General features: G+C 75.0%; 43 protein-coding genes, 1 rRNA gene and 1 pseudogene (1 of these 45 running past the window's edge). 15 read left to right on the top strand and 30 right to left on the bottom strand.

The window, feature by feature from the left end:
- Both ABTX81_RS33370 and ABTX81_RS33365 read left to right on the top strand, forming a co-directional pair.
- Positions 1–271, top strand: partial view of an SDR family oxidoreductase gene (locus ABTX81_RS33370; RefSeq protein ID WP_350553485.1) — the end only. 473 nt of this gene lie to the left of the window's left edge; only the last 271 of its 744 coding nucleotides appear in the window; the start codon falls outside the window, past its left edge; its stop codon occupies positions 269–271.
- Positions 272–567: 296 nt separating this feature from the next.
- The gene (locus tag ABTX81_RS33365) at positions 568–861 is read left to right on the top strand and encodes a hypothetical protein (protein WP_350553483.1); all 294 of its coding nucleotides are present in this window, start codon (positions 568–570) and stop codon (positions 859–861) included.
- A gap of 11 nt (positions 862–872) precedes the next feature.
- On the opposite strand, the gene ABTX81_RS33360 is transcribed toward ABTX81_RS33365, so the two are convergent.
- Positions 873–2,441, bottom strand: coding sequence for a glycerol-3-phosphate dehydrogenase/oxidase (locus ABTX81_RS33360; RefSeq protein ID WP_350553481.1), 1,569 nt, complete (start codon positions 2,439–2,441; stop codon positions 873–875).
- Positions 2,442–2,545: 104 nt separating this feature from the next.
- Positions 2,546–3,145, bottom strand: a complete 600-nt coding sequence (locus ABTX81_RS33355; RefSeq protein ID WP_350553479.1) for a TetR/AcrR family transcriptional regulator — start codon at positions 3,143–3,145, stop codon at positions 2,546–2,548.
- 20 nt (positions 3,146–3,165) lie between these two features.
- Here ABTX81_RS33355 and ABTX81_RS33350 point away from each other — a divergent pair, with 20 nt between their 5' ends.
- The 5 genes from ABTX81_RS33350 to ABTX81_RS33330 all read left to right on the top strand — a co-directional run bounded on the left by ABTX81_RS33350 (position 3,166) and on the right by ABTX81_RS33330 (position 8,808).
- Positions 3,166–4,791 carry an FAD-binding oxidoreductase gene (locus ABTX81_RS33350; protein WP_350553477.1) on the top strand — a complete coding sequence of 542 codons (1,626 nt, stop codon included), beginning with the start codon at positions 3,166–3,168 and terminating at the stop codon, positions 4,789–4,791.
- Positions 4,788–5,741, top strand: a complete 954-nt coding sequence (locus ABTX81_RS33345; RefSeq protein ID WP_350553475.1) for a diacylglycerol kinase — start codon at positions 4,788–4,790, stop codon at positions 5,739–5,741. The genes ABTX81_RS33350 and ABTX81_RS33345 overlap by 4 nt, the downstream gene beginning before the upstream one ends.
- 110 nt (positions 5,742–5,851) lie before the next feature.
- Positions 5,852–6,205: an effector-associated constant component EACC1 gene (locus tag ABTX81_RS33340; RefSeq protein WP_350553473.1), complete on the top strand. Its 354-nt coding sequence runs from the start codon at positions 5,852–5,854 to the stop codon at positions 6,203–6,205.
- Between the two features lies 1 nt (position 6,206).
- Entirely contained in the window at positions 6,207–7,523 is a 1,317-nt protein-coding gene (locus ABTX81_RS33335; protein ID WP_350553471.1) for a caspase, EACC1-associated type, read from the top strand.
- Complete coding sequence (locus tag ABTX81_RS33330; protein WP_350553469.1) at positions 7,516–8,808, top strand: Clp protease N-terminal domain-containing protein; 1,293 nt, start codon at positions 7,516–7,518, stop codon at positions 8,806–8,808. Before ABTX81_RS33335 ends, ABTX81_RS33330 begins: the two co-directional genes overlap by 8 nt.
- Positions 8,809–8,874: 66 nt before the next feature.
- Here ABTX81_RS33330 and ABTX81_RS33325 read toward each other — a convergent pair whose 3' ends face one another.
- On the bottom strand, positions 8,875–9,204 hold the full coding sequence (locus ABTX81_RS33325; RefSeq protein ID WP_502892913.1) for a hypothetical protein: 330 nt from the start codon (positions 9,202–9,204) through the stop codon (positions 8,875–8,877).
- On the opposite strand from ABTX81_RS33325, the gene ABTX81_RS33320 reads away from it, so the two are divergent.
- Both ABTX81_RS33320 and ABTX81_RS33315 read left to right on the top strand, forming a co-directional pair.
- Entirely contained in the window at positions 9,163–10,041 is an 879-nt protein-coding gene (locus ABTX81_RS33320) for an alpha/beta fold hydrolase (protein WP_350553467.1), read from the top strand. The genes ABTX81_RS33325 and ABTX81_RS33320 overlap by 42 nt on opposite strands.
- 99 nt (positions 10,042–10,140) lie before the next feature.
- On the top strand, positions 10,141–10,560 hold the full coding sequence (locus ABTX81_RS33315) for a hypothetical protein (RefSeq protein WP_350553465.1): 420 nt from the start codon (positions 10,141–10,143) through the stop codon (positions 10,558–10,560).
- On the opposite strand, the gene ABTX81_RS33310 is transcribed toward ABTX81_RS33315, so the two are convergent.
- From ABTX81_RS33310 to ABTX81_RS33270, 9 genes are all read right to left on the bottom strand, one after another.
- Entirely contained in the window at positions 10,539–11,354 is an 816-nt protein-coding gene (locus ABTX81_RS33310) for a helix-turn-helix domain-containing protein (protein ID WP_350553535.1), read from the bottom strand. The genes ABTX81_RS33315 and ABTX81_RS33310 overlap by 22 nt on opposite strands.
- Before the next feature lie 83 nt (positions 11,355–11,437).
- A complete protein-coding gene (locus ABTX81_RS33305; RefSeq protein ID WP_350553463.1) occupies positions 11,438–12,796 on the bottom strand; it encodes a DUF2252 domain-containing protein in 1,359 nt (452 codons plus the stop codon).
- 205 nt (positions 12,797–13,001) lie between these two features.
- Complete coding sequence (locus ABTX81_RS33300) at positions 13,002–14,588, bottom strand: multicopper oxidase family protein (protein WP_350553461.1); 1,587 nt, start codon at positions 14,586–14,588, stop codon at positions 13,002–13,004.
- Positions 14,585–15,190, bottom strand: coding sequence for a hypothetical protein (locus tag ABTX81_RS33295; protein WP_350553459.1), 606 nt, complete (start codon positions 15,188–15,190; stop codon positions 14,585–14,587). Before ABTX81_RS33295 ends, ABTX81_RS33300 begins: the two co-directional genes overlap by 4 nt.
- Positions 15,191–15,542: 352 nt before the next feature.
- Positions 15,543–18,194 carry an FtsX-like permease family protein gene (locus ABTX81_RS33290; protein ID WP_350553457.1) on the bottom strand — a complete coding sequence of 884 codons (2,652 nt, stop codon included), beginning with the start codon at positions 18,192–18,194 and terminating at the stop codon, positions 15,543–15,545.
- Complete coding sequence (locus tag ABTX81_RS33285) at positions 18,191–18,988, bottom strand: ABC transporter ATP-binding protein (protein ID WP_350553455.1); 798 nt, start codon at positions 18,986–18,988, stop codon at positions 18,191–18,193. The genes ABTX81_RS33290 and ABTX81_RS33285 overlap by 4 nt, the downstream gene beginning before the upstream one ends.
- Positions 18,989–19,155: 167 nt before the next feature.
- Positions 19,156–19,944: an aminotransferase class IV gene (locus tag ABTX81_RS33280; protein WP_350553454.1), complete on the bottom strand. Its 789-nt coding sequence runs from the start codon at positions 19,942–19,944 to the stop codon at positions 19,156–19,158.
- Between the two features lie 114 nt (positions 19,945–20,058).
- Positions 20,059–21,426, bottom strand: coding sequence for a pyridoxal-phosphate dependent enzyme (locus ABTX81_RS33275; RefSeq protein WP_350553452.1), 1,368 nt, complete (start codon positions 21,424–21,426; stop codon positions 20,059–20,061).
- Positions 21,321–22,664, bottom strand: coding sequence for a GNAT family N-acetyltransferase (locus tag ABTX81_RS33270; RefSeq protein ID WP_350553450.1), 1,344 nt, complete (start codon positions 22,662–22,664; stop codon positions 21,321–21,323). Before ABTX81_RS33270 ends, ABTX81_RS33275 begins: the two co-directional genes overlap by 106 nt.
- Before the next feature lie 543 nt (positions 22,665–23,207).
- Between ABTX81_RS33270 and ABTX81_RS33265 the strand changes: the two genes are divergently transcribed.
- Both ABTX81_RS33265 and ABTX81_RS33260 read left to right on the top strand, forming a co-directional pair.
- Positions 23,208–24,356 (top strand): glycosyltransferase 87 family protein, encoded by a 1,149-nt coding sequence (locus tag ABTX81_RS33265; protein ID WP_350553448.1) that lies wholly within the window; start codon positions 23,208–23,210, stop codon positions 24,354–24,356.
- Complete coding sequence (locus ABTX81_RS33260; RefSeq protein ID WP_350553446.1) at positions 24,353–25,516, top strand: glycosyltransferase family 4 protein; 1,164 nt, start codon at positions 24,353–24,355, stop codon at positions 25,514–25,516. The genes ABTX81_RS33265 and ABTX81_RS33260 overlap by 4 nt, the downstream gene beginning before the upstream one ends.
- A 566-nt stretch (positions 25,517–26,082) precedes the next feature.
- Here ABTX81_RS33260 and ABTX81_RS33255 read toward each other — a convergent pair.
- The 5 genes from ABTX81_RS33255 to ABTX81_RS33235 form a co-directional block, all read right to left on the bottom strand.
- Complete coding sequence (locus ABTX81_RS33255; RefSeq protein WP_350553444.1) at positions 26,083–26,340, bottom strand: type II toxin-antitoxin system antitoxin; 258 nt, start codon at positions 26,338–26,340, stop codon at positions 26,083–26,085.
- A 9-nt stretch (positions 26,341–26,349) separates the two neighbouring features.
- On the bottom strand, positions 26,350–27,297 hold the full coding sequence (locus tag ABTX81_RS33250; RefSeq protein ID WP_350553442.1) for an SPFH domain-containing protein: 948 nt from the start codon (positions 27,295–27,297) through the stop codon (positions 26,350–26,352).
- Positions 27,298–27,398: 101 nt separating this feature from the next.
- Positions 27,399–28,064 carry a response regulator gene (locus ABTX81_RS33245; RefSeq protein ID WP_350553440.1) on the bottom strand — a complete coding sequence of 222 codons (666 nt, stop codon included), beginning with the start codon at positions 28,062–28,064 and terminating at the stop codon, positions 27,399–27,401.
- Positions 28,052–29,443: a sensor histidine kinase gene (locus ABTX81_RS33240; protein WP_350553438.1), complete on the bottom strand. Its 1,392-nt coding sequence runs from the start codon at positions 29,441–29,443 to the stop codon at positions 28,052–28,054. Before ABTX81_RS33240 ends, ABTX81_RS33245 begins: the two co-directional genes overlap by 13 nt.
- A gap of 9 nt (positions 29,444–29,452) precedes the next feature.
- Positions 29,453–30,427, bottom strand: a complete 975-nt coding sequence (locus ABTX81_RS33235) for a DMT family transporter (RefSeq protein WP_350553533.1) — start codon at positions 30,425–30,427, stop codon at positions 29,453–29,455.
- A 129-nt stretch (positions 30,428–30,556) separates the two neighbouring features.
- Between ABTX81_RS33235 and ABTX81_RS33230 the strand changes: the two genes are divergently transcribed.
- Entirely contained in the window at positions 30,557–31,447 is an 891-nt protein-coding gene (locus ABTX81_RS33230; RefSeq protein ID WP_350553436.1) for a LysR family transcriptional regulator, read from the top strand.
- A gap of 780 nt (positions 31,448–32,227) precedes the next feature.
- Positions 32,228–33,919, top strand: coding sequence for a translation initiation factor 2 (locus ABTX81_RS33225; RefSeq protein WP_350553434.1), 1,692 nt, complete (start codon positions 32,228–32,230; stop codon positions 33,917–33,919).
- A gap of 1,155 nt (positions 33,920–35,074) precedes the next feature.
- Here the strand turns inward: ABTX81_RS33225 and ABTX81_RS33220 are convergent.
- Positions 35,075–37,168, bottom strand: coding sequence for a tetratricopeptide repeat protein (locus ABTX81_RS33220; protein WP_350553432.1), 2,094 nt, complete (start codon positions 37,166–37,168; stop codon positions 35,075–35,077).
- Positions 37,169–37,376: 208 nt separating this feature from the next.
- Here ABTX81_RS33220 and ABTX81_RS33215 point away from each other — a divergent pair, with 208 nt between their 5' ends.
- Positions 37,377–38,654 (top strand): chitinase, encoded by a 1,278-nt coding sequence (locus ABTX81_RS33215; RefSeq protein WP_350553430.1) that lies wholly within the window; start codon positions 37,377–37,379, stop codon positions 38,652–38,654.
- Between the two features lie 79 nt (positions 38,655–38,733).
- On the opposite strand, the gene ABTX81_RS33210 is transcribed toward ABTX81_RS33215, so the two are convergent.
- From ABTX81_RS33210 to ABTX81_RS33175, 8 genes and pseudogenes are all read right to left on the bottom strand, one after another.
- Positions 38,734–41,736 carry a hypothetical protein gene (locus ABTX81_RS33210; protein WP_350553428.1) on the bottom strand — a complete coding sequence of 1,001 codons (3,003 nt, stop codon included), beginning with the start codon at positions 41,734–41,736 and terminating at the stop codon, positions 38,734–38,736.
- Positions 41,736–43,631: an HSP90 family protein gene (locus ABTX81_RS33205; RefSeq protein ID WP_350553426.1), complete on the bottom strand. Its 1,896-nt coding sequence runs from the start codon at positions 43,629–43,631 to the stop codon at positions 41,736–41,738. The genes ABTX81_RS33210 and ABTX81_RS33205 overlap by 1 nt, the downstream gene beginning before the upstream one ends.
- A gap of 121 nt (positions 43,632–43,752) precedes the next feature.
- A complete protein-coding gene (locus ABTX81_RS33200) occupies positions 43,753–44,724 on the bottom strand; it encodes a tetratricopeptide repeat protein (RefSeq protein ID WP_350553424.1) in 972 nt (323 codons plus the stop codon).
- 274 nt (positions 44,725–44,998) lie between these two features.
- Positions 44,999–45,880 carry a geranyl diphosphate 2-C-methyltransferase gene (locus ABTX81_RS33195; RefSeq protein WP_350553422.1) on the bottom strand — a complete coding sequence of 294 codons (882 nt, stop codon included), beginning with the start codon at positions 45,878–45,880 and terminating at the stop codon, positions 44,999–45,001.
- A gap of 15 nt (positions 45,881–45,895) precedes the next feature.
- Positions 45,896–47,097 (bottom strand): annotated as a pseudogene (locus ABTX81_RS33190) (family 2 encapsulin nanocompartment cargo protein terpene cyclase).
- Positions 47,098–47,426: 329 nt separating this feature from the next.
- On the bottom strand, positions 47,427–48,146 hold the full coding sequence (locus ABTX81_RS33185) for a flavodoxin family protein (protein WP_350553420.1): 720 nt from the start codon (positions 48,144–48,146) through the stop codon (positions 47,427–47,429).
- 95 nt (positions 48,147–48,241) lie between these two features.
- Complete coding sequence (locus tag ABTX81_RS33180) at positions 48,242–48,970, bottom strand: DUF5995 family protein (protein ID WP_350553418.1); 729 nt, start codon at positions 48,968–48,970, stop codon at positions 48,242–48,244.
- Positions 48,971–49,103: 133 nt separating this feature from the next.
- Complete coding sequence (locus ABTX81_RS33175) at positions 49,104–49,778, bottom strand: TetR/AcrR family transcriptional regulator (protein WP_350553416.1); 675 nt, start codon at positions 49,776–49,778, stop codon at positions 49,104–49,106.
- A 58-nt stretch (positions 49,779–49,836) separates the two neighbouring features.
- Here ABTX81_RS33175 and ABTX81_RS33170 point away from each other — a divergent pair, with 58 nt between their 5' ends.
- Complete coding sequence (locus tag ABTX81_RS33170) at positions 49,837–50,706, top strand: SDR family NAD(P)-dependent oxidoreductase (protein WP_350553414.1); 870 nt, start codon at positions 49,837–49,839, stop codon at positions 50,704–50,706.
- An 81-nt stretch (positions 50,707–50,787) separates the two neighbouring features.
- On the opposite strand, the gene ABTX81_RS33165 is transcribed toward ABTX81_RS33170, so the two are convergent.
- The 4 genes from ABTX81_RS33165 to rrf form a co-directional block, all read right to left on the bottom strand.
- Entirely contained in the window at positions 50,788–53,886 is a 3,099-nt protein-coding gene (locus ABTX81_RS33165; RefSeq protein WP_502892912.1) for an acyltransferase family protein, read from the bottom strand.
- Positions 53,887–53,902: 16 nt separating this feature from the next.
- Complete coding sequence (locus ABTX81_RS33160) at positions 53,903–55,612, bottom strand: glycosyltransferase family 2 protein (protein WP_502892914.1); 1,710 nt, start codon at positions 55,610–55,612, stop codon at positions 53,903–53,905.
- A gap of 334 nt (positions 55,613–55,946) precedes the next feature.
- Positions 55,947–57,395 (bottom strand): glyceraldehyde-3-phosphate dehydrogenase, encoded by a 1,449-nt coding sequence (locus tag ABTX81_RS33155; RefSeq protein ID WP_350553409.1) that lies wholly within the window; start codon positions 57,393–57,395, stop codon positions 55,947–55,949.
- Between the two features lie 189 nt (positions 57,396–57,584).
- Positions 57,585–57,671: ribosomal RNA gene (rrf, locus tag ABTX81_RS33150) — 5S ribosomal RNA — on the bottom strand; the annotation flags it as partial.

Raw genomic sequence — 57,671 nt, 5'->3', positions numbered from 1 at the left:
CAACGGCGCCCTCGCCTTCCTCGTCCAGGCCCTCGCCGTCGAGATCGCCCCCGTCCGCGTCAACGCCGTCTCCCCCGGCATCGTCGACACCGGCGCCTGGGACCGCCTGGGCGCCGACAAGGCCGCCTTCCTCCACTCCGCCGCCACCCGCAACCCCGCCCGCCGCACCGGCACCACCGAAGACCTCACCCGCGCCGTCCACTTCGCCATGACCAGCCCCTTCGTCACCGGCACCGTCCTCCACATCGACGGCGGCGGCCGCCTGGCCTGAACCGGGCCCCCCTGGACACCTCGGCCGTGGGGAACCCCCGCTCCACGGCCGAGGCCCACCGACCGACCGAAGCCCGGAGACCTCGAACCCCGCGCGCCTTCTCACCACCCCCCATCCAGGATGACGATCAAGTAACAGATCGCCTGCGCACAGTAATGAGGCGGTACTTTCGCCTCAATCACCCCGATCGCGCGATATACGGCATTCGCGCGAACACATCAGGAATCACCCGGCTTTGCGACGTAGACTGGCCGGTGTCCGGGGGGTCAGGGAGGTGGGGGCTCAGGGAGGTCCCCATGCGCCGGCGGCACAGCTTCCACCTCGACCGGAGCGGCCACTCCGTCACCGTCAACGTCCGCTCCGGGTGGATCACCGAGACCGAGCTGCTGGTGGACGGCAAGGAGATGGCCTTCCACCGGGTGCACGGTCACGGGGTGTATCCGCTCACGCTCGCCGCCCAGCTCGCCGAGGAGCCGCCCCGGCCGATCGCCGTGCGGCTGGAGCGGACGGGCGACCCGGAGCGGCCGCTGCGCTGCGCGCTGGAGCTGGGCGGGGCCGTGCACCCGATGGCGGAACGGACGGAGCACTGACCTTCCGCGTTCTAGGCCTTCGCCGCGATCTCCTCGACGGCCGCCCGGGCCCGCTCCGCGTCCGCCGGGACGAGGCCGATCCGGGTACGCCGGTGCAGCACGTCCTCGACGTCCAGCGCGCCCTCGTGGGTGAGCGCGTACGCGATCTCGGCGCGGCTGACGTCGATCCCCTCCGCGACCGGCGCGCCGTACCCGGCGCCCAGCCGCTCCTCCCCCAGCGCCAGCACCTCGCGCGCCGCGCCACCGTGGCGGGCGAGCAGCGAGGCCGCCACCTCGCCCTCCGGCACCGGGCGGCTGTCGCGGTGGCCGGGTGCGCCGACCAGCGGCAGGCGGGCCGTCCAGCAGGCGCGGGCGGGCAGCCCGCGCAGCCGGACGGCGGTGTCCACCGCGTCCTCGGCCATCCGGCGGTAGGTGGTGAGCTTGCCGCCGACCACGGTGATCACGCCGTCCGGGGACTCCAGGACGGCGTGCTGCCGGGAGAGGTCGGCGGTGGCGCCGTCGCCGGTGTCGATCAGCGGCCGCAGTCCGGCGTGAGCGCCGAGTACGTCGTCCCTGGTCAGAGCCGTCTCCAGGGCAGCGTTCACGGTGTCGAGGAGGAAGTCGAGCTCGGCCTCGGTGGGCTGCGGCTCGTCCGGGATCGGGCCGGGCGCGTCCTCGTCGGTGAGGCCGATCGCCACCCGGCCGAGCTGCTGCGGCAGCGCGAAGACGAACCGGCTGGTGGAGCCGGGGACGGGCACGGTGAGCGCGGCCGTGGGCCGGCCGAGCGCGGCCGCGTCGACCAGCAGGTGGGTGCCCCGACTGGGGCGCAGCCGGATGGACGGGTCCACCTCGCCCGCCCAGACACCGGTGGCGTTGACGACGGCGCGGGCGCTCAGCAGGAACGATTCTCCGGTCAGGGTGTCGGTGAGCCGGGCACCCGTGCCGGTCACCTGCTCGGCGCGCACCCGGGTCAGCACGGACACCCCGTACTGCGCCGCCGTCCGGGCCAGCGCCACCACCAGGCGCGCGTCGTCGACGAGTTGGCCGTCGTGGGCGACCAGCGCGCCGGACAGCCCGGCCCCGCGCAGGCCCGGCACCAGGGCACGGGCCCGCCCGGCACCCACCTTGCGCACGCGCGGCAGCAGGCGGCCCGGGGTGCCGGCGCTCAGCCGCAGCGCGTCGCCCGCGTGGAAGCCCGCCCGGACCAGGGCGGCCTGCCCCGGCTTCATCAACCCGTCCAGCAGCGGCACCAGTTGGGGCAGCGAGCGGACCAGGTGCGGGGCGGTGCGGGTCATCAGCACGCCGCGCTCGACGGCGCTCTCCCGGGCCACGCCGACCCGCCCGGAGGCGAGGTAGCGCAGGCCTCCGTGGACCAGCTTGGAGCTCCACCGGCTGGTCCCGAAGGCGAGGTCGCGCGCCTCGACCAGCGCCACGCAGAGCCCGCGCGCGGCCGCGTCCAGCGCGACGCCCGCGCCGGTCACGCCGCCGCCGATCACCAGCAGGTCGACGGCCGGCCCGTCCGCCAGCGCGCCGAGCTCCAACTCCCGGCGGCGGGCGGTGAGTCGGGTGGTTCCGGCGAAGGGCCCGGCGGTGGTGGTCATCTGCGGCCTCCGTGGCGTTTCCTGGCTCGGTGCTGGTGATCTCGGTGCTCGGTGCTCGGTGCTCAGTGCTCAGTGCCCGGTACTCAGTGCCCGGTGCCCGGCGGTCACGGCGCGAGGTAGCCGTCGAGCGCGCGGGCGAGTTCGCGCCGCCAGGCCGCCTCGGGCAGCAGCGTGGCCACCATGCGGTGCGACTGGACGGTGGACTGGGCGATCAGCAGCACCATCGCGGCGAGTTCGACCGGCTCGCCCGCCCGGATCGACCCGTGCTGCTGCCCCTGGACGATGCCGGCCCGCAGCGCCTCCAGCAGCCCGCGCTGGCTGGCGCCGAGGCGCTCGACCACGTACTCGAAGAGGGTGTCGGAGTCGGCGGAGCGCAGCAGCGCGCCGAGCACCGGGTGGTCGCGCAGCCGGACGGCCACCTCGACCACGCCGTCGACGAACGCGGCCCGGTCGGCGCCGCCGAGCCGTACGGCGTCCCGGGTGGCCCCGATCTCGCGGGTGAGGAGCGCGCCGATCACCGCCCGGACGTCCGGCCAGCGCCGGTAGACGGTCGGCCGGCTCACCCCGGCGCGGCGCGCGATCTCGGCCAACTGGGTTCGGCCCACGCCGAGTTGGACGATCAGCTCGGCGGCGGCGTCGAGGATCGCGTCGTCGGTCCCGCGCTCGCGCGGACCCTCGCTCGGAAGCTCGTTACTACTTGACATGATGTGTAAAACTGTAACGCATGACCCCCGAGAAGCAAGCAGCGCCGGCCGGTGCGGCCACGCTGCCCCTCCCCCCGATGAAGTGGGACGCCTGGGGCGACCCGGCCCTCGCCAAGGAGCTGTCCGCCGACATCAAGGGCCTGCTCGCCGCCGCCCTCGGCGTCACCGGCGACGCCGCCCCCGGCCCGGACGCCTCGGAGGTCGTGCTGCGGCCCTCCACCCTCTCTCCCGAGGACCTCGCGGCGCTCGCCGCCGTCGTCGGCGAGGAGCACGTCGGCACCGCGGACGCCGACCGCCTCCCCCGGGCCGGCGGCAAGTCCACCCCCGACCTGCTGCGCCGCCGCTCGCGCGAGCCGCAGGACGCGCCCGACGCCGTGGTGCTGCCCGGCGACGAGGAGGAGATCACCGCCCTGCTCGCGGTCTGCGCCGAACGCCGCATCGCCGTCGTGCCGTTCGGCGGCGGGACGAGCGTCGTCGGCGGGCTGGAGCCGGAGCGCGGCGCCTTCGCCGCCGTCGTCTCGCTCGACCTGCGCCGCCTCGACCAGCTGCTCGACCTCGACGAGACCTCCGGCGAGGCCCTGCTCGGCGCCGGCCTCACCGGCCCGGCCGCGGAGGCCCTGCTCGCCGAGCGCGGCTTCGAACTCGGCCACTACCCGCAGAGCTTCCGCTTCGCCACCATCGGCGGCTTCGCGGCCACCCGCTCCTCCGGGCAGAACTCGGCCGGCCACGGGCGGTTCGACGAGATGGTGCGCGGCCTGCGCGTCGTCACCCCGGCGGGCGTGCTGGACCTCGGCCGCGCCCCCGCCTCCGCCGCCGGCCCCGACCTGCGCGAGCTGTTCCTCGGCTCGGAGGGCACCCTCGGCGTGATCACCGCCGTGCGGGTGCGGGTCCACCCCGTGCCGGCCGTCAAGGCGTACGAGGCCTGGTCGTTCCCCGACTTCGCGACCGGCGCCGCCGCGCTGCGCGCCGTCGAGCAGCAGGGCACCGGGGCGACCGTCATCCGGCTCTCCGACGAGGCCGAGACCATGATCAACCTCGCGATGACCGAGAAGATCGGCGGCGAGCCCGCGGTGACCGGCTGCCTGGCCGTCACCGTCTTCGAGGGCACCGCCGAGCAGGTCGCCGCCCGCCACCAGCTCACCCGCGCCGCGCTGCTCGCCGCCGGCGGCAGCTCGCTCGGCGAGGCGCCCGCCCGGGCCTGGGAGCACGGCCGGTTCAACGCCCCCTACCTGCGCGACTCGCTGCTCGACGCGGGCGCGCTGTGCGAGACGCTGGAGACCGCGACCAGCTGGCAGCAGCTGCCGGCCCTGCGGTTCGCCGTCACCGCCGCGCTGACCGAGGCCCTCCCCGGCTCGCTGGTGCTGTGCCACATCTCGCACGTCTACCCGACCGGGGCGTCCCTCTACTTCACCGTGGTCGCCGCCCTCGGCGAGGAGCCGCTGGAGCGCTGGGCCGCCGCCAAGCGCGCCGCCTGCGACGCCATCGTCCGCTCCGGCGGCACCATCACCCACCACCACGCGGTCGGCACCGACCACCGCCCGTGGATGGCCGCCGAGATCGGCGACCTGGGCGTGCGCGTGCTGCGCGCCGTCAAGGCCGAGCTGGACCCGGCCGGCATCCTCAACCCGGGCAAGCTGATCCCATGACCGGCCGGAGAACCATCGCCCGCGTCGTTCTCCTCACCAACCCCGCGGCGGCCGCCGGCCACGCCGAACCGGCGGCCCGCCGCGCCGTCGCCCGCCTGCGCGCCCACGGCATCACCGTGGACGCGCGGGCGGGCGAGTCCGCCGCCGACTCTCTCGCCCTCGCCCGCGCGGCGGCCGCCTCGGGCTCCGGTTCGGGCTCCGGTTCGGACTCCGGCTCCGGCCCCTGTGACGCCCTGGTGGTCGTCGGCGGCGACGGGATGATCAACCTCGGCCTGCAGGCCGTCGCCGGCACCGCCACCCCCCTCGGCGTCATACCCGCCGGCACCGGCAACGACCACGCCCGCGCCCACGGCCTCCCCCGCAACGACCCCGAGGCCGCCGCCGACGTCATCGCCGCCGGCCACACCCGCACCGTCGACCTCGGCCGGGTCACCGCCGCCGACGGCAGCACCCGGTGGTTCGGCTCCGTCCTCGCCGGCGGCTTCGACTCCCTGGTCAGCGACCGCACCAACCGCCTGCGCTGGCCGCGCGGCCGGCTGCGCTACCACCTCGCCATCGCGGTCGAGTTCGCCAACCTCCGCCCGCTGCCGTTCCGGATCACCCTCGCCGACGGCACCGAGATCGACCGTGACCTCACCCTCGCCGCCGTCGGCAACACCACCAGCTACGGCGGCGGCATGCTCATCTGCCCGGACGCCGACCCCGCCGACGGGCTGCTGGACGTCACCCTGGTCGACGCGATGCCCCGGCGCCGCGTCGCCCGCTTCTTCCCCACCCTGCTGAAGGGCACCCACATCCACCACCCGGAGGTCACCACCTACCGCACGCCCTCGCTGCGCCTCGCCTCCCCCGGCATCACCGCCTACGCCGACGGCGAGTTCATGGCCCGGCTCCCGATCGAGGTCACCGCCGTCCCGGCGGCCCTGCGCCTCCTCACCCCGGAGGCCTGAGCGGACCTTCCTCCCACGCCCCACAACGGGCGTCCGGATCAGTAGACTGACCGCCCTCAACTCCGTCCATCACCAGGCCTTGGGGGGCGCTCGTGGACGTGCACATTTCCGTGACCGAAGGGGAGACCGTCGCGGAGGCCGAGTCGTTGACCGACTGGCTCCGGGGGGAACCGGGCCTGCGGGGCGTGGCCCTGACCGGACGCAGGCCCGGGCCCGGCGAGATGGGGGCGGTGCTGGACACCGTCTCCGTCGCCGTCGGGGCGGGCGGCGGCCTCTCGGTGCTCGCCGCGTCGCTGCGCACCTGGTTCGCCCAGCCGCGGCGCAGCGACGTCCGGCTGAAGATCCGCCGCCCGGGCGGTGTCACGGTGGAGCTCGACGCCAGGCGGGTGCGCGCCGGGGACCTGGAGACGATCCTGCGCGCGGCCCTGGCGGACCCGGACGAATCCACCTCCGAGCAGGGCTGACGTGCCGCTTCCCGACCCCCGGCGGTCCCGGATCGTGCTCGTCGGCGCGAGCGACTACACGGACCCGGACCTGCCGGACCTCCCGGCGGTCCGGGACACCGTCACCGACCTGGCGAAGGTGTTCACCGACCCGGACCACGGCATCGTGCCCGAGGAGAACTGCGCCGTCCTGCTGAACGACGGCGACCTGTTGCGGGTCGGCCGGCAGCTGCGGCACGCCGCGACGACGGCCGAGGACCTGCTGCTGGTCTACTTCGCCGGACACGGGCTGGTCGGCGGGCGCCGGCACGACCTCTATCTGGCGCTGCCCTACAGCGAGTACGAGGCGCCGGAGTTCAACTCCGTCGAGTACGACAAGCTGCGCGCCACCGTGCTGAACAGCCGCGCCACCACCAAGATCATCGTGCTGGACTGCTGCTTCTCCGGCCGCGCCGTCAACGACACCATGGCCGGCGCCCGTGACACCATCAACCAGCTCCAGGTCGCGGGCACCTACGTCCTCGCCTCCGCCCCGCACGACCAGGTCGCCCTCTCCCCGCCCAACGAGAAGCACACCGCCTTCTCCGGGCGGCTCATCCGGCTGCTGCGCGAGGGCATCGTCGGCGGCCCGGAGGAGCTCACCGTCGTGGAGCTCTACCGGCGGCTCGCCGCCGACATGCGCGCCGAGAACCTGCCCGTCCCGCGCAACCGGGGCACCGAGAACGCCGACCAGACCGCGCTCGGCCTCAACCGGGCCTTCGCCACCACCGCCGCGATCGCGCTGCGCAAGCTGCGCGAGGAAGCCGAATCGCAGGCACTGGAGGGCGACTGGACCGGCGCCGCCGAGGCTCTGCGTTCCGTGCTGGACGAGCAGACCCGCATCCTCGGCCCGGACGACGAGGACACCCTGCTCTCGCGCCGCGCCCTCGCCCACTGCCTCGGCGGCGCCGGCGACCCGGAGGAGGCCGCCCGCCTGCTGAGCCCCCTCCCCGAGGCCTACGCACAGCTGCTCGGGCGGGAACACGCGCAGACCCTGCACACCCGCCAGTTCCTCGCCGTCAACCTCGGCGAGGCGGGCCGGCGGGCGGAGGCGATCACCGTGCTGCGGATCCTGCTCGCCGACCGCAGCCGCGTCCTCGGCGGCGAGCACGAGGACACCCTGCGCACCCGGCACATGCTCGCCCGCAACCTCGCCCTCACCGGCCACCGCGAGGAGGCGGCGGCCCTGTTCCGGCAACTGATCGCCGAACGCGACCGCGTCCTCGGCCCGGACCACCCGCACACGGTCCGGGCCCGGGCGGACCTGGCGGCGCTGGAGAGGAGCGGGCAGCGTGTTTGACGACTTCAGCGACCGCGCGCGAAGGGCCGTCATCCTGGCGCGGACGCAGGCCCTCGCACACGGTCACGAACAGATCGACACCACCCACCTCCTCCTCGGCCTGCTCGACGACCGGGGAGACGCCGACAGGATCCTGACGGCGTGCGGCGTCGATCCCGGGGCCGTCCGTCAGGAGGCCGAGAGCCGCATCGGACACGGTGCGCACCACGGCTCCGTCCAGTACTCGCCCGGCGCCGAGTCGGTCTTCAAAGCGTGCCACCGCTCGGCGGCCGCGCGCGGCGACAAGGAGGTCCGGATCACGGACCTGCTGCGGGAGCTCACCGTCCGACGCCCCGGCGAGCGCGCCGCCGAGGTGTTGGCGCACTTCGGCGTCACCGGACGGAAGATCGAACTCCTCACCCTCGGAGCCGCCCTGCCGCCACCCGCTCCTCCCACGGCGCTCTCCTCCCTCACCCGGGACCTCACCGCGGCCGCGCGGGGCGACAGCGTCCGCGGCCGGCAGTCGGAGCTCGAACAGGTGACGCAGGTCCTGCGCCGGCACACCCGCAACGTCGCGCTGCTGGTGGGCGATCCGGGTGTCGGCAAGACGAGTGTGGTGCTCGGCCTGGCCGAGGCCATCGCCCAGGGCAGGGCTCCGACGGACTTCCACGGAAGGACCGTTCGGCTCCTCGACGTGGGCGCCCTGTTCGCCGACCCGAAGCACCACGGCCGGTTCACCGAGCTGATGGCCGAGCTGGTGGGCGACATCCTGGAGGTGACGGGCCTCGTCCTGTTCCTCGACAACGCCCTCGCCACGGTGCGGACGCGCGAGGGGCAGACCGAGGCGCTGACGTTCCTGCGGCCGGTCTTCGGCCATCCCGGGGTGGCCGTCGTCGCGGCCGCCACCACGGCCGAGTACCAGCGCTGGGAACGTGACTCCGGGCTCGACCGGACGATCGTGGCGGTACCGGTCCACGAGCCGGCCACGGACGACGTGCTGGAGATCCTGCGCGACGCCCGGCCCCGGCTGGTCGAGCACCACGGCGTGGAGATCACCGACGGCGCGCTGGAAGCCGCCGCCCGGCTCGCCCCCGGCCACCTGCCCGGCCAGGCCCTCCCGGGAGCCGCCGTCGACCTGCTCGACGAGGCGGCCGCGCGGGTCCGTTCCGAGCCCGCGACAGCCGGAACGGCACAGTCGGTCACCCATGCCGTGGTGGAACGCACCGCCGGCTCCTCCGTCGCCCTCCCCCGGCCGCCCGTCTCCCCACCGGTCCCCCACGACCCGTTCGTCTGGTCGATGAGCTGATCCCCCCACGCCCGCCGCGCCGGAAGCCGGGCCGGTCCGACTTCCGGCGCGCCGTCGGCCCGGGCGCTACGGCAGCTCCAGCGCCTCCCACTCGTGCGCCGCATCCCACCCGGGCTCACGGCGCGCCCACGCGGTCATGGTGGCGATCACCGGCTCGACGTCGTCGAGGAGCACCTGGAAGTGCCTGTCGGACCCGCCGTCCCGGTACTCCAACGTGTACTCACCGCCCTCCTCGTGCCACACCTGGACGTAGACATCCGGCTCGTCGGGTATCCGCTCCACCACCAGGAACCGGTCCTTCCGCTCCCCGATCCGCCGCACCAGCCCCGCCAACACCTCGACGCCCGGCCGCAGGTGGCTCTCGTCGTTCTCCGTCCGCACCGTGATCTCCAACATGACCTCAGATCCTGGCACGCCCCACTGACACCCGGCGGCGCCATCTCACTCCGGACCGACGCCGACGGCCCCGCACCCGGGAGGTGCGGGGCCGTCGACGGCACGGCGGGGCACGCCGGGACGAGACGGTCGCCCGGCGGCTGCGCCGGGTCGACGACCGGCGGATGGCGTACCTGCGGTCGCCGCACGGGGCGTTCTGCCCGGACCCGGCGGACGTGGAGGTGCGCAGCTTCGTGTCGTTCACGCTGCGGATCGGGTCAGAGCGCCCCGATCGCCGACGGCCGGGACGGCGCCGCCTGGCTGGCGGAGGTCCTGGCCGGCCTGGACGTGACGGGCGCCCACCTCGTCGGCTGCTCCTACGGCGGCTGGCTGGCCCTCAGCCACCAGCTCCACCATCCGGGCCGGGCCGCCTCGCTCACCCTGGTGGATCCGGCGGGCTTCTCCCGCGTCGGCCCGCGGTTCTACGCCTGGCTGATCGCGGGCGGGCTCGCGGCGGCCGCACCCCGGCGGCTGCGCCCCGCCCTGGCCCGCCTGGTCGGCAACGGCACCGTCCTGGAGACCGAACTGATGGGCCTGGTGCGCGCGTCGATGGGGTTCCGCCGCGCGCTGCCGGTGCCACCGGTCTTCTCCGACGAGGAGTTGGGCCGCCTGTGCGTTCCCGCCCTGTTCCTGCTCGGCGCGCGCAGTGCCCTGCACGACTCGCGCGAGGTCGCCGGGCGGATCGGGCGGCTGATGCCCTCGGCGCGGGTGGAGATCGTGCCCGGCGCCGGCCACGCGGTAACCAGCGACCGGCCGGACCTGGTGGCCGAGCGCATCCTCGGCGCCGTCGGGAATTAGCGCCATTTCGTCATCCGGCCATTCCCCGGCGGGAATTGTCGGCCTCCGGCGGCCCGCGCAGGATGGTGGCGAAGCGACCACCACGAGGGGGAAGACCACATGACCGGCACCGCACAGCAGATCGCCGACCGCTACGTCGCGCTCTGGAACGAGCCCGACCCGAAGCGGCGGCGCGAGGCGATCGAGGAGCTCTGGGCGGCGGACGGCGTCCATCTGCTCCAGCCGCCGGAGGACATGCGCGAGCGCGCGGCCGAACTCGGCTTCGCGGACAGCGTGTTGGAGGCTCGCGGGCACGACGCGCTGGAGCGGCGGGTGACCCGTGGCTACGAGCAGTTCGTGGCGGGCGGCGAGTACGCCTTCCGCGGGCAGGGGCCGGCGATCCTGGTCGGCGACGCGCTCAAGCTCACCTGGGTGATGGTGCGGCCCGGCGAGGACGAGGTGCTCGGCGGCGGGGTGGAGGTGCTGGTGCTGGACGGGGACGGCCGGATCACCACCGACTACCAGTTCCCGGGGCTCTGATCGGCCGGCCCCACACCCGGCCCCGCCCCCGACTCCGCCCCCGACTCCCGCTCCGCGTACGCGCGCAGCGCGGCGGCCGTCGCCTCGTCGACCGGCAGGAACGCCTCCAGCCGCAGTTCGGCGAGCGTGACGTCGACGGCGGTGGCGAAGGTGGTCACCGTCGTCATCAGGTGCAGCTCGCCGAACGGGCTGCGCAGGTGCAGCGGGACGGCGAAGCCGAGCTGGTCGGACCGGCCCGGAAGGTCGTCCAACGGCGGTACGTGGGCCAGGAGTTCGGCGTGCAGCTCGGGAAGGTGGGCGATCCCCGCCAGGACGTGCCGGGACCAGGCGGGGAAGTTGAGGATCCGCGGCGCGAGCCCGTCCGGGTGCAGGGCCAGCCGGTAGGCGTTGGTGCCCAGGCCGACGAGTCCGGGGGCCGCGCCGTCGGTGAGCAGGCCGAGCGCGGCGTTGGCGGCCACCACGTCGCCATTGCGGTCCACCACCAGGGCGGGGTACGGGAGATGGCCCTCCAGGATGTGGCCGAGCGCGGCACGGACGGGCGCGAGTTCCGGGCCGTCGAGCGGGCACTCGGCGTACACGGGGGCGTAACCGGCGGACAGCAGCAGCTCGTTGCGCTCGCGCAGCGGCAGGCCCAGCGACTCGGCGAGCCGGACGACCATGGCGCGTCCGGGAGTCGAGCGACCGGACTCGATGAAGCTGAGGTGACGTTGGGTGGTGCCGGCGAGGGTGGCCAGGTCGAGCTGGCTGAGGCGGCGGCCGGTGCGGCGGGCGCGGAGGGTCGAGGGGAAGTCCAGGGCAGCCAGTTGTAGCCGGACGGGGCGCTCGCCGCCATTCCCCGGAAGGAATGACGGCGGCCCCCCTGATGACCCTCGGTCCCTCAGACCCCCCGGCGCGCCGTCAGCCTGCCTGCGTCGATCGCCGCCAGCAGCGCGGCGTGGTCGGCGGCGGTCCGGTCGGCGTACAGGACGGCGAAGTCGGCGACGGCCTCGGCGAAGGCGTCCGAGCTGCCGAGGTAGCCGGCGACGGCGATCCGGTCGCCCGAGCGGGCGTGCGCGCGGGCCAGCGCCCGGCCGCAGAGGTCGGCGTAGGCGCGCAGGGCGCCGGGAGTCAGGGCGGCGACGTCGACGGAGCCCTTCATGTCGCGCAGCTGGCGCCCGTAGAAGTGCCGGCCGGCCGGGCCGGTGGTCCAGCCGAGGAAGATGTCGCTGGCCGCCTGGAGCAGCCGCTGGCCGGTGACGACGCGGTGCCCGCCGTGCACCACCGGGGCCTCGCCGGCCGGCCGGGTGGTGGGCAGGTACGGCTCCAGGACGGACCGCCCGGCCTCCTTGATCTGGAGGAACAGCGGATCGCGCTCGTCGCGGCCCTCCAGCAGGAGGATGAAGCAGCGGGTGCCGACGCTGCCGACGCCGACCACCTTGCGGGCGGCGTCGACCAGCCGGAAGCGGTCGAGCAGGACCCGGCGGTCCTCGGCGAGGGTGGCCCGGTAGTCGCCGAAGATCTTGCCGACCCGGCGCAGTTCGTCGCGCGGGACCGGTTCGATCAGCGGCGGGTCGCTGACGATCCGGCGCCGGCCCTCCTCGTCCTTCTCGGTGAGCTTGCCGAAGGCCTGCAGGCTGGTGCGGCGGCGGGCCTTGTCGAGGCTGTCCTCGACGAGCTTGCGGCGGCCCTTGCGGACCAGCGGGAGGAGGTCGGCGGTGTCGATCCGGGCGTACCAGACGTCGAGTTCACCGAAGCCGGCGAGCCGGCGCATGGCGCGGGCGTAGCCCTGCGCGGCGGTGAGCGCGGCCCGGCGGACCCGCTCCTCGGTCTGCCCGTTGTCGCGGGCGGCGACGGCCACGCTGGCGGCGAGCCGCTTGACGTCCCACTCGAAGGGGCCGGGGTAGGTCTCGTCGAAGTCGTTGACGTCGAAGAGCAGCGCCCGCTCCGGGGAGGCGTACAGGCCGAAGTTCAGCAGGTGGGCGTCGCCGCAGAGCTGGACGGTGAGGCCGGTCTCGGGGACGGCCGCGAAATCGGCGGCCATCACGGCGGCGGCGCCGCGCAGGTAGGCGAACGGCGAGTCGGCCATCCGGCCGTAGCGGATCGGGCTGAGGTCGGCGAGCCGGTCCACGGCCTGCTGCGCCAGGACGGTCAGCGGGTCGGGCCGGTCGGCGGCGGGGATCCAGCGGCCGTGGGCGGAGCGCGGGATGCGGTCGCGGGCGGCCCGGCCGCGCCGGCGGCGTTCGGTCGGACTGGTCATGCGCGACTCCTCGACTCGACGTGGCGGCGCTCCCGGGGGGCGGGCCGGCGGACGGCCGCCTTCCCCGCGACGCTAGGGCAGCGGCGGCGGGGCGGCATGTCGGGACGCGGCGCGTCGGAGCGCGGCCCATGGGGCGCGAACGCCGGGGCGGGCGTCCTGGACGCCCGCCCGCGCTCCGCCGAACGGGTGAAAGCGACCGCGCCGCTCACTCCACGTCGAAGTCCGCCATCATCGCCATGTCCTCGTGCTCCAGGTTGTGGCAGTGCAGCATGTACGACCCCGGGTAGTCGGTGAACCGCACCAGCACCTCCACCCCCTCCGCCGGCCGCAGGTCCACGGTGTCCTTCCAGCCCTCGTCGTACGGGCCCGGGTCGCCGCCGTCGCGCGACAGCACCTGGAAGGAGTTCAGGTGCACATGGACGGGGTGGTGGACGTCGCTGAAGAACCGCCAGATCTCGGTGCTGCCGAGCGCCGGGCGGGCGAGCGCGCGGCCGGGCTGGTAGAGCCGGTTGTTGATGGTCCACCCGCCGTCGCGGCTGCGGCGGAAGCCGAAGGTCCGGGTGGCGACGGCGGCCCCGGGGTCGAGCCGTTCGAGGGTGCAGAGCCGCTCGGGCACCGTCGAGTCGTCGCTGACCGGGCGCGAGCCGACCTCGAAAAGCATCACCTCCTCGGTCCGCCCGCCGCCGAAGCGGTTCATCAGCCGCACCTCGCTGCCGGGCGGGTAGCGGGAGAAGTCCACCACCAGGTCGAAGCGCTCGGCCGGCGCGATCTCGACCGCGTCGTGCGCGACGGGCTCCTCCAGCAGGCCGCCGTCGCCGCCGATCTGGACCAGCGCGTCGCCGCCGGGCGGCTGCGGGTCGAGTTCCAGCCGGTAGAGGCGGGCGTTGGAGGCGTTGAGCAGGCGCAGCCGGTAGCGGGCGCGGTCCACCTCGGCGCGCGGCCAGGGGGCGCCGTTGACCAGGATGACGTCCCCCAGGACGCCGTTCATGTAGTCGTCGGTGACGCCCGGGACGGCGAGTTCCGGGTCGGCGGCGGGGTAGGCGAAGGAGCCGTCGGCGGCGAAGGCGCGGTCGGCGAGCATCAGCGGGAGGTCGCGGTCGCCGCGCGGCAGCGGCAGGGCGTCCTCCTCGTCGTCGTGGACGAGGTGGAAGCCGGTCAGGCCGCGCCAGACGGCGGGGCCGGTGAAGCCCATCCGGTGGTCGTGGTACCAGAGGGTCGCGGCGCGCTGGTGGCCCGGGTAGGTGTATTCGCGGGTGCCGGTGGCGGTCCGGACGGCGTCGTCGGCCTCCGTGCCGGCCATTCCGGCCATTCCGGCCATCCCATGCGCGGCGAGGTGATCGCCGGACGAGCCGACCGGGAGCAGCAGGTTCACCGGGTAGCCGTCGCTCTCCGCCGGGGTGTGGCCGCCGTGCAGGTGGACCACCGTGGGCACCGGCAGCTCGTTGCGGTGGCTCGCCACGGTCCGGCGGCCGGAGCGGACGGAGAGCGTCGGCCCGGGGTAGCTGCCGCCGTACGTCCAGGCCTCGGTGCGCAGGCCGGGCAGGATCTCCAGTGAGGCGACCTTCTGGACGATCTCGTAGTGGTCCGCGGTCGCGTCGGAGCGGACCGGGGCGAGCACGGCCGGCACCGGGAGCGGCACCTGGAACGGCTCCGGCAGCGGGACCTCGCTGGTCAGCAGCAGGCCCGGCCGGCCCTCGGTCAGCAGCCGGGCGGTCGCGGGGACGGCGAAGGCCCCGAGCGCGCCGGCGCCGAGCACGGCCGCGCCGGCGCCGAGGAAGCGGCGGCGGTTCACGGCGCCACCTCCACCGGCCCGGCCCCGGTGCCGGTGCCCGTCGCCGTGCCGGAGGGCCGGGGCAGCCGCCCGGTCCCGTCCTCCGCCATCGCCGACGCCGGCGACAGCGCGGACGCGGACGTGGACGAGGACGTGGACCTGGACGCGGACAGCGTCAGCGGCAGCCGCCACACGCCGACCAGGCAGAACAGGTGCGCGCTGACCAGCAGCACGCCCAGCGTGATGTGCACGCCGATCGCCCGCTCGTAGCCGGCCCCGGTCTGCGCCCCGTCCGCCGCCAGCAGCAGCACCGCGGTCGCGAACGGCCACCACGGCCCGCACTCCCCCGCCGGCCCGGCGGCCCGCAGGACCAGCGCGGCCGCCGCCAGCTGGACGACCAGCACGCCGCCCAGCGCCATCGCGGCCACCTCGTGCGCCCGCAGCGCCGCGTAGTGGCCGTTCAGGAAGCCCGCCGCCAGTACCGTCCCGGCCAGCACCAGCGCGGCCGCGGCGGTCGCGGTGCCCCGCAGCAGCAGCCGGGGCAGGCGCACCGCCGGGGGCGCCGGCGGACGGTCCGACGAACGCGCCGAGGGGAACAGCGGCAGGCGGGACGTGCGGGTCACCGGGGGACTGCTCAACGGTCGGCCTTCTCTCTGCCGGGCGCGCCGGGGCGCGGGGGCACGCCGGGGTGGCGGACATGCCGGACGCGCTCGGCGCGGGGTGGGCGGGACGGGCGCCACGGGCACGCGGCACCGGAGCGGGGCGCGGCCGCGAGCGCGGCTGATCACCCCTCACTATCGGTGCGACGCCGCCGCTTTCCGCCCGACGCCCCCGCTGTCCCGTCTGTTCAGCGCGGCGTTGTCACCCGAACGGGCGGTGCGCCACCCCCGCGCGCACCGCCCGTTCACGCCCCCGGTCCGTACCGGGAGCTCCCCGACCCGGAGCCCGGAAGGGCCCCCAGGTCCGCCACCGGCCCTACTGCCGCCCGCCGCTCGCGGCGACCGGGCTGGTCCCCAGCAGGGCCCGGGCCGGCAGGGCCGTCGCGGCCAGGCAGAGCACCACCGCGCCGGCCGCCAGCGGCAGCGCCGTCCCGGCCGGGATGTGCGGCGCCGCACCGACGATGCCCCGGGTGATCGGCACCAGGGTGAGCCAGGCGATCACCGAGCCGACGCCCAGACCGGCCGCGGCCACCAGCAGCGCCTCCCAGCGCATCATGTGGCGCACCTGCCGCCGGGTGGTGCCGGCCAGCCGCAGCAGCGCGACCTCGCGGCGCCGGTCCAGCACCGTCATGACCAGGGTGTTGGCGGCCGTGACGGCGGCGAACCCGCCCAGCACGCCGGCCATCACCGTGTTCGCCCAGGAGCCCATCTCCTGCGACTTGTCGGCCTGCGCCGCGAAACCCGCCCGGTCGGTCACCGTCAGACCGGGGACGCCGAGGCCGGCCAGCCCCTTGGCGACCGCGGCCCGGTCGGCGCCGGGCGCGTCCGCGACCAGCACCTGGCTGTCGTACGCGGCGGTGACGTGCTCCGCGACCGCCGCCCGGGGCAGCAGCACCTGGCCGAAGCCGAGCCCGCGCTCGTACGTGGCGACCACCCGCGCCTTCGCCGCCGTGCCGTCGCCGAGCCAGAACGCGAGCTGCCCGCCGACCTCGACGTCCAGCGCGGAGGCCAGGTCGGTGGAGAGCGCGACGGTGCCCGCGGCGCGGCCCAGGTCGTCCAGCGACCCGCTGCGCATGCCCAGGTCGAGCACCCTGGGCAGCCGGGACGGGTCGCCGGTGAGGCCCAGCGCGGTGGCGGAGAGCAGCTGGTCGCCGGTCCGGTAGACGATGCCGGTGCGCAGCACGCCGACGGCGGCGTCCACACCGGGCACCTTGGCCGCCTGCTCGACGACGCCGGGCGTGGCGGGCGCTCCGGACGTGCCGGACGTGCCGGACGTGCCGGACGTTCCCGGTACGGCGACGGGCAGGCCGGGGCCGGTGCTGCCGAGCACGTGGTCGGCGGTGATGCCGGTGCGCACCTGCTCGCCGGTCTCGAACCGGATGGTGCTCTGCATGAACAGCAGGGTGCCGCAGAAGGCGGTGACCATCACGATCGGCGTGATCGCGGAGGCCAGCCGGCGGGCGTTGGCGCGGCTGTTGTCGGCCGCCAGCGAGCCGGGCGCGCCGCCCGCCCGCAGCGGCAGGCCGAGCACCCAGGCCGCCGCGCGGGCCACCCAGGGGCCGAGCAGTGCGACCGCGACCAGGAAGGACATCACCACGCCGAGCGCGGTGTTGGCGGCGTTCTCACCGTCCAGACCGGCGGCGACCCCGGCGAGCACCACGCCGCCGGCCGTGAAGACCACGCCCAGGAGGGTGCGGACGATCCCGAGCCGGGCCGGTTCGACCGCGGCCGCGCCGAGCGCCTGGCTGGCCCGCATCTTCGCCGGGCGGCGGGCGGCGAAGAAGCCGGCGGCGAGGGCGGCGAGCGTGCAGGCCGCGACGGCGACCAGCATCGGGATCGGTCCGACGGACAGCTCGACGTCCGCGGGGACGGCGCCGCGCTCCACCATCCCGTCGAACCACCAGCGGGCCAGGCCCACGCCGGGCAGGATGCCGAGCGTGGCGGCGAGCGGCGCGACCAGCATCGCCTCGGTGGCGATGGTGCGGCGGATCTGGCGCGGGGTGGCGCCGACGGCGCGCAGCAGGGCGAACTCGCGGGCCCGCTGACCGGTCGCCAGCGCGACGGTGGAGACGACCACGAACACGGCGGTCATGGTGGCGGTGCCGCCGAAGGAGCCGCCGAGCGCGATCAGCATCACCTTGGCCTCGTTGAGCAGGGGCTGCTCGACGACGCCGCGCCCCTTGCCGGTCAGCACCTCGGCGGCGCCGCCGACGGCCTGCTTCACCTGCGCGGTCAGGGTCTTGCGGTCCACGCCCTCGCGGGGCTGGACGGCGATGGCGTCGACCCGGCCGGGGTGGCCGGAGAGGCGGTCGGCCTGCTCGTCGGCGAACCAGGCGGTCGGGCCCGCCTGCTGGGAGGCGGCGAGGCCGGAGATCCGGTAGCCGCCGGTGCCGCCGGGGGCGGTGAGCGCCACGGTGGCGCCCGGCGCGAGGTGGGCGGCGCGCGCCGTGTCGGCGTCCAGCACGACCTCCCCCGCGCCGGGTGCGCGGCCCTCGACCAGCTTGTCCTGCGGGCCGGCGATGCCGAGCGCCGCGAAGCCGCGGCCGGTGAGCGGGCTCGCCGGGCCCTGGGACTCCGCGTTCGGCGCGGCGTTCGGCGCGGCGTTCTGCCCGGCGTTCTGCCCGGCGTTCTGCAGCGGGAAGGCGGTGTCCGGGCGGGCGGCCGCCACGCCGGGCTGGCCGGCGATCCTGGCCACCAGCCCCGCGTCCACCCGGGCCCGCTCGGACAGCGGCTGCTCGTGGGTGTCGGAGTCGTCGTTCTTCTTGTAGGTGATGGTGACGTTCGGATCGGCGGCCACCACGACCGGTGCCTCGGCGTACCGGACGGACGGCACCGAGGCGGTGATGCCGCTCTGCAGCAGCGTGCCGCAGCCCATGATCACGGCGGCGGCGAACAGCAGCGCGACGAAGGTGCCGGCGAAGGACGCCGGACGGAAGCGCACCGAGGCGCGGGCGAGTCCGTTGCTCATGCCGCCGCCCCCACCGGGCGCGCGGTCAGGCTGACCATCCGGTCGGCGACCGTCTTCGGGTCCGGGTGGTACAGCTCGTCGGCGAAGGCGCCGTCGGCCAGGAAGACCACCCGGTCGGCGAACGAGGCGGCCACCGGGTCGTGGGTCACCATGACGACGGTGGCGCCCATGGTGTCCACGGCGCGCCGCAGCAGGCCGAGCACCTCGTGCGCGGTCGTGGTGTCCAGCGCGCCGGTCGGCTCGTCCGCGAACAGCACGTCCGGGGCGGTGATCAGCGCGCGGGCGATCGCCACCCGCTGCTGCTGACCGCCGGACAGCTCACCGGGGCGCCTGCGGCCGAGGTCGCCGAGACCGACCTGGGCGAGCAACTCCTTGGCCTTGGCTCGGTCCTGGCGCTCCCCGGCGAGGCGCTGCGGGAGCAGCACGTTCTGCAGCACGGTCAGCGAGGGCAGCAGGTTGAAGGACTGGAAGACGAAGCCGATCCGGTTGCGGCGCAGCTTGGTGAGCCGGTCCTCGCTCAGCCGGGTGATCTCCTCGCCGCCCAGGTAGACCTCGCCGGCGGTCGGGCGGTCCAGGCCGGCCGCGCACTGCAGGAAGGTGCTCTTGCCCGAGCCGGACGGCCCCATGACGGCGGTGAAGGTGCCGTGACCGAGCGTCAGGTCGATGCCGCGCAGGGCGTGCACGGTCTCGCCGCCCCGACCGTAGCTGCGCCGGACGCCGCGCAGCTCGATCGCGGCGTGGGCGGCGGGGCGCCCGGTCGGCTCGGGCTGGGGGCGGGAACGGCGGGGTGCCATGGTGGGGCCTTCCTTCGTGGATCGTCGCCGGTCGTCGACGTGTTCCAGGCTAGGAAGGCGGGGGACGGCGGACCATCCAGGCCGCTGGCGGACCCGGGGTGGGGTTAACCCCCCGTCCGGCCCCCGGGTGACGCCAGGGGCGCGCGTTCCCGGTCGCGCGCCGCCGGTCAGATCCGCTCCGGCTCGACCCCCTCGTAGGCGGCGCGCAGGCCGGCGACCACCGGGTGGGCCGGGTCGAGGACGGTGCCGTCGATCGCGGCGAGCGGGCGGACGCCGACCCCCGCGTTGACGGCGACGGCGGCGACGAACCGGCCGAGGTCGTCCGTGGTGACGGGCTCGCGCCGCTGCGGGCCGGGGTGGGCGCCGGCCAGCAGGGCGGCGGTGACGCCGGGCAGCGCGGCGGCGTCCGGCCAGACCAGCGCGCGGCCGTCGTACAGGGCGAGGTTCCAGGTGGCGCCCTCGGCGATCCGGCCCGCCTCGTCGAGCAGCAGGGCGTCGTCGTAGCCGTCGAGTTGGGCGAGCCGGCGCTGGTGCAGCAGGCCGAACAGGCCGACGTGCTTCACCTCCGGCAGCTCGCGCCGGTGGGCGGCGGTGCGCACCCGCAGCGGCCCGGGCGCGGCGGCCGGCGCCGGGCGGGTGGTGACCAGCAGGTGGGGCACGGCGGGGGCGGAGGGGCGTTCCAGGCCTAGCGCCGGGTCGAACACGGTGACCCGGACGATCACCGGCGCGCCGTCGGCCGGCAGCGCCCGGCGGATCCGGGCGCGGACCTCCGCCCGGTCGAGCTCGGCGCCGAACACCGTCCGGCAGTCGCGGACCAGGCGGTCCAGGTGCAGCGCGAGGCCCCGGGCCCGGCCGGCCTCGGCGCGCAGGGTGGTGAAGTGCCCGTAGTTGAGCAGGCCCAGGGCCGCCAGCCGGGCCGGGTCGGCGGGGGCGCCGTCGATCTCGATCTCTGCCATGGTGTCGAGTTTCGCAGGGCGCCCCCCGCCGCGGTGGGCCTGCTCGCGGCGGGCCCACGGGGCGAGCGCCGGGCCTACGCGCCGAGCGCCGGGCCTACGGGGCAAGTGCCGGGCCTACGGGGCAAGTGCCGGGCGCGGCAGCACGCCGGCGGCCAGGCCGTCCACCAGCACCAGCACACCCGGGTGCGCCGCCCCGAGCGCCGCGCGGGCCTCCGCCGGCGACTGCCCGACACCCACCGCCGGCAGCGCCGGACCGAGCAGGGCGCCCAGCGGGGCGTCCGGCCCGGCGGTGCCGTCCGCGAGCGCCGCCGCCAGCACCTCCCGGGACACCGAGCCGACCACCTCCGCCGCACTCACCCCGTACGGGCGCGCGACCCGCGCCAGGACAGCCGGCGCGACGTCGCCCGGCACGCCGCGCAGCGCCCGCACCGCCTCCCCGACCGTCGCGCCGGCGTCGACCGTGACCAGCGGGCCGGCGTCGGCGAGCAGCGGCCGCAGGCTCTGCGGCTCCTCCAGGAAGCCCCACTGCCGCATCCAGGCGTCGCTGTGCACCTTGGAGAGGTAGGAGCGGCCCGAGTCCGGCAGCAGCACCACGACCAGGTCCTCCGGCCCCAGCCGGCGCGCCACCCGCAGCGCCGCCGCCACCGCCGTGCCGGAGGACGGCCCGGCCAGGATGCCCTCCTCGCGGGCGAGCCGGCGCGCCGTCAGCAGCGACTCGCGGTCCGGGATGCGCTCGAAGGCGTCCGCGACGTCCTTCCGGTAGGCCTGCGGCCAGCGGTCCTCGACGGTGTCGGGGTGGATGAAGTGGCCGATGCTCTCGACGTAGTACGGGCTGCCGTCACCGCCGCCGTAGACCGAGCTCTCGGGGTCGGCGCCGATCACCTCGACCCGGTCGCCGGAGGCCTCCTTCAGATGGCTCCCGGTGCCGGTGATGGTGCCGCCGGTGCCGACCCCCGCCACGAAGTGGGTCACCCGGCCGCCGGTCTGCGCCCAGATCTCCGGGCCGGTGGTACGGACGTGGGCATCGGGATTGGCCTGGTTGTCGTACTGGTCGGCGAGCCAGGCCCCGGGGGTCCCCTCGGCGAGCCGGCGGACGACGTTGAACAGGTGCGCCGGGTCCTCCAGCGGCACCGCGGTCGGCGCGAGCACCACCTCCGCGCCGTACGCCCGCAGGATGTCCGCCTTCTCCGGCGCTGCCCGGTCGGCGACCCCGGCGATCACCCGGTACCCGCGCTGGCGGCCGACGATGGCCAGGCCGATGCCGGTGTTGCCGGAGGTCGCCTCCACGATCGTCCCGCCGGGCGCCAGCCGCCCGTCCCGCTCGGCGGCCAGCACCATGGACAGCGCGGCGCGGTCCTTGACGCTGCCGCCGATGCTCAGGAACTCGGCCTTGGCGTAGACCGGCGCGGCGAGGCCGGCGCCGAGCCGGGCGAGGCGGAACAGCGGGGTCCCGCCGATCGCGTCGAGGACGGATTCGTGCACGGCGGGCGCGGGCCTGGGAGGCAGGGGGCTGGGGGGCAGGGGGCTGGTGGGCAGAGGCCTTGGGGGCATGGCGGGCTCCTCAACTCGGTGTCCGGTGGGCGAAGTCGACGCGGGCGTCCGGCGGAGCCTGCCCAGTGCGGCACGCCGGTAGGCCGGGTCGCGCGGGGTGGGCCGTCCGGGGGACTCAGCGGGTCGACGCGCCGTCCGGCGGGCGGGGGGGCGGTGGTGTCGGGGTGGTGCTGCTCCTGCGCGGGCCGGGGCTCCTCCGCGGGCCGGGGAACGCCGACCGGGACGGCCGGGGGCCGGTAGGGCGTGGCCACCGTGCGGCCCTGGGCGCGGGCGTACTCCTCGAACTGCGCGATCCGGTAGGCGAGGCCCTCCGGTTCGCCGGTGTCCGCCCAGCGCCAGGCCTCCGCCCACCACTGCGGGCCGCGCACCAGCGGGCGGCCGGCGAGCGCGAGGTGCAGGGCGAGCGTCGAGCGGGCGTAGCCGTGCACCCAGCCGTCGGCCTGCCGGTAGGCGGCGGTCTCGTCCAGGCGCAGCCGGCCGCCCTCGCTCGCGGCGGCGAGCAGCGGCGTCCAGACGGCCCCGTCGGGGTCGGGGCACGGGCGGTCGGCGACCAGCAGCACCAGCCGGCCGTCCTCCTCGCGGACGCGGTAGGGCGGGAGTTGGGGCATCCGGGCGAGGCCGAGGGCGTGCTTCCAGGAGACCACCCACAGGCCGCGCCGCAGGTAGTAGCGGACGGCGTGCTGCCAGGTCCAGTGCGCCTGCAGCCGGTAGCCGGGCAGGCCCTCGGCGGTGGCGGCGCGGTAGACCCGGTCGAGGGCGGCCGCCGCCAGGCCGCGGCCGCGGGCGGAGGGGCGGAGGTAGAGCGAGGAGACGGCCAACTGGCCCGGGCCTCTGGTCCAGTTGTCCACGGCGAGGGTGCCGACGGGCTCGGCCGCACCGGTGCCGGCGGGCTCGCCCGACCGGTCGTCCAGCAGCCAGTACCGACGGCGGTACAGCTCGCCGCCGGGCCACTCGCGGCCGCTCTCGCCGAGGCGTTCGCGCAGCCGGCGCTCCTCGGCCGGGCCGATCGCCTCCGGGTCGATGTGCTCGCCCAACTCGCCCTCGGCGCAGGAGGCGAGGTCCCGGAGCGCGAACCCACGCCCCTCGTCCTCCCCCACCGCCCGCACCCCGGGCGCCGCCGCCAACCGTTCCTGCGCCCGCCCGGCCGCCGCATCCCAGGACCTCGCCATGCGGTTCACGATAGCGAGCAATCGGCACCGAATGTAATTCAGTGGACACCGAACGTGAGATCGGATACGAATTCCCTTGTTCGGAAAGCCGACTGACGAACGACTCACGAGGAGGAACCCACCCCCATGCGCCGCGACCGCACCCACGACGCGATCCTCCGGACGCGCGGACCGCCACGGCGGCCCGCCCGGTGGTAGGGGAAACCCGACCAGAGGACTCGACCTGACCGTCATGACCTCGCTGACCAGCACCGCTGCAATGAAGTGGTGCTGATTCACCGCATCCGTACCCCACGTTCGTCGGTTCCCGGCCACGCCTCCCGTCCCGGCCGTGCGCACCGCCTCCAGCGTCTCCACCGCGTCCCCCGTCCACCGGGTTCCTCCGGTCCGCCCCGCCCACCCGGCGGGCGGAGGGCGCTGTGGTGCGGCGGGTGGCTGGTCGCGGCCGGGTGGGCGGGGGCGTTCCCGCTCGCCTCCGGGCTGGGGCCGCACCGGAGTTGGGGGCTGCTCGCGGCCGCGGGGTACCTGGCGGCGGCGATCGCCGTGCTCGCGCTGCCCTCGCGGTGGGCGCGCGCCTGCTCGGTGACGGTCGCGCTGGCCGGTGCGGTGCTCGCGCCGCTGCTCGTCCTGGTCGTGGCCGGGCAGGGGCAGAGCGAGGTCGCCGTCATCGAACGGTCGGGCGAGTTGCTGCTCCGGCACGGGACGCCGTACCTGGCCGAGCCGCAGACGGTCGCCGAGTACACCCCCTACCTGCCCGGGATGGCACTGTTCGGGCTGCCCCGCGCCCTGTTCGGCGCGGACGGATGGCCGGCCAGACTGCTCGGTGACGCCCGCCTCTGGTGCGCCGCCGCGTTCCTCGGCTGCCTGGCCACCGCCGTCCGACCGCGCGGCGTGCGTCGGGACGGCGTGCGCGCGGACGGCGTGGCCGGCGTGGCCGCAGCCGGTGGCCCGAACGTGCCCGTTCTCGCGGTGGCCGCGCTCGTCGCCTCGCCGCTGGTCGCGCTGCCGCTCTGCGTCAGCGGGGTCGACCTGCCACTGACCGGCCTCTGCGTGCTCGCTCTCGCCCTGGCCGGGCGGGCCCGCCCGTTCGCCTCCGGGTCGGCCCTCGCCCTGGCCTGCGCGCTCAAGTGGACGGCCTGGCCCGCTGTCGCGGTGGCCGTCGCCCTGCTCGCCGCCACCGTCGGGTGCCGGGCCGCGCTGCGGGTGCTCGCCACTGCCGTCACCGGCACGGCCGCGCTCGTCCTGCCGTGCGCCCTGCGCGCACCGGGGCCACTGGTGGAGCAGGTGTTCGCGTTCCCCACCGGTCGCGGCGCGCTGCCCACCCCGGCGAGCAGCCCGCTGCCCGGCCGGCTGCTCGCCGACCTCGGCCCGGGCGGCTGGTACGCGGCGCTCGCCCTGCTGCTGCTCGCCGGGCTGTCCGTCGCCGCGTCCCTCGTCCGGCATCCGCCCCGGGACGCCCTCGCCGCCGCCGACCGGCTCGCCCTCGGCCTCGCCCTGGCGTTCCTGCTCGCCCCCGCCGGCCGCTACGGCTACCTCGCCCTGCCCGCCGTGCTGGCCCTGCTCCCGCGCCTCACCCGGCTCCCGCGCCCGCCGCGCCGCACCCTCCCGCGGTCCGTCCCGGCCGCCGCCCCCCGCAACCGCACCCGCACCCGCACCCGCACCCGCACACCCCAGGTGGTCACCGTCCCATGACCGGCACGCTCATCGTCACCAACGACTTCCCGCCCCGGCAGGGCGGCATCGAGACCTTCGTCCACGCGATGGCCACCCGGCTGCCCGCCGACGAGGTCGTCGTCTACACCTCCGGCGAACCGGGCGCCGCCCGCCACGACGCCGCGCTCCCGTTCCCGGTGGTCCGCGACCGGGCCCGGATGCTGCTCCCCACTCCCCGGGTGACCCGCCGGGCCGCCGAACTCGCCCGGGCGCACGGCTGCGACCGGGTCTGGTTCGGCGCCGCCGCCCCGCTCGCCGCGATGACCCCGGCGCTGCGCCGGCAGGCCCCCGGCATCCGGCGCACCGTCGCCACCACCCACGGCCACGAGATCTGGTGGGCCCGCACCCCCGTCGCCCGGCGCCTGCTGCGGAGGATCGGCGACAGCGTCGACGTCGTCACCTACCTCGGCGACCACACCCGCAACCGGATCGCCCCCGCCCTCGGCCCCTCGGCCCGTCTCGAACGGCTGGTCCCGGGCGTCGACACCGACCTGTTCCGCCCGCGCCCCCGGGAGGCCGACCCGCAGGCACCGGTGATCCTCTGCGTGGCGCGGCTCGTCCCCCGCAAGGGCCAGGACACCCTGATACGAGCGCTCCCGCTGATCCGCCGCGCCGTGCCGGGCGCGGTGCTCGTCCTGGTCGGCCAGGGGCCCGACGAACGTCGCCTGCGCGACCTCGCCCGCCGCCTCACCGCCCCCGGCGCCGTCGTCTTCGCCGGCGGCCGCGACCACGCCGACACCCCCGCCGCCTACGCCGCCGCCGACGTCTTCGCGATGCCCTGCCGCACCCGCCGGGCCGGCCTGGAGGCGGAGGGCCTCGGCATCGTCTTCCTGGAGGCCGCCGCCGCCGGCCTGCCGGTCGTCGTCGGCCGCTCCGGCGGCGCCCCGGACGCCGTGCTCGACGGCGTCAACGGCACCGTCGTCGACGGCCGCGACCCGTCGGCCGTCGCCACCGCGATCACCCGCATCCTCCAGGCCCCCGCCCCCGACCGCACCCGCATGGCCACCGCCGGCCGCACCTGGGTCCGCACCGAGTGGTCCTGGGACACCACCGCCCACCGCCTGACCACCCTCCTGACCGGGGAAAGCCTCACCCCGCCCCACGCCCCGATCAACCACTCCCCCTCAACAAGCCCATGACATCACCTCGGGCCATCGACCAAGGCCCCAACCGCACCGGCCCAGGCCACGGACCGACCCACACCACCCACCGGAGCACCCCCACGCCGCCGGCCCGGCCCGCCGCCCCCGCCCCACATCCACACCGGCCGGCCGGCCGACAGCCCCAACCCCAGCCACGAACCGACCAGCACCGCCCACCGGATCACCCCGCCACGTCCGTCCGCACCCCTGACCGACCAACAGCACCCGGCGCAACACCTCTCACCGCCGGCCTGGCCCGCCGCCCCCACCCCACATCCACACCCGCCGGCCGACAGCCCCAACCCCAGCCACGAACCGACCGACACCACGCAGCCCAAGTACCCCGCCACATCCGTCCGCGCCCGACCGACCAGCACGCCCGGCGCAGCGCCCCCACGCCACCCTCCCGGTCCGCCGGCCCCCATCCGCACCCGCCGGCCGCCGGCGGAGACGGCGTGTGGCCTGAGCCGGAGATTCGGCGGCGAATCTCCGGCTCAGGCCACCAGGGAGCTCCCGACGCAAATAGGCGGATGGCTCGTGGAGTTGACGGGGAGTCCGTCCGGTCAGGACCCGCCTGAACCGTCCTGCTCCGAGGGGTCCTCGGCCGAAGCTCCGGAATCCGGGCCCTGCTTGGGCGGGCGGCCGCGGCGGGGGATCCGGGCGGCGCCGCCGGGCATCCGGCCCGCGTCGGCGAGGGCGCGGCGGAGCAGGAACTCGATCTGCGCGTTGGTGCTGCGCAGGTCGTCCGCGGCCCAACGGGCGAGCGCGTCGTGAACTGAAGGGTCCAGTCGCAACAGGAGCTTCTTCCGTTCCGTCGCCAAGGCCTCGCCTTACTGGTAGAGGGAGCCCGTGTTCACGACGGGCTGGGTGCCGCGGTCGCCGCAGAGCACCACCAACAGGTTGCTCACCATGGCGGCCTTCCGCTCCTCGTCCAGGTCCACGACATCGCGTTCGGCGAGCCGGTCCAGCGCCTCCTCGACCATGCCGACGGCGCCCTCGACGATCAGTCGGCGTGCCGCGACCACGGCCCCGGCCTGCTGACGCTGGAGCATCACCTGCGCGACCTCCGGAGCATACGCGAGCCTGGTGATCCGGGACTCCACGACCCGCACACCCGCCGAGGCGACCCGGGCGGCGATCTCCGCGGAGAGCTTGCGGGCGACCTCCTCCGCACCGTCGCGCAGCGACAACTGGCCCTCCTGGTGGGCGTCGTACGGGTAGCTGGTGGCGATGTGCCGCACGGCCGTCTCGGTCTGGATGGCGACGAAGTCGGCGTAGTCGTCCACCTCGAAGACCGCCATCGCGGTGTCCTCGACCTGCCAGACCACCACGGCGGCCATCTCGATCGGGTTGCCGTCGGCGTCGTTGACCTTGGTGGTCTCGGTCTCGTGGTTGCGGATCCGGGTGGAGATCCGGTGCCGGTTGGTGAACGGGTTCAGCCAGGTCAGGCCCGCGGTGCGGACGGTGCCCCGGTAGCGCCCGAGCAGCTGGACCACCCGGGCCTCGCCGGGCGAGACCACCGTCAGGCCGAACGTCATCAGCAGCGAGCCGAGCGCCACCAGCGGCCCGACGGCCACCAGCGCGATTCCCAGCCCCCGGCTGCCGTCCGAGAGTTGGACGCCACCCGCGACGGCGGCCCCGACCCCGGCGACCAGACCGAGCAGGGTCGCGCCGAGCATCGGCAGGCCGGCCCGCCCGGTGATCACCCGTTCGCTGATCCCCGGGGCCGGGAGGTCCAGAACGAGGCCGTCCTCGACGGGGACACGCGGTGTGGTCATGGGAGCGACTCCTTCGGCGAGCATCGGCATCCGATAGCAAAGTGATAACACTTTTTTGCGCCGCCAGGCCACTCCCCGATGTCGACCACTGCTCGGCCGGACTACTCGCCGCGCAGGTCGGCGAGGTGGGCCAGGACGGCGAGGACCCGGCGGTTGCCCTCGACCGGGTCGAGGTCGAGCTTCATGAAGATGTTCCCGCAGTGCTTCACCACCGACGCCTCGGTGATGCTCAGCCGGGCGCCGACGGTCTGGTTGTTGAGGCCCTCCGCCATCAGCCCCAGCACCTCGCGCTCGCGCGGGGTGAGCCGGGTGATCGGTCGGTCGGCGGACTGCTGCCGGAGCAGCACCCGGACCACGTCCGGGTCGATCACGGTCTCCCCGGCCGCCACCCGGCGCAGCGCGTCCAGGAACTCGGACACCTCGCCCACCCGGTCCTTGAGCAGGTAGCCGAGCCCGGCCCGCTGCGCGCCCGCCGCGCCGAGCAGCCGGGTGGCGTACGGGGTGGCCACGTACTGGGAGAGGACGAGGACGGGCAGGCCGCGGTGGCGTTCGCGCAGGTCGAGGGCGGCGCGCAGTCCCTCGTCCTGGAAGCCGGGCGGCATCCGGACGTCGGTGACGACGACGTCCGGGCGGTCCGCGTCCACGGCGGCGGCGAGGGCGTCCGCGTCACCGACGGCCGCGACCACCTCGTGGCCGCCCCGGGTGAGCAGTTCGACCAGGCCGGCCCGGAGCAGCACGGCGTCCTCGGCGATGACTAGCCGGAGCACGGCACCTCCAGCCGGAGGCGGGTCGGCCCGCCGCTCGGACTCGTCACCATCAGCCGTCCTCTCAGGATCGCCACCCGGTCGGCCAGCCCCTGGAGCCCGGCCCCGGCGGCCGGGTCGGCCCCGCCGCGGCCGTCGTCGGTCACCTGGAGCACCAGCCGGCCGCCCACCATCCGCCCGTGCACGGTGATGGCGGTGGCGCCGCTGTGCTTGGCGGCGTTGGTGAGCGCCTCGGTGACGGTGAAGTAGGCGGTGGACTCGACCGGGCCGGGCAGTCGTCCGGGCAGGTCGAGGTCCACCTCGACGGGGATCGGGTGGCGCAGCGCGACCTCGGTGACGGCGGCGGCCAGCCCGTGGTCGGTGAGCACCTGCGGGTGGATGCCGCGGACCAGGCCGCGCAGCTGCTCCAACGCCTGCCGGGCCTCGCCCCGGGCCCGGTCGACCAGGTCGAGCACCGGGTCGCCGTCCGCAGCCCCGCCCGGAGCGTCGGCGCGTTCGCGCAGCTCGTGGGCGGCCAGGCCGAGGGTCATGGTGAGGGCGACGAGCTGCTGCTGGGCGCCGTCGTGCAGATCCCGTTCGATGCGGCGCCGCTCGGCCTCGAAGGCGTCCACCAGCCGGGCCCGGGAGCGGGTCAGTTCGACGACCTGCCGCCCGAGGTCCTCCTCGCGGGGGCCGAGCAGCAGCCGGGCCAGCCGGACGTGGACGGTGGTGAGCAGCGCCGCGGCGTAGCTGCCGAGCAGGAGCCCGGCCAGGCCGACGGCGGTGGCGGGCAGCGCCTCCAGCGGTCCGGGGACGGCGTGGCCGGGAATCAGCATGACGGTCTCCGGGGCCAGCGCCCAGACCACGACGGGGCTGATGACCAGTGCCACGGAGAACACCAGCAGGGCGATGAGGCCGAATCCGGCGACGGTGAGCGGCGGACCGACGAGCACGGTGTGGGCGAGTTCGCGCCAGGTCGCGCGTTCGCGCACCCGGGTCCGGATCCGGGCGCGACGGCCGGCCCCGGGCAGCGCGCGGTGCGGGTCGGGCACCGGCAGCGGTTCGACGAGCCGCAGCCGTCGCCGCTCCAGGGCGCCGACCGGCAGGCCCGAGAGGGCGACCGCCAGGAGCAGCGGCAGGCCGACGCCGATGACCGAGAGCCCGAGGCCGAGGACGGTGAGGACGGCCAGCAGGACGACCACCACCAGCCCCATCAGGGCGCCGCCGACCAGGTAGGCCCAGCAGCGCAGCGAGTCGCCGGTGAAGGGGAAGCGGAGCGGGCGGGCGCGCAGCGCGGCCTGGACGGCGACGTCCGGCGAGGACGAGGACGAGGGCGACGGCGGCGGCGTGTCGGCCGTGCCGTCCGCCTCGACGTACTCCTCCGTCGCCCGCCCCGTGCCCATCGGGCCACCCTAACCGACCGGCTGACGCTCCCTCCGGCTCCGGCGGCCGGTGCGCCCGGGGCCGCGCCGTCCGTCGTCCGGGGCGGCGGGCGGCCGGCGGGTGAGCGCGACGGCGGCGATCACGGCGAGGCCGCCGACCAGGGTGTTCCAGCCGACGGGTTCGGCGAGCAGCAGCGCGCCGAGCGCCGTCGACCAGAGCGGTGTCACATAGGTGACGGCGGCGGCCACGGCGGTCCCGGCGGCGCGGACCAGGTCGAGGTTGAGAACGTAGGCGACACCGGTGCCGAGCGCGCCGAGCACCAGCAGGGCCGCCCCAGCACCGGCGCCCGGCCAGTGCGGCACACCGGCGGCGATCGGGGCGGCGACGGCGAGTTCGGCGGCGCCGCAGGTGATCTGGGCGGCGGACAGGGCGGCGGCCGAGTGCGGGCGGGCGGAGAGGTGGCGGCGCAGGTAGGCGAAGCCGGCGCCGTAGCAGCAGGTCGCGGCCAGGCAGGCGAGGCCGCCGGTCACCACCGCGGACCCCGAGCCGGAGCCGGACGCGGGGGCGGACCCGTGCCAGACCCCGAGCAGGGTGAGCACCCCGGCGAAGCCGAGGACGAGCCCGGCGATCCGGCGCTGCCCCGGACGCGGCTCCCCGGGGACCACGGCGAGCGCGAAGAGCAGGGTGAACAGCGGGGTGGTCGCGTTCATCACACCGGCCAGCACCGAGCTGACCCGGGTCTCGCCGTAGGAGAAGAGCACGAACGGCACCGCGTTCAGCAGCAGCGCGACCACCGCGCTGTGGCCCCAGGTGGCGAGGTCGCGCGGGGCGGCCTCGCGGCGGGCGGCGAGGATCGCCCACAGCGCGGCCGCCCCGAGCAGGCAGCGCCAGGCCGCCACCCAGAGCGGGGGCACCCCCGCGTCGACCGCGACCTTGATCAGGGCGAAGCTCGCCCCCCAGATCGCCGACAGGGCCATGAACCCCGGCCACCAGCGCCGTCCCATCCCGTCCACCCGTCCACCCGCCTTCCGGTCCTACCGCTCACGCCGCACCGCGCGTCGATGGACAGAGGGTGACGGGTCGCCCGACCATGAGTCCAACAAGTGATGGTGCGGCACGGATGAGGAAGTCTCATGGCTACGGAGGTGAACCTCGCCCAGCTCAGGGCGCTGGTCGCGGTGGCGGACGCGGGCGGCTTCGGGGCGGCGGCGGCCGAGCTGGGCGTGAGCCAGTCGGCGGTCTCGCACGCGGTGGCGGCGCTGGAACGGGTGCTCGGCGCGCCCGTCCTGCACCGGGGCGCCCCGGCCCGGCCGACCCCGCTGGGCGAGCGGATCCTGCCGCACGCCCGGACGGCCGTCGCCTCCGCCACCGCCGTCCGGACGATCGCCGCCCACCACTCGGGCGGCCTGACCGGGACGGTCCGGCTGGCCGCGCCGACCACCGTCTGCCAGGGCCTGCTGCCCGGGCTGCTGCGCGACTGGCGCACCGAACACCCCCGGCTCACGGTCCGGGTGTTCGAGGGCGAGGACGACGAACTGGGCGTCTGGCTGGAGGCCGGCACGGTCGACGCGGCGGTCCTGGTGGACGCGGACCCGGTGCCGCCGGGAGCGGTCGCGCTCGACGCGGACTCGATGCACGCGCTGCTGCGCCGCGACCACCCGCTCGCCGGCGAGGAGGGCGTCGACGTGGCCGACCTGGAGGACGACGACTTCCTGCTCTCCGAGGGCGGCTGCGAGCGGCACATCCGCGACGCCTACCGCCGGGCGGGCGTCCGCTTCGCGCCGCGGCACCGCATCCGGGACCTCAACACGCTGATCGGCATGGTGCACGCGGGGGTGGGGGTGTCGGTGATGCCGGCGCTGGCGCAGCCGATGCTGCCGGCGGACTGCGTGCTCGTCCCGATCCGACCGGCCGCACACCGAACGCTCACCCTCACCGGCCCGGCGAGCCGGCCGTGGTCGCCGGCGGTGACGGGCCTGCTGGCAACCGTGCACGGCGCCCCCGGGGCGACCGGCCCACACTGACCCGCTCGCCCCCGCCCGGTCCAGGATGCGCCCCGGCATGGCCACATCCCCCGCAGCCGCCGGTCCCGCTCGAACCCGCCCCCTCCACACCGGCGTCGCCCCCCCGGCGGCACCGGCGTCCTCCAGTGGAACGGCTCCTCCTGGGCACAGATCGGCGGCCCAGCAAGGTGGCTCACCGCCTCCTGACCGCTTTCCCCCCGGCACCGGGGCGCCCCTACCCGGGCGGCACCACGCTCACACGGTCACCGCCACTGCCGACGGCGTGCTCCGCCCCGAACCGGCCTGCCGCCTCGGCACACTGTCCGCGATCACCACCTCGAAGCCCTCCGCCCCAACCCCCACCCCCGGGCGGCACCACAATCAGCGCCACCGGCGTGCCCCACCCCGAACCGGCCTGCCACCACCGCGACGCCGTCGACCACCTCGCCGCCTCGCCTGCGGTCCGACCTGCCCGAACGCCGCGCGCGGCGCTCCCGTAGATTCGGATCCGACTGACGGAACGTCCGATCGACGGGGGCCTGGATGGAGTGGCGGCGGAGCCGGGTGGGGATCTGCGCGGTCCGGCCCGCGCGGCGGTCCGCCGGTTACCATCGCCCCTATGCCCGCGCCATCACCGCACCGCCCCGAGCCACCCGAGCATCCGCTCGGCGCGGCTCGACGGAGGCCGCTGAGCCGTGATAGGCGCGAAACTCAGCCAGCAAGCCAGCAAGCCAGCAAGCCAGCAAGCCAGCAAGCCAGCAAGCCAGCAAGCCCCTGGCCCCTCGCCTCAGCACCCGGCCGGTGGACCCGGTGACGCCGCCCGACGCCCCGCGCGGCGTGCTGTTCGCCGTCCGATCGGCCGCCGCGCTGCACCGGCTGCTGGACCTGCTGCCCGTCTTCGAGGGCGACGCCCGGGTCCGCTGCCGCTTCACCCTCGTCCCCGGCTCCGCCTTCGACACCGACGCGCTGGCCGCCGTCGAGTCGTCCGGCGCGCGCTGCCTGTCCTGGCCGGAGGCACTGGCCGGCCGCCACGACCTGATCCTCACGGCCAGCCCCAAGGGTGAGCTGGCCGCGCTGCGCGGTCCCAAGGTGCTGCTGCCGCACGGCGCCGGGTTCAACAAGGCGCTCTCCGAGGAAGGTTCGCCGCACCTCCCGTCCGGCCTGGACCCGGCGTTCCTGCTCACCGCCGACGAGCGCCCGGTCGCCGACCTGCACGCCCTCGCCCACCCCGACCAGGTGGCCCGGCTCGCCGCACAGTGCCCGCCCGCCGGGGCGACGGCGCTGGTGGCGGGCGATCCGACGCTCGACCGGATCCTCGCCTCGCTGGACCGGCGCGAGGCGTTCCGGTCAGCGCTCGGCACGGGGCCGCGCCGACTGGTCGTGCTCTCCTCCACCTGGGGTCCGGAGTCGCTGCTCGCCCGGCACCCGGACCTCCCCGCCCGGCTCGCCGGCCGACTCCCGCACGACGCCTACCAGTTGGCGCTGGTCGTGCACCCCAACGAGTACAGCCGGACCGGCTCCTTCGACCTCGCCCGGCGACTGCGGCCGGCCCTGGACGCCGGGCTGGTACTGGCCGGGCCGTACGAGGAGTGGGCGGCGCTGGTGGTGGCCGGCGACACGGTGGTCACCGACCACGGCTCGACGGCGCTCTACGCGGCGGCGCTCGACCGGCCCGTGGTGGCGGTCTGCGACGGCGGCGCCGAGCTGGTCCCGGGCAGCCCGATGGACCGGCTGCTCGCCGCCGCGCCCCGGCTCGACCCGTCCGGCGACGACGCGGCGGCCGTCCTCGCCGCGCAGCCAGCCACGGCGGGCACCCGCCGGTTCGCCGAGGCGGCGTTCGCCCTCCCCGGGCAGGCCCTGGCGACGCTCGGCCCGGAGCTGTACAAGCTGCTCGGCCTGGCCCCGCCGCCGTGGCCGGCCCAGCCGCGTCCACTGGCCTCCCCGCCCGCCGCGCCCCGCACCCCGGCCGCCTTCGCCGTCCGGGCCCGGTCGGGACGGGCCGCCGACGGCACCGTCGTCGTCGACATCGACCGCCTGCCGCCATGGACGGACCTGCCGTACCACCACCTGGCCGCCGAGTACGGCCGCGCCGACATCCGCGAGACCCAGAGCGCGGCGCTGCTCTACCGCCGGGCGGACAGCATCCCGCCGTCGGACGCCGCCCGCCACCACGAGTACCGCACGGCCGCCGACTGGACCGCCGAGGCCCTCGCCGACCACCCGGGCTGCCGCACCGCCGCCGTCATCCTCTCCCCCACCCACTGCCTGGTCCGCCGCCCCGACGGCGAGCCGTTCACCCTCCGGATCGCCCCCCACCGAACCCCCGGCCGCGTCCGCTACACCGACCCCGCCGCCGCCCTCTCCGCCCTCCACACCGCCCTCAGCGGCCTCGCCCACCCCCACCCCTCAACCCTCACCCTCCGAATCGACGGAACCCCCCACCCCCTCCACCTCACCCCACCCACCCCCACCGACCTCCACCACCTCCTCTGAACAGCCCCACCACCATCTACGCGCATAGAATCCCCGGCTGGCCAACCGCGCACGGATCCAAAAGTCGGACCCGCCGACTTCCCACTCCACACCCTCCCCTGCTGCACCGCGCACCACCTCGCCGACGGCACCCAGAACCCAACTCCGTCAACCTTCCACGCCCCCGCGCACGGTTCTATGCGCATAGACCCCACGCGCACACTGCGAGCGGATCCAAAAGTCGGACCCGCCGACTTCCTACTCCACCCTTGCTTCCCGCCATCGCCCCTCAGGCCGGCCGGATTGAAAAGGCGACCCCGCCGACTTCCCATGCTCCCCCCGGCGCGCCTCTACGCACATAGAGGCCCGGGCGCACCGCGCACGGGCCCAAGAGTGAGACCCGCCGACTTCCTGCTCCAGTCCGCCAGCCCTCCGCAGCCGGCCAGATTGAAAAGTCGACCCCGCCGACTTCCCACGCCAACCAGGGGATTCTACGCGCATAGAAGCCCCTGCTGCGCCGTGAGCAGATCCAGAAGTCGGACCCGCCGACTTCCCGCTCCCGCGCCCGCCAGCATCGCTCTATGCGCATAGATGCGCCCGGGCGGATCGCGGACAGGATTGAGAAGTCGGATCCGCCGACTTTCTGCTCCGCACCACGCCCCGCCACCCCTCGCAGACGGGATTCGAGGGTCGACTCCGCGTGCCGGCGAATCTATCTACGCGCATAGACTAGTGCTGGCGGGTCGCGGGCGGGATTGGAAAGTCGGACCCGCCGACTTCCTGCTCCAGTCCGCCAGCCCTCCCCAGCCGGCCAGATTGAGAAGTCGACCTCGCCGACTTCCCACGCCAACCAGGGGCTTCTACGCGCATAGAAACCCCTCTGCGCCGTGAGCAGATCCAGAAGTCGAACCCGCCGACTTCCCGCTCCCGCGCCCGCCAGTATCGCTCTATGCACATAGATGCGCCCGGGCGGATTGCGGACAGGATTGAGAAGTCGGATCCGCCGACTTTCTGCTCCGCACCACGCCCCGCCATCCCTCGCAGACGGGATTCGAGGGTCGACCCCGCGTGCCAGCGAATCTATCTACGCGCACAGACTGGTGCTGGCGGATCGCGGGCGGGATTGGAAAGTCGGACCCGCCGACCTTCTGCTCCCGTCGGTCGCTGCCCGCGCCGTCATGCGAGCGGGGTGGCCCCGCTCCCGCCGGACTGCCGCAGTGTCTCGGCGGCTGTGCGGTAGGTGGTCGCCGCTTCGGTGTCGCCCGTCTCCTCGCTGAGTGCGGCCAGGGCCTCCAGGACTCGCAGCTCGTCCCCCGGCGAGTGGCGTGTGCGGGCTGCGGTGAGGGCGGCCTCGTACAGGGGGGCGGCTTCTGCGGGGCGGCCGGCTGCGCGGAGGGCGGTGGCGAGCTCGAAGCCGGTGCGGGCGGTCATCCGGTCCCGGCCCAGGGTGTCCGCCGCCGCGTGCGCCTCGCTCAACAGCTCGACGGCTCGCGGCAGTTCCCCCAGGGCGACGGCGGCGCGGCCGAGCAGGTAGGTCTGCAGCATCACGCCGTACGCGTTGCCGATGGCCCGGTGTTCCTCGCGGGCTGCCTCGAAGTCCGGGACGGCCGCCGCCCAGTCGCCGCGCACGGAGGCGAGCTTGCCGCGGAACTCGACGGCGGAGGCCCGGAGCTTGCGCTCCCCGGGCGAGTCCCCGAGCAGCCGGGCGCCGTTGACGGCCAGCCGCAGCTCCTCGGCGGCCTCCTCGTAGCGGCCCTGTTCCCAGAGCGGGCGGGCGAGTTGGCAGCGCATCCGGACGGTGGCGGCGAGCCGTTCGGAGCGGACCGCGGCGGCGACGCCCCGCCCGAAGGCGTCGATGACGTCGGCGTAGTGCCGGTGGTCGAGGAAGTGCGTCCAGAGCGCCTCGCAGAGCGCCACCGCCTCCTCGTCGAGCCCGTCCTCGGCGGCGAGCCGGACGCAGCCGTAGAGGGCGAGCCGTTCGTCCTCCAGCCAGCGCAGGGCGGTGCCGGTGTCGGGGAAGGGGAGGTCCGGCACCTCGGCGGGGGCGGGCGCCTCGGCGGCGGGGGCGGAGACGGTCAGCCGGGGACCGGCGGCGACCAGGTCGGCGCGGCCGGCCTGCCGCCGGTACCAGCGCACCAGCCGAACCCGCGCAGCCGCAGCGTCCTCGCCGCCGTCCGCCGCCGCGCGCGCCCGGCGCAGGGCGTGGCCGCGCAGCAGGGCGTGCATGCCGAGGCCGTCGGGGCGCCGCTCCAGCAGCCCGGCGGTGTCGAGTTCGTCCAGCGCGTCGGCGGCCCGGTCGGGGTCGGTGCCGAGCAGCGCGGCGGCCGCGTGGTCGCCGACCACGGGCGCGGGGTGGTGCGGCAGCAGCCGGTAGAGCCGGGCCGCGACGGGGCCGAGGCTCGCGTACGCCGCGTCCCAGACGGCCTCGACCACGGGCAGTCCCTCCCGGTCCAGTTCGGCGGTCAGGTCCGCCAGGAGCCGCCGCAGTTCGCGGCGCCGGTGGCGGCGGATCCAGCGCCCGGCGACGGAGAGCGCGGCGGGCAGGCCGGCGCAGCGGCGGGCGAGTTCGGCGGCGGCCTCGGGATCGGCGGCGAACCGGGGGTCCGCGACGATCCGGCGCAGCAGGTTGACGGCGTCCTCGGGGCCGAGCGGGCCGAGCGGCAGGTCGACGAGGCGGACACCGTCGAGGTCGTACAGCGGCCCGTGGCTGGCCACGATGACGACGCCGGCGGCGGAGGCGGGCAGCAGCGGGCGCAGTTCGGCGCCGCTGCGGGCGTTGTCGACCACGACGACCAGCCGCCGCCGCTGGGTGGCGGTCCAGTACTGGCGGGCGCGGGCGCGGAGTTCCGGCTCGGGCCGGGCCTCCGGGTCGAGCGCGCGCAGCAGGTCGCCGAGGGCGTCGGCGGTCTCCACGGCGCCGTCGCGCCGCAGATCGTCCAGGTCGACGTGCAGGGCACCGTCCGGGCAGTGGTCGAGCAGGGCGCGGGCGAGCTCGAAGCCCAGCGCGGTCTTGCCGACCCCGCCCATCCCGCTGAGCGCGACGACCAGCGGCCCGCCGCCGTCCCCCGGTCCCTCGGCGACGGCGGCCAGCACCCTGGCGCGTTCGTCGGCGCGGTCCTCGAAGTGCGCGAGCGCCGGGGGCAGCTGGCACGGTACGGCGGCCACCCGCGGGGCCGCCTCGTGCACGTGCAGTTCCCCGACGGACCCGGCCTGCACGATGGCGCCGGCCCGCACCGGTCCCTCCACCTTGTTCCACGTCTCTTCGGCCACCCGTCAACTCTAGGGCCTGTCCCGGCGATCGCGCCGGATCGCACGCGGAGCAGCGGCGGAAGCGGTTGACGCCCCTTCATAACAGGTCTATACCAGTGAGCACCTCGCGGCGGCCCGGCCCCCCGCGGGTGCCGTCGGCCCGGCGCGCCGCCCCCACGATCGGCGCGGGTGGGCCGTACTCCGCCGTTTCCTGGAGAGGTCGATCCCGATGGAACGTGCCATTCCCCCACACGCGCAGGAACGCCCGCCCCGCCGACGCGCCGCCGCGGTGGCCGGGGTGCTCGGCCTGCTGGCCGGCGGACTCGTGGCGGTCGCCGCCAACGCGACCACCACCACCCCGGCCGTCACCACCGCCACCGGCGGCATCGGAAGCAACTGGTACGCCTCCGCGCCGTACCTGATGCCCGAGGACAACAGCCCGCCGGACGTCGCCACGGTGATGGACGCCACCGGCCAGAAGGCCTTCCAGCTCGCGTTCATCCTGGACAAGGGCGGCTGCGTGCCGGCCTGGGGCGGGACGTCCCCGATCGACACCGACACCACCATGCCCGCCGTGATCCGGACCGTCCGCGCCAGGGGCGGCGACGTCTCGGTCTCCATCGGCGGCTACGGCGGCACCAAGCTGGGCCAGACCTGCGGCACCCCGGAGGCGACCGCGGCGGGGTACCAGAAGGTCGTCGACAGGTACCAGGTGAAGGCGCTCGACTTCGACCTGGAGGAGCCGGAGTACGAGAACACGGCCGCGATCCGCAACGAGATCGGCGCGGCCCGGATCCTCCAGCGCGACAACCCGGGGCTGTACATCTCGGTCACCACGGCCGGCACCGCCGCCGGCACCGGGTGGTTCGGCCGGCAGATGCTCAACGAGGCCAAGGCGCAGGGCTTCACGCCCGACAACTTCTCCATCATGCCGTTCGACGGCGGCTTCAACGGCGCGGCGGCACAGACCTCCGCGCTGGTGAACTTCAACCAGATCCTGCGCACCACCTTCGGCTGGTCGGAGGCGGAGGCCTACGCCCACGAGGGCGTCTCGCAGATGAACGGCCGCACCGACGTCGCCGAGTACTTCCGGCAGGCGGACTTCCAGGCGGTGCTGGACTTCGCGCTGGCGCACAGGATGGCCCGCTACACCTTCTGGTCGGTCAACCGGGACCGGCAGTGCCCGGGCCCGGTCGACCCGGGGCTGTCCGGCTCCTGCTCCAGCGTGGCGCAGAACGACTGGGACTTCACCAGGTTCACGGTGCGCTTCGCCGGCGCGACGCCACCCACCACGCCGCCCACCACCCCGCCGACGACCCCGCCCAGCACCCCGCCGACCAGCCCGGGCACCTGCGTGGACCCGCCGTGGAGCGCCGGCACGGTGTACGTCGGCGGCGCCAAGGTGTCGTACCAGGGCCACGAGTACCACGCCAAGTGGTGGACCCTGAACGAGAATCCAACCGCGAGCGGCCCGTGGGGCGTCTGGGCGGACGACGGCCCCTGCTGAACCACCCGACCGGCGTCCGACGGACGTCCCGGGGCGCGGTCGCCCGGGCCGCGGCGATCGCGGCCCGGGCACGCGGCCGTCACTCCGCGAGGCGCTCGCGCAGGTCGGTGAGGATCGCCGCCGCCTCGTCCAGCCCGAGCGCCCGGCAACGCTTGACCGCGCCGGCCAGCCGCTCCCGGGCCGCCTCGACCCGGCCGAGGTCGGTGCCCTCGATCAGCGCGGCCAGCCGGACGGCCTCGGCGCGCGGGGTCTCGGCCTGCTCGCCGCCCTCCTCGTAGCCGGCGATCGCCCGCTCGGCCTCGGCCAGCGCCTCCTCGTACCGGCCGGCCACCGCGTGGACCCGGGCCCGCTCGTAGTGGACGGCGGCGCGCGGGTACCACGTCTCGGCCCCGGGGTCCTCGCGCTCCAGGCCCTCACGCACGGCGTCCGCCTCGGCCAGCCGGGCGAGCGCCGACTCGACGCCGTCCGGGCCCTCCTTCTGCGCGGTGAGCCGGGCGAACTGCCGCAGCATCGCGGACACCGGGCCGGCCTGCGGCCACTGCTCGTGCGCGGCGAGCGCCCGGGCGCGGGCGGCGTGCGCGGCCTCCCAGCGGTCGGCGTGGATCAGCGCGACGGCCGCCTCCGCCGCGACCATGGTGCGCAGGTGGAGGTCCTCGGTCCAGCCCTCCAGGACGGCCGCGAGCCGCAGGTACTCCTCGGCGGCGTCGCGGTCCTCGTCCAGCGTGAACAGGCCGCGCGCGAGGTCGAGCCGGGCCTGGGCCAGCACCCGCTCGTCCAGGCCGCCGGACGCCCCGTCGGCCAGGACCGACTCCAGGACGGCCACCGCGTCGGCGGTCCGGTCGGCGTTGGTCAGCAGGTCGGCGAGCTGCAGCCGGGTGCGGGCCGCGTCCTCGGCGGCCGCCGGGCCCTTGCGGTCGAACCGGGCGGCGGCCTCGGAGAGCGAGCGGATCGCGGCGCCGGTGTCCCCGAGGTGGGCGCTGGCGTGCCCGGCCATCAGATAGGTGGCGGCGAAGGGGTACGAGTCGTCGGCCCAGCGGGCGGCCGCCGCCAGGGCGCGGTGCAGCACCTCGACGGCCTCGGCCTGCTCGTCGTTCTGCAGCAGCGCCTGCCCCAGCAGGCCGTACGCCCGCGGGGTGTGCCACGGCTGTCCGGCCCGCTCCAACTCGGCGATGACGATCCGCAGTTCCGCCACGGCCTCGGCGTTGCGGCCCTGCCGGGCGGCGGCGTCGGCGGCGTACTGGCGGGCGACGGACAGCCGGCGCGCGGAGCCCCGCTCGGCGGCCGCCTCGCGGTAGGCGGTGACGGTGGCGGCGAAGCGCGCGCTCTGCTCGGCGGGCGGCTCGGGCAGCGCGCGCATCAGCTCCTGGTGGGCGGCGTAGGCGCGGCACTGGAGGACGACGAGGTAGTCGTCGTCCGAGATGCCCGGCGTGCCGCCGGCGGCCGCGGTGGCGGCCAACTGCTCGGCGCGGGCCAGCGCGGCGTCCAGGGCCGGCCAGTCGATGACCGGCGCGGTGGCCTCGACCGGCTCGCCGTTCTCGTCCTCCTCGTCGTCCCGGACGAGTTCGGCGACCAGCGCCCTGGTCCGGGCCGCCAGCGCGCGGCCGGCCAGCCCCTCCCGCTTGTACAGCCCGCCGGCGGCCAGCAGTTCGGCGGCGCCCTCCTCCCAGCGGCCACCGTCCAGCGCCTCGTGCGCGCGCCGCTCGGTGAGTTCGGCGCGCAGCTGCCCGAGCGGCCCGGCGTCCGGGCCCAGCAGCGCCTCCAGGCCGCCCTCCCCGGCTCCGGCCCCGGCACCGTCCCCGGCCTCGGCGGCGGCGACCCGCTCGCCGATCCGCTTCCAGAGCCGGTCCGCGTCCGGGTGGCCGACCAGCTGCAGCTCACGGGCGCGCAGCAGCAGGGCGGTGAAGTCCTCGGGCTCCGGCTCGGCCTCCCGGACCGGCACCGCCGGGACGACCGGCACGGCGGCCAGCTCCGGCGCGGACGCGGCCCGCACACCGAGCGCGAGCGGCTCGGCCAGCAGCGGCCGGCGGGCGAGCCGGTCGCGGCGGCGGCCGCTCACCGCGGTGGTGCCGTTGCGGGCGTCGAAGCGGGCGGCGAGCGCGTCCGCCTCGGTGCGCAGGTGGGCGAGCAGGGTGTCGACGGTCCAGCTCGCGCCGGGCGGGCCGCTGACGGTGAGCCCGCCGTGCCCGCCCCTGGCAAGGCCGGCGATCAGGACCTCGACGCCGGTGAGGAAGTTGAGCAGGCTGTCCGGGTCGCCGGTGACGCCGAACAGGTCGCGGTTCTCGGCGAGCAGCTCCAAGCCGCGCGGCTCGTTGCCGGACAGCGCGCAGAACTCGATGTGCAGGCCGACCGAGCGCGCCAGCCCGCTCTTGCCGCGGGCGAAGCGGTAACCGACCAGGTGACTGGAGCGGGCCTCGTCCAGCCGGCCCTGGCGCAGCATCGGCAGCAGCGCCTGGGCGTGGCTGACGTAGGGCTCCTCGGCGCAGGTGGCCTCGCCGCTGAGCACCGGCCGCCAGATGTCCAGCGCGGTCGCGTCGTCGCCCTGGCGCAGGTGGTGGACGGCGCGGGAGCGGATCTCGCAGGCGTGGCAGTCGCTCATCTCGGTGCGCGGCCGCCCGGACCACAGCTCGTAGGCGTCCTGCACGTCCTCGCCGATGTGCGCGGCGAGGTGGAAACGCTGGGCGTAGTACGGCTGGAGGCCGTGCCCGGCGGCGCGGTAGCGGCTGCGCATCTCCTCGTGCCAGCGGCGGATCGCGGCGAGCGGCACGTCGGGGGTGCCGAGCAGCGAGGTGGCGACCCACTTGAAGCGCCAGAACACCTGCTGGCGCGCCCACTCGCCGAACTCGTCCGGGTCGGTGTCCCAGAGCTTGAGGACGCGGGCGAAGACGACCGGGGCCTTGCTCCGCTCGCCGTCGTACTCGTAGGCCTCCATCAGTTCCAGGAGGGCCATGGCGCGGACCGCGGTGTCGTCGAACTGCTCGGCGGCGTCGACGAGTTCCTCGGCGGTGACGGTCCGCTGGCGCCCGTAGGGGCGGGCGTCGTTCTCGCGCAGCGCGGTCATCACCGCGTCGATGCTGGTCAGCATCACGCCTCCCCGGAACCGAGGTCGCCGGTGTCACCGGAACGACCCGCAGCGCCGGACGCCGCCTCGTGCCCGAGCATCGCGTGGTCCAGCAGGCTGATGAACGAGCGATTGAGCAGCGCGCTCTCGCTGGAGGTGAGCGGCCGGCGGGTGAGCAGCACGGCCTGCCCGTAGAGCGTCTCCACGGCGGTGACGGCGAGTTCGCGGTCACCGATCGAGGCCGCCCGCCGGACCAGCGGGTTGAGGTGGTTGAGGACGAGCTGGGCGCGCGGCACCTCGGCGCGCAGCGAGCCGAGGATGTCCGCCCACAGCCCGTCGGCCTCGTCGGCGAGTTGGGCGCGGGTGCGCTCGTGCCGGGCCTCCCGGTTGTCGAGCAGCAGGGCGGGCGCGCTGGTCGGGTGGAAGCTGCGCAGGGCGACGTCGCAGTCGAAGCGGCCGACCACCTCGCGAGCGGTGGCGAGGAAGGCCGAGGCGGCGAGTTCGGCGGCCGGGTCGACGGTGTCGAGGTGCGCGGTGACGGTGCTCGGGTCGAGGTCGGCCACGGAGGTGCCGGGGCGGATCTCGGGCAGCCGGTGCACCAGGTCGCGGTCGTAGGTGTAGCCGCCGTTGACGACGCCCAGCCCGGCGGCGCCGGCGATCGGGGCGACCTGGCGGAACTCCTCGACGGTACGGGTGACCAGCACCACCGGGTGGGTGCGGGCGAACTCGTCCAGGGTGACATTGCCGTCGGTGGTCTCGAACGGCAGCCAGGGCAGCAGCATCCGCAGCAACTCGTCGTCGTAGCGGGCGAGTTCCTTGACGGCCAGGTGGTGCACCGAGATGAAGCGGTGGAGCAGCGCCGGGTCGCTGGCGGACAGGCCGGTGAGCCAGTCGCGGATCCGGGCGCCGAGCGCGTCACGGACGGCGGCGAGCGTCTCGTCGGCGTACAGGCCCTCGCGGCTGGCGGTGGGGCGCAGGCCGTCGGTGTCGACCACGCAGCGGACGAAGAACGCCCAGTCGGGCAGGAGTTCGTCGGCGTGGTCGGAGAGCAGCATGCCCTTGAGGTGCACCCGGTGGCCGGCCCGGCGGGAGGGCGGGACGGCGTCGGGCAGGACGTAGGCGACGCCACGCAGGCCGACCAGCGGCAGGTCCAGCTCGATGGTGTCCAGCGGGGTGAAGTCGAAGGTGGAGCGGCAGTAGGCGGCCAGCGCTTCGCGGCGGGCCAGCGGGGAGCCGTGCTGCGCGGCCCACGGCGGGGTGTGGTTGACCCGGGTGGCGTCGCCGCGGCCGTCGATCACGGTGACCTCGTGGCGCAGCAGGCTGCCGAAGTCCCGGGCGAGGGTCAGCACGCGGTCGGCGCGGGTCCACTCGGCGGCGTCGGAGCGGGGTGCGAGGCGCACGGTGGTGCCGGGCTCGGGCTTGGCCTCGGTGGGCAGGGTGCGGATGGTGTAGCGGCCGTCGGAGCCGCCGCGCCACTCGATGACGGGGGCGTCGGGGGTGGCGGCGGAGCGGGTGACGACGGTGATCTCGTCGGCGACCACGAAGCAGGCGAGCAGGCCGATGCCGAACTGGCCGATGAAGTCGCCGCGGGCGCGGGCGAGTCCGTCGCCGTCGAGCCGGCCGTCGGCGTCCCGCTTGGAGCTGCGGCCGATGGTGGCGAGGAAGGTGTGGACGTCCTGCTCGGTCAGGCCGATGCCGGTGTCGGTGATGCTCAGGTCGCCGTCGGCGCGGACGGTGATGGCGGCGGGCGCGGCCGGGTCGAGCGCCTGCCGGGCGGAGATCGCGTCGACCGCGTTCTGCAGGAGTTCGCGCAGGTAGACGCGCGGGCTGGAGTAGAGGTGGTGGGAGAGCAGGTCGACCAGGCCGCGCAGGTCGACCTGGAAGGTGTGCGCGCTCGTCGGGTTCTCGGATGGGGACACCGGTGGCTCTTTCGATCGCAAGGGGTGGGGTCGGGCTTCGGTGGCCGGCGGGGCGGGACGTCCCGGGCGGCCGGTCGGCGCGTGCTGTCGCCGGGGTGCGGGCGGGCTCCCCGCCGCCGGCTCAGCGCGGGGCGCAGCGGTCGCGGTGGATCCGGAAGTTCTCCGCCTCGTCGCCGCCCAGGTAGTACCAGGGCCACTCGGTGACGACGTCGTCGAGGGTGGCGAACACCGCGTGCGCCAGCTCGCGTTCGTCGGCGAGCGAGAGGACCATCGCGAAGGTGTTGTGGGTGGCCCGCCAGTCGCGCCGGCGCCGGTAGGCCGGGTGCAGCACGGAGCGCAGGGCCGCCTCGCGCAGCGAGGAGCGCACGGCGGGGCCGGTCAGGTAGGCGTGGTCCTCGCCGTCCGGCAGGTCCAGCCAGTGCTCCAGGTGGGCGGCGGCGACCAGCTCGCCGAGCGGGCTGCCCTCCGGTGCGCCGAGCATCGCGGTGCGGGCGAAGGCGTGCATCTCCTCGTGGGAGCCGCCCCACTTGGAGCAGAGCTGCTGGAGGCGCTGCTGGTGGGAGGCCAGGTGCTCGGGGTCGCGGCGCAGCGCGGCCTCGAAGCGGGTGGTGGCGACGGTGCGGCCGAGCGAGGCACCGCGCGCGCCGACCTGGAGGAAGTACCAGGGGGCGAGCCGGCTGGGCTCGCGCTCGGCGGCCTCCAGCAGCTGCTCCTCGGCGGTCTCCAGGCGTTCGCCGAACAGCCGCCACTGCTCCTCGGTGACGTCCTTGGCGCGGGCGCCGGTGCGGGCGTCCCAGGCCCAGGAGATCTGCCGGGCGCCGGAGAGCAGCAGCGCGAGGGTGTCCTCGGGCTGCTCGGCGACGACCTTGGCGAGCCACTCCTCGGTGCCCTCGAGGTCGGAGATCCGGTTCATCAACCAGGTCAGCTCGCCCTGGTCGGGGACGGCGGCGAGGGCGGGGCGCAGCGCGGCCCAGTCGCCGGCCTCGGCGAGGGCGCGCAGCCGGCGCAGTTCCTCGTCGCCGTGCGAGAGGTCCAGTACGGGGGGCAGTGGACGCGGCGGCTTCCGCCCGGCCAGGCGGCGGAAAAAGGACATGGTGCGGCCCCCCTGAGACCTCGTCGACCGGCGCGGCCGTCGGCATCGTTCGTATGGCCTCGGTGCGGCCAATCGGATGATGCACTGCATATCACGTGCCACCGACGTCCTGCTGACCAGCCCTGTTCCGGGAGACGCCGCCGGGGGCGCCACCACGCGACGGAGGCCCGCCCCTCATGGCCGGAACGCGGCAGGGCGCGCCCCCGGGAACGCGGCGGACCCGGCCCCGCCGCCGTGCGGCCGGGCCGGGTCCTCGCCGTTCGGCGACGCGGGGTCAGACCCGGTCGGCCGCGATCAGCAGGTACTGGAAGGAGCCGTCCTTGTAGGAGTTGATGAACGCCTCCTCGATGCCGGTCACCAGCGAGGGCACGGTGGCCCGCAGCTCCCAGTACGGGAGGGTGGCGGCGGTCAGGTCGACGACGGCGTTCGGGACGAGCCGGTTGTCGGCCATCGCGCGCAGGTACTCGCGGCGGGAGTGGATGTTGCACTCGAAGTGGGCGTTGATCTGCGAGACCCACTTCGACGGCTGGCCGTAGATCGGGTTCCAGCAGCCGGTGATGGTCACGTACCGGCCGCCGACCGACAGGATCCGGGAGTGCTCGGCGAACAGGTCGTTCAGGTCGACGTACATGCTGGACTCGTTGTTCCAGGAGGCCTGGACGGTGCCCTTGCCGAACGGCATGTCGAGCATGTTGCAGACCTGGGCGTGCACCGAGTCGTCGATGCCCAGCTCCTTGGCCCGGCGGTTGCCGAACTCGGCCTGCTTGGCCGACAGGGTGACGCCCTCGACCTTGCAGCCGAAGCGCTGGTGGGCCATCACCATGGAGCCGCCGCGCCCGCAGCCGGCGTCGACCAGGGTGTGCTCGGGGCGGATGTCGCCGAGGCTGTCGAGCAGCACGTCGGTCTGCGCGGACTCCAACCGGTGCAGCTCGGCGACGAGCTTCTTCTCGCGCTCGCTGTCGTCGGGGGCGCCGAGCGCCGCCTGGTCGACCTCGCCGATGCCGTAGTGGTGGTGGTACAGGCCGTCCACATCGCCGAGGCGCAGGTTCACCGGCCGGGCCTCGTGGTCCCAGTAGCGGGCGATGTCGCCCTGGTAGGGAGTGGCCGGCCCGGGGACGGCGGTGCGGTTCACAGGGGTGGTGTCGGTGACGGACACGGTTCAGCTCCTTGGTTACCAGAAATCGGGCAGGCTGTATCGGTAGGTATTGGTCTGGTGCCAGTAGTGGTTGCCGTCGACCCACGCGGCGACCCCGCGCAGGAAGCGCACCACCACCGGGACGGGCGTGGCGGCGGCCAGGGCCGCGGCCTCCGCCTCGAAGGCGTGCATCAGTTCGTTGTGCACCTCGACGGCCTTCAGGTAGCCCGCGCGGTCGTCGACGCCCTCGCGCTCGGAGATCACCACCGGCAGGTTGAGGTGCCGGCCCGGGCTCGCCAGCTCCTTGGTGTACGAGTACAGGTCGTTGACGATGGTGGTGGCGTTGGAGGCGAGCGCGATGACCCGCTGCATGGCGGGCCGGGCGTGCAGGTCGGCGGGCAGCTCGTAGCCGCCGACGGTGTCCGTGATGGTCGGGCAGGGGCGGAAGTTGTTGAACTGCCGCATCGCCAGGTACTCCCACACCTCCGGGACGTGGTGGTCGTCCTGGTCCCAGGCGGCCTCGGCGAGGTACCCGAGGTGCAGGCGCGCCATGTCGTGCCGGAACCGGTCCGCCTGGGAGTCGGTGGCGGCCCGGGTGAAGTGCTCCATCGCCGAGCGGTAGGCCCGCCGGGGCGCGTCCGAGCCCAGCGACTCCTGCCAGCCGCCCTGGTACTCGGCGGTGGTGTGCAGCGGGTCGAGGGCGGTGTGGGCGAGCAGCAGCCGGCTGCCGAGGCCGACCGGCGAGCCGCCGAGGTCCTCGCAGTAGCAGTCGTCCACGGCGTTCTCGGCGACCATCAGCCGGGTGGCGAGCATGACGTGGTCGACGCTCGGGGCGTCCGGGTGGCAGGCGACCATGTAGCGGCTCACCGAGAAGCCGTCGAACTGGTCCTCCCAGTCCGGCGGGTAGAGCTCGATCTCCTCGGCCCACAGCTTGATCCGGCGGTTCACCTCGGCGACCCGCTCCGCGTCCGGCTCGGCCACCGGGTGGAAGTAGAGACCGGGGACCGGGTCGCCGGACTTCGGCTTTCCCGACCCCCCTTCGACCACCGCGGCCGCCTCCTGACGGGGCGCCAGCTTCAGCGCCGCCGTCCCGAGCCCGCTCGGCCCGCGGAGCAGCTGCTCCAGGGCCGTCCCGCTCATGACCGCACCGCCGCGCGCCGGCCGGGGTGCGGATGCGGACGCGGGTGAGGATGCTGCTGCGACGCCTGCGGTGTCTCGCCGCTCGTGGCCACGGGCATGGGAGAACCTTCCTCTGTGAAGGGGGACACGCCTGACGGGCCGTCGGCCGTCGCCGTCGCCCCGGACAGAGGGGAACTCCGCATGCGGCGGCGGCCCCGTGTCGTCTGCTGCCCAACCGTAGGCGGGGCGGAACGATCTGGACCGCTTCGCATGATCCTGTGCACTCGAAAGGGTGAACGTTCACATCAGTCGCGTTTGAAATGACGCATCCGATGATCAGAATTGGTCGGCACCGACGACGAGGCGGCACCGCCGGGGTGGCGGGGCCGCCCGGCAAGGATCGTTCCGGTACCGACGGGCCGTCAGACCGCCCGGGGCGCAGCCGCTCTCAGCGGTGCTCCGGATTCTCGAAGTCGAACCGGCAGCCCGCCTCCCACTCCGAGCGCTGGTTCCCGTACGCCGGGATCCCGCCCGCGTCCTTGAGCATCCTGGCCAGGTGGAGCAGGTTCCAGGTCATGAAGGTCGCGTTGCGGTTGGTGAAGTCGTTCTCCGGCCCGCCCGAGCCGGCGTCCAGGTAGGACGGCCCCGGGCCCGCCTCGCCGACCCATCCCGCGTCGGCCTGCGGCGGGACGGTGTAGCCCAGGTGCTGGAGGCTGTAGAGCACGTTCATCGCGCAGTGCTTGGCGCCGTCCTCGTTCCCGGTGATCAGGCACCCGCCGACCCGCCCGTAATACGCGTACTGCCCGCGCTCGTTGAGGATCGACGAGCACGAGTAGAGCCGCTCGACCACCTGCTTCATCACCGAGGAGTTGTCCCCCAGCCAGACCGGCCCCGCCAGCACCAGGACGTCGGCGGCCATCACCCGGCTGTAGAGGACGGGCCACTCGTCGGTCTCCCAGCCGTGCTCGGTCATGTCCGGCCAGACCCCGGTGGCGATGTCGTGGTCCACCGCGCGGATCACGTCGACCCGCACGCCCTGGCGCTCCATGATCCCGGTGCTGACGTCGATGAGGCCCTGGGTGTGGCTCCGCTCGGGCGAGCGCTTGAGCGTGCAGTTGATCACCAGGGCGCTCAGATCGGCGTACCGGGCAGGGGGCGAGGAGGACATCGTCGGCCTTTCGCGGCTCCGTCGGGGCTGGTCACCCACCAGTCCACCGTGCCCCGTTCGCCCCCGCCCGCCGGGCTGCGCCAACCGGAGTCGCCTCAGCCCTCCCCGTCCGGCTGCTCCAGCGGCGGCAGCACGGGGGTCACCAGCATCTGCCCCGCCAGCGCCGTGCTCGCGGTGACCGCGGCGAGCGTCGACTCGTACATCGGCCGGATGTTGCGCTGGTGCCAGAGCGTCTGGGTGGTCGCCCAGGCGGCGTCGCGGGCCCGGGCGATCGAGAAGCTGGACACGATGTGCTTCAGCGGCTCGGCCTGCGCGGTCGCGACCCTGATGATCTGCGCCTCGAACGACGCCCGCACCTCCGCCTCCACCTGCGCGAGCAATTCGTTCACCTTCAGGTAGTCGGCGTGCACCGGCGGCGTGTCGGGCGTGGTCCGCCGCTCGATGCAGGTCTCGACGACGGCCGGCGCCAGATCGTGGTTGATGTGCGCGTTCATCCCCGCGAAGGCGAACTGGACCGGCCACACCTTCCGGTGGCTGCGCGCGTCGACCAGCGGCTTCCACGCCGCGTTCACCGGACGCCCCGCCTCCCCGGCCTCCACCGCGTCGAAGTACAGGTTCGCGAACACCACGTCGAGCCGCTCGATGAACGCCTGGTCCTGGAAGTACCCCGCCGTGAGCCGCTCCCCGACCAGCTCCGTCACCGTCAGGTACATCCGGTTGAAGCAGGCGACCCCGTCCCGCGGGTCCAGCCGCTTCCTGATCGCCCGCATCCGCTCGATGGCCTCGTCGACACTCTGCGCGGGCTTGGCGGCTGACCGGGTCATGGGGCTGGTCCCTTCCGTCGGTGTGCTCCGGCTGTCACCTATACACACCGCCGCCTCCCCGCATCCCCCGATCCGGGAAGCACCTCGCCACCCATCACCCGTTCCGGCGAGTCCCCCCGCCGCGGCGCCGCGGTCAGGCGGACGGCGTGCCCGGGCCGGCCGTGAGGCCCCGGAGGGTGGCGGTGAGGATGCGGGTGAGGCGGGGTTCGAGGTCGATGACGGCGTGGGCGAGGCGGGGGTCGGCGCGGTAGAGGGCGGCGACCTCCGGGCCGGGGTTGGCGATCTGCCACATCGCGCCGGCCAGGGCGACGGCGGTGGCGAAGAGGTCGGTGACGTCCTGGCCGGTCAGGGCCGGCAGCCGGGCGCGGACGGCGGCGGTCACCGGCTCGCGGGCGGCGAGGGTGGCGAGCTTGAAGTCGCGGACCGCGTCGAGGGAGACATTGCGTTCGAGGTTGAGCGGGGCGTGGGCGAGCAGGTCGCAGAAGGGCCCGCGGGCGGCGAGGGTGGCGGCGAAGGCCCGGGCCACGGCGGCCGGGCCCAGGTCGGGGGTGTCGCGCAGCCGTGCGGTCAGCGCGCGCGACCACTCGTCCCAGCCCTCCGCGGTCAGCCGCAGGAAGATCTCCTCGCGCGTCTCGAAGTAGCGCAGCAGCGCCGACTTGTGCATGCCGACGGCGGCGGCGATGTCCGTCAGGGTGACGTCCCTGATGCCGCGCTCGCGGCCGAGCGCCCGGGCCGCCTCCAGGATCGCCGCCTCGCGCTGCCGCTTGGCCTGGGGGGAACGCGCGCGCTGGAACTCCGATGCCGTCACCCCGCCATCGTAGCGCAACGCCGTTGCACTATTAGCGCAACGGTGTTTTACTAACGGCATGGACAAGACCTGGTTCATCACCGGAAGCTCCCGCGGTTTCGGCCACACCCTCACCCGCGCGGCCCTGGAGGCCGGCGACAGGGTCGCCGCGACCGCCCGCCGCCCCGAGCAGCTGGCCGACCTCGTCGAGGAGTTCGGCGACCGGATCCGCCCGATCGCGCTCGACGTCACCGACCCGGCGGCCGCCCGGGCCGCGCTCGCCGAGGCGCGGGCGCGGTTCGGCCGGATCGACGTGCTGGTGAACAACGCCGGCTACGCCAACGTCTCGCCGATCGAGACCACCGAGGACGCCGACTTCCGCGCGCAGTTCGAGACCAACTTCTGGGGCGTCTACAACGTCACCAAGGCCGCGCTCCCGCTGCTGCGCGAGCAGCGCGGCGGGCTGGTCGTGCAGTTCTCCTCCGTCGGCGGACGGGTCGGCGGCTCCCCCGGGATCGCGTCCTACCAGGCGGCCAAGTTCGCCATCGACGGATTCAGCCGCGTGCTGCGCGCCGAGACCGCCCCGTTCGGCGTCAAGGTGCTGGTGGTCGAGCCCAGCGGGTTCCGCACCGACTGGGCCGGCTCCTCGATGACCGTCCACGGCGTCCCGGCGGACTACGAGGCGACCGTCGGCGCCACCAACACCCGGCTGCGGCAGGGCGAGGCCGGCGGCGCCGGCGACCCCGCCCGCGCCGCCGCGATCCTGGTGCGGATGGCCGCACGCCGTGACATCCCCGACCACCTGCCGCTCGGGGTCAACGCGGTCGAGTACTCCCTCGCCCACGGCCGCCGACTGCTGGCGGAGGACACCAGGTGGCGCGAGGTCTCCCGTTCGGCCGACTTCGCCGAGGCCTACCCCGTGCCCTTCCCGCCCGACTCCGCGCACTGATCCGCGACGGGCACGGAAGGGCCCCGGGCCGGGGAGCGGTGTGCTCCCCGGCCCGGGGCCTTCGTCCGGGTGCGGCGGCCGCTACGGCTTCGTGGCGACGGAGACGTAGTCGACGCGCATCGGGTGCCCGGGCTCGGTGGCCGGGGTGACGGCGCCGCCGAACGCGGCGGGCAGGTTGCCGCCGACGGCGACGTTGAGGATCAGGAACAGGCCGTGGTCGACGGCCCGGTCCCAGGTCGCGCGACCCAACTGCGCGGCGGTCACCCGGTGGTGCTCCCGGCCGTCGAGGTACCAGCGGACCTGCTCGGCGCCCGGCCGCAGGTCGACCTCGACCGCGTAGCGGTGGAAGCCGGTGCGGCACTCGGCGCCACAGGGCTGGTCGCCCGAGCCCAGACCGCGCGGCTCCTGGCAGGGGCCGCCGTCGAGGACGCCGCAGTGCATCGTGCCGAACACCGCGTCCCGGCCGTTGACCTGCTCCATGATGTCCAGCTCGCCGATGGCCGGCCAGCCGGTGTAACCGTTGCGCAGCTCGCCGCCGAGGGTCCAGAAGGCGGGCCAGTAGCCGGCCGCGGCCGGGCCGGTGACGTCGGGCAGGGCGATCCCGGCCTCGATCCGCAGCACACCGCCGGGCGGCGGGGCGAAGTCGGCGCGGCGGGACTCGATCCGCCCGGACGACCACCGCCCGTCGGCGTCCCGGGTGGGCACGATCTCCAGCGCGCCCCGGCCGTCGAGCCGGACGTTGGCGGTGGAGTCGGTCATGGTCTCGATCTCACCCGTCCCCCACTGCGGGGCCGGGCATCCCGGGTAGCAGGTACCGAGGTCGTACTGCCAGTCGGCCTCGGACGGGCGGCTGCCGGCCGGGCCGTCGAAGTCGTCGCGCAGCAGCTGCGTCCAGCCGTCGACGGTGACCTGCGGTGCCGCCGCGGGCGCGGTCCTGGACGGCAGGGCGCCGGACTCCGTCAGCAGCCGCTCCAGGCGCGGCGTGAGGACGACGGCCGCGACATTGGTGAGGTGCGCGTCGTCGCGGTAGAGCAGGATCCGCTCCAGTACCGCCGGGCAACTGCGGCCGCTGCCGGGGCAGATGACGTCGTTCACCGACACGGTGCGCAGGCCCGGCATCCGGCCGGCCGCGATCGCGTCGGCGAGCGGGTCCGCCCAGAGCGCCTTGTCGCGCGGGAACTCGCAGGCCGCCGGGTCGTCGGTGTGGCCCGACACGCAGGCCGGCACGTCCGTCCCCGGGATCGGGGTGTCGCGCAGATAGACGATCGGGACGCCGAGCTCACGCAGCGGGGCGAGGGTCTTCTCCCAGCCCTGGAGCAGCAGTTCGCGGTCGTCGGTGTACCGGTTGAGGGTGGAGACCACGATCAGGCGGGGCTTGGGGCCCTCCTTCAGCCGGGTCAGCGCGTTCGCCCGCCAGGTGTCGCACTCGCGGTAGGTGCGGCCCAACTGCGGGTTGACCACCGTGAGTTCCGGCAGCGGGCAGCCCTGCTTGACCAACTCCTCCAGTTCCCAGCGCCGTTCGGCGGCGATCGCGAGCAGCGCGGAGAACCACTGGCCGGCGTGCGAGTCGCCGAGCAGCACGATCCGGTCCGGGCTGCCGACCACGCCGAAGCGGCAGTCGGGGCTGGTGGTGGCGGTCGGGGCGACCTCGCACTCGCCGTCCGGCGGGAAGTCCTTGCGGGCCTGGACGGCGTCCGGCACCACCGCGGGACCGCCCTTGGCGACGGCCGCCGTGCGCACCAGCAGCGAGGTGCCGTCGGACGAGCCGGGCGGCAGCCCCTGGAGGTCGACCGGCGCGGCCGGGCCGAGCAGCCGCAGCGTGCCGGTACCGACGACCAGTGCCAGCACCACCGGGATGACCACCGAGGCGAGGCCCAACGACAGGCCGCGGCGCGGGAGTTCGGAGAGGGTACGGCTGTGCCGCAGCGGCCGCTCGACCCATCGCATCACGGCGGCGGCGGGCAGCGCGGCGGCCGCGGTGAGCGCCACCTTCACCGGCCAGTCCAGCGGGCCGAACTTCGCGCCCACGAGCACCAGCACCGGCCAGTGCCACAGGTACAGGTTGTAGGAGAGCCGGCCGATCGCACGCGGCGCGCGCAGTCCGAGCACCCGGTCCACGCCGAGGCCGGAGGCACCGGCCGCGCCGGCCCCGTCCCGCCCGGGCGTGCCGGCCAGGATCACGGCGGCCGTACCGAGGGTGGGGACGAGCGCCGCCCAGCCCGGGTACGGCGTGGTGGTGTCGTACGCCAGCACGCAGCCCACGACGGCCGCCGCCCCGCCCCAGCCGACCAGCACGCGCAGCACCCGCGGGCCGCGCAGCAGGTGCCAGGGCAGCAGGGCCAGCAGCGCGCCGACCCCGAACTGCCAGACCCGGGACGGCGTCCCGAGGTAGGCGAGCGAGACGGAGTCCTGCGTCCAGTACAGCGAGAGCGCGAAGGAGCCGGCGGTCAGCACGGCGGCGAGCGCGGCCACGACCGGCCGCACCGCCCGCCCCCGCCCGTCCGGACGGCCGCGCCGCACCAGCCGCAGCACCAGGAGGACGGTCAGCGCCAGCAGCGGGCCCCAGACCAGGTAGAACTGCTCCTCGACGGCCAGCGACCAGAAGTGCAGCAGCGGGCTCTCGTCCCGGCCGGCGGCCAGGTAGTCGGTCTGCTGGGCGACGAAGCGCCAGTTGCCGACGGAGAACGCCGCCGCCAGCACGTCGTACTCCAGATCGGCGCGCCGCAGCGGCACGGTCAGCCAGGCGCCGAACAGGGCCACCGCGCCGAGCACGATCGCCGCCGAGGGCAGCAGCCGGCGGGCCCGGCGGGAGAAGAACTCGCCGAGCCGGATCCGGCCGGTGGTGACGGCCTCGCGCAGCAGCAGGCCGGTGATCAGGTAGCCGGAGATGACGAGGAAGACGTCCACCCCGACGAATCCGCCGGCCAGGCCGGGGACGGCGGCGTGGAACGCGAGGACGGCGAGCACGGCGACCGCGCGCAGGCCCTCGATGTCGGGACGGAAGCCGGCCGAGCGGGGCGCCGGGCCCGGGGCATCGGAACCCCGGGAGGCGGCGCGGTCCCGTGGACCGGGAATGGTGAAGGCGGCCGGCCGCAGCTCGGGGACGGCCGGCGATGACGGTATCGGTGACGGTGACGCTGCCGGTATGGGTGACGGCGGCGGTACCGGGGAAGGCGACATGGAAGGCGACGACCTTTCAGCCCAGCCAGGGCAGCATCGGGCGGACCCAGCCGGAGGCGAGCAGAGCGGTGAGCACGAGCGTGGCGGTGGCGGCCAGGCCCTCGGGCCAGCGCCGCGGCAGCATGCCGGGCCGGGGCGCCTTCGGCCCGGCGGCGGCTGCGTCGGCACGGGCGGTGCCGCGCACCTCGACGAGGAGGTCGCGCACCAGCGGCAGGCCGATCTGCGCCTGCACCGCGAGGTAGAGGCCGAGGCCCCAGTTGGGCGCCCAGCCGTACTCGGCGACGGCGAGCGCGAGGCCGAGGGCGCCGGCGCCGAGCGAGGCGCAGAGCCAGGCCAGCGAGAGCAGCACCACCTTGCGGGCCATCCCGCCGGAGCGGGACTTGCCGCGGGCCGCCGCCGCGCCGGCCGGGCCGGTCGCGCCCACCGTGCCGGCCGCACCGGTCGGCACCCAGGCGGCGCTGCGCCCGCGCAGCGTGTGCCAGAACGCGACACCGGCGGCGACGCTCATCAGCACGTTGGAGCGGATCACCTCGATCCGCCAACGGGTCCGGCTGACCCGCGGCAGCAGCACGTGCCAGAGCCAGAGCGGCGCGAGCATCGGCAGCACGTGCCAGGGCCGGATCTGGTCCGGGTAGCCGAACATCATCACCAGCGGCGGCAGTGGCGCGACGAAGATGTTCACGGCGGCGGCCAGGTAGCCGACGATGCCCTCGTAGAAGCAGAGCCGCATCCGCCAGGGCGCGCCGATCCGCTTGAGCTCGGGCGAGCCCAGCAGGTGCAGGTTGCCCATCGCCCAGCGGTACTGCTGGTTGACGTACGCGGCGAGGTTGTCCGGCGAGGTGCCCTTGGCGACCAGCACCGGGACGTACAGCGTGCGGTACCCCTTGGCGTACAGCCCGAGGCCGGTGAAGAGGTCCTCGCTGTGGTCGAGCCGGGCGAAGCCGCCGGCCTCGTCGATCGCGGCCCGCCGGTAGACGGCGTTGCTGCCGCAGCAGATGGCGGCGTCACTGGCGTCGCGGGAGGGCTGGATCCAGCGGAAGAACCACTCCTGCGCGGCACCGGCGGCGCGCTCGATCCAGCTCATCGACTCGTCGGTGTCGAAGCACTGCGGGCTCTGCACGATGCCGATCCGCGGGTCCGCGAAGTACGGGACGAGATGACGCAGGAAGTCGGGCCGGGGCGCGAAGTCGGCGTCGAGGATCGCGATCAGCTCAGCACTGCTCAGGGTGAGCGCGTGGTTGAGGTTGCCGGCCTTCTTGAGGTGCCCCCGGTCGGGCCGCACCACGTACCGGTACCCGTGCGCGGCCGCCAGCTCGGCGACCTCGCTCCGGTCGGCGTCGTCGAGCACCCAGACCGTCAGCGCACCGGGCCAGTCCACCCTGGCGACCGCCCGGTAGGCGTTCTCCAGGACGTCCAGCGGCTCCCCGCAGGTCGGCAGGTACAGGTCGACGGTCGGCAGCTCCTCCGGCGCCCACGCGTGCACCAGCACCTCGTGGGACTGCCGGGTCAGCCGCCGCTGTCGCAGGCTGTTCACCGACGACAGCGCCAGCGCGACGACATTGAGCGCCAGGACGGCGAGGAACACCCACAGCGCCGGCGTCCGCAGCGCGAAGGTCAGCATCGTCCCGGCGGTGAACACGAACGCCGCCGAACTGGCGACGAGCACCCACCTCCGCTGCGGCCCGAAGTACCAGTACAACTCCTGGTCGTCGGGCGGCTGCGGCAGATGCGCAAGAGGATCGGAAGAGGAAGAAGAAAAAGAGGAAACAGGAGATACCTGTTGGACGGTCATATGGCCCCCACAGCCGTGTTTCTGACAGCTCCACGGGCCACACTACCCCATTGGTATAGACCATTAATCCAGCGTCCAGGCCCCGGACGACACCTCCCAGCCACCTCGCCCACCCTGGCAAAGCAGCAGGTCAAGCGGACGTGAACACTCCTCCAACAACCTGCCCGCCGGGCCCCCGCCGCACCGGCCGAACGGGCACGAAAACGCCCGTGGGGCGGCAACCGGAAACCGATTGCCGCCCCACGGGCGTCGTGCGAGATCTCGCGGATCAGACCGCCGCGATCGGGTACGTCGGGTACTCGACGCCCGAGACGTGCTGGACGACCCGGATGACCTGGCAGGAGTAGCCGAACTCGTTGTCGTACCACAGGTAGAGGATCGCGTTGTCGCCCTCGACCTTGGTGGCGCCGGCGTCGACGATGGACGCGTGGCGCGAGCCGATGAAGTCGTTCGAGACCGCGTCGGGGGCCGTGGTGAAGTCGATCTGGCGCTTCAGCGACGAGGTCAGCGAGACGTTGCGGAGGTAGTCGAGGACCTCCTCGCGGGTGGTCTCACGGGCCAGCTGGAGGTTCAGGATGGCGATCGAGACGTCCGGCACGGGCACGCGGATCGAGCTGCCGGTGATCTTCGCCTTGAGGTCCGGCAGAGCCTTGGCGACGGCCGAGGCGGCACCGGTCTCGGTGATCACCATGTTCAGCGGTGCCGAGCGGCCGCGGCGGTCGGCCTTGTGGTAGTTGTCCAGGAGGTTCTGGTCGTTGGTGAACGAGTGGACGGTCTCCACGTGGCCGCGGAGCACGCCGTACTCGTCCTCCATCGCCTTCAGCGGCGGGACGATCGCGTTGGTGGTGCAGGAGGCGCAGGAGATGACCTGCTCGTCCGGCTTGATGGTGTCGTGGTTGACGCCGTGCACGATGTTGGGCACGTCGCCCTTGCCCGGGGCCGTCAGGACGACCTTCTCGATGCCGGGGCGGAGGTGGTTCGACAGACCCTCGCGGTCCCGCCACTTGCCCGTGTTGTCGATCAGGATGGCGTCCCGGATGCCGTACGCCGTGTAGTCGACCTCGGAGGGGTCGTTGGCGTAGATCACCTTGATCTCGGTGCCGTTGGCGACGATCGTGTTGTTCGCCTCGTCGACGGTGATCGTGCCCTGGAACTGGCCGTGGATGGAATCGCGACGCAGCAGCGAGGCGCGCTTCACGATGTCCTGGTCGCCACCGCCACGGACGACGATGGCACGCAGGCGCAGGCCGTTGCCGGAGCCGGCCTTCTCGATCAGCAGGCGGGCGACCAGGCGGCCGATCCGGCCGAAGCCGTAGAGGACGACGTCACGCGGCGACTCGCGGCGCTCGATCTTGTTGGCACCCGTGGCGCCGGCGACGGCCTCGGCGGTGAACTGCTCCACCGAGAGGCCGCGGCTGTCGGCGCGGTAGGTGGCGGCGAGCATGCCGAGGTCGATCTGGGAAGGGCCGAGATCCAGCGTGGTCAGCGCCTGCAGGAAGGGCAGCGTCTCGGTGACCGAGAGCTCCTCACCGGCGATCTGGCGGGCGAACCGGTGGGTCTTCAGGATGCTGACCACCGACTTGTTCACCAGGGAACGGCTGTACAGCAGGACGGTGACGTCCCGCTCCCGGTGCAGTCGGCCGATGATCGGGATCATCGACTCCGCGATCTCCTCGCGGTTCTTCCAGTCCGTGAACACGTCGTCGTTGACAGTCACAAGTCCATCTTTCGAGCTAGGAGGGTGTTCACATGCTAACTGGGCCCCACCCCCCGAACCGAAACGGTCCCGCCCGATCGCGCATGACAAGAATCACATGTCACTGGCGCCGGCGTGTCCGACAAGCCAAGGTGCGGACACGCAAATAGGCCCCCATCCGAAGGGATGGGGGCCTATTTGTGAATGATTGTTCGGCGGCGTCCTACTCTCCCACAGGGTCCCCCCTGCAGTACCATCGGCGCTGTGAGGCTTAGCTTCCGGGTTCGGAATGTAACC

Origin of the sequence: Kitasatospora sp. NPDC097605 (assembly GCF_040302725.1) — a bacterium.
In the GTDB taxonomy this organism is placed as follows: Bacteria; Actinomycetota; Actinomycetes; order Streptomycetales; family Streptomycetaceae; genus Kitasatospora.
Note: the sequence above shows the minus strand (reverse complement) of the source record. Positions and strands in the feature narration are given on the sequence as shown.

Bases quoted from the DNA above. Each gene is read 5' to 3' on its own strand.
- ABTX81_RS33365 (WP_350553483.1), top strand. From the start codon at position 568: ATGCGCCGGCGGCACAGCTTCCACCTCGACCGGAGCGGCCACTCCGTC.
- ABTX81_RS33360 (WP_350553481.1), bottom strand. From the start codon at position 2,441: ATGACCACCACCGCCGGGCCCTTCGCCGGAACCACCCGACTCACCGCC.
- ABTX81_RS33355 (WP_350553479.1), bottom strand. From the start codon at position 3,145: ATGTCAAGTAGTAACGAGCTTCCGAGCGAGGGTCCGCGCGAGCGCGGG.
- ABTX81_RS33350 (WP_350553477.1), top strand. From the start codon at position 3,166: ATGACCCCCGAGAAGCAAGCAGCGCCGGCCGGTGCGGCCACGCTGCCC.
- ABTX81_RS33345 (WP_350553475.1), top strand. From the start codon at position 4,788: ATGACCGGCCGGAGAACCATCGCCCGCGTCGTTCTCCTCACCAACCCC.
- ABTX81_RS33325 (WP_502892913.1), bottom strand. From the start codon at position 9,204: ATGTTGGAGATCACGGTGCGGACGGAGAACGACGAGAGCCACCTGCGG.
- ABTX81_RS33315 (WP_350553465.1), top strand. From the start codon at position 10,141: ATGACCGGCACCGCACAGCAGATCGCCGACCGCTACGTCGCGCTCTGG.
- ABTX81_RS33305 (WP_350553463.1), bottom strand. From the start codon at position 12,796: ATGACCAGTCCGACCGAACGCCGCCGGCGCGGCCGGGCCGCCCGCGAC.
- ABTX81_RS33290 (WP_350553457.1), bottom strand. From the start codon at position 18,194: ATGAGCAACGGACTCGCCCGCGCCTCGGTGCGCTTCCGTCCGGCGTCC.
- ABTX81_RS33285 (WP_350553455.1), bottom strand. From the start codon at position 18,988: ATGGCACCCCGCCGTTCCCGCCCCCAGCCCGAGCCGACCGGGCGCCCC.
- ABTX81_RS33280 (WP_350553454.1), bottom strand. From the start codon at position 19,944: ATGGCAGAGATCGAGATCGACGGCGCCCCCGCCGACCCGGCCCGGCTG.
- ABTX81_RS33270 (WP_350553450.1), bottom strand. From the start codon at position 22,664: ATGGCGAGGTCCTGGGATGCGGCGGCCGGGCGGGCGCAGGAACGGTTG.
- ABTX81_RS33260 (WP_350553446.1), top strand. From the start codon at position 24,353: ATGACCGGCACGCTCATCGTCACCAACGACTTCCCGCCCCGGCAGGGC.
- ABTX81_RS33250 (WP_350553442.1), bottom strand. From the start codon at position 27,297: ATGACCACACCGCGTGTCCCCGTCGAGGACGGCCTCGTTCTGGACCTC.
- ABTX81_RS33240 (WP_350553438.1), bottom strand. From the start codon at position 29,443: ATGGGCACGGGGCGGGCGACGGAGGAGTACGTCGAGGCGGACGGCACG.
- ABTX81_RS33235 (WP_350553533.1), bottom strand. From the start codon at position 30,427: ATGGGACGGCGCTGGTGGCCGGGGTTCATGGCCCTGTCGGCGATCTGG.
- ABTX81_RS33230 (WP_350553436.1), top strand. From the start codon at position 30,557: ATGGCTACGGAGGTGAACCTCGCCCAGCTCAGGGCGCTGGTCGCGGTG.
- ABTX81_RS33215 (WP_350553430.1), top strand. From the start codon at position 37,377: ATGGAACGTGCCATTCCCCCACACGCGCAGGAACGCCCGCCCCGCCGA.
- ABTX81_RS33210 (WP_350553428.1), bottom strand. From the start codon at position 41,736: ATGCTGACCAGCATCGACGCGGTGATGACCGCGCTGCGCGAGAACGAC.
- ABTX81_RS33200 (WP_350553424.1), bottom strand. From the start codon at position 44,724: ATGTCCTTTTTCCGCCGCCTGGCCGGGCGGAAGCCGCCGCGTCCACTG.
- ABTX81_RS33185 (WP_350553420.1), bottom strand. From the start codon at position 48,146: ATGTCCTCCTCGCCCCCTGCCCGGTACGCCGATCTGAGCGCCCTGGTG.
- ABTX81_RS33180 (WP_350553418.1), bottom strand. From the start codon at position 48,970: ATGACCCGGTCAGCCGCCAAGCCCGCGCAGAGTGTCGACGAGGCCATC.
- ABTX81_RS33170 (WP_350553414.1), top strand. From the start codon at position 49,837: ATGGACAAGACCTGGTTCATCACCGGAAGCTCCCGCGGTTTCGGCCAC.
- ABTX81_RS33165 (WP_502892912.1), bottom strand. From the start codon at position 53,886: ATGTCGCCTTCCCCGGTACCGCCGCCGTCACCCATACCGGCAGCGTCA.